The following is a 56896-nucleotide window of genomic DNA, read 5'->3' as shown; positions in this document are numbered from 1 at the left end:
GGCCGGTGCCCAGCACGTACGCGTTCGTATGCGTGGCGGGCGGCAGCGTGTCCGTCTCCAGCGCCATCACCCGCACGCCCTGCTGGTACTCGAGCCGCTGCGCGATGAAGGCCGGGCAGTGGTTGGGCGTGGCGAGCCGCGCGCGCGCCTCGCTCTCGCTCTGGAACTGGGAGAGCACCTGCAGCGCGTGCAGGTTGGGCGGGTGTAGGAGCGCGGTGCCCAGCCGCCAGCGCAAGAGCGCATCCCCGGGCACCACCCAGCTGCCCTCCGCGAGCTCGCCGCCCCAGGCCTCCGCCTGCGCGCCCGCGGGCAGCTCCACGAGGAAGAAGCGCGCATCGAAGCGCACCGGCATGAAGGCCGGGGTGATCCACCTTCCTGCGGGCCGCAGGTCCTCGGCGCGCAAGCTGAGCCCCTCCTTCGCGAGCAGCGCGCCGAAGCCCACGTCCCCGTCCAGCAGCTGCCGGCGCAGCGCGTCCCGGCGCTCGGGGGGCAGCGCCTCGGCGCCTTGCGCGAGCAGCACGCCCGCCTCCTCGAAGAGCTCGCGCGCCGCCGCCACCCGCACCAGCGCGTCCTCGCCGCTCGCGCCGGCGATGGGCACCTGCGCGTCCGCGGTGTCCACCTTGCCGCCGGGGAAGGCGTAGAAGCCGCCCGCAAAGGCGAGCGCGCGCTCGCGCTTCACCCAGAACACCTCCACGCCGAAGGGGGTGCGCCGGTAGAGCACCACCACCGCGGCGAGCCGCGGCTCTGCGGGCGGAGGCGGCGGGGGCATGCCGGGGAAGCGCTCGCTCACGGCTGCACCGCCTGGCCCAGCACCTGACTCATGAGGCTGCGCGCCGTGTCCTGCTGGTCGGGCCGGACGTAGAGCCGGCTGAGGCGCACCGCGCCGCTGTAGCGCTGGTAGAGGGGCGTGTAGCGCGCGACCTCGGTGAGCCGGCCGGTGGAGTTGTCGAGGATGAAGAGGCTGGGGCCCGCGCCCTCGCTGAAGTACTTGCTGAGCACGCCGCGGCTCTCGATGGAGAAGTGGTCCAGGCCCGCGCTCACCAGGGCGCCCTTGAGCACGTCCAGGTCGTAGCCTGCGTCGCGCTCGGTGAAGTGCGCGAGCAGCTTGTAGCCCTGGCGCCGGGTGATGCGCTGGGCCCAGCGGTTCTTGCTCTTGCGCAGGGTGTGCGCGAGTGCCACGTCGTCGCAGAACAGGAAGGCCTCCATGTCGCTCGGGATCTCGAACTCCCCGGGCGCCTCCTCGTAGTAGCGGCGCAGCATGTAGTCGAAGTTCACCGAGGTGTGGTGAAGGTACACCGAGACGAACATGTGGTAGCGGCTGAGCAGGAAGTCGTCGAAGGCGAAGGCCGCGCTGCGCCCCAGCGCGAGGTAGGCCTTGCCCCCCTTCTCCGCCGGGTTGAGGTTGCTCACCAGCCAGTCCAGGTCGAAGCGGCCGTAGTTGACCCCGGTGTAGAAGGAGTCGCGCTGCAGGTAGTCCATGCGGTCCGCGTCCAGCTCCCCGCTCACCAGGCCGCGCAAGAGCGGCGTCCAGTCCACGCCGCGGTGCGTGAAGCCGGGGTCCCTGGGGGGCCGGGCCCCGGTGATGAGGCTCACGATGGCGCTGGGGGTCACCCCCAGGGGCGCGAAGCGCTGCTCGATGATGGGCGTGAGCGAGCTGTCGAGGATGACCTTGGCGGTGAAGTCCTCGTGCGTCGCCTGCTCGCCCTCCGCCACGGAATCCAGCCAGGAGGGCAGCCGCAGCGTCGCGCGCCGGGGGGCGATCTTCTCCGAGGCGTGGCTGAGCGGCATGTGGCCAATGTCATGACACAGCACCGCGAGCCGCACCGCGGTGCAGAAGCGGGCGCGCACGTCCTCGGGGAGCCCCGAGCGGGCTGCCACGGCGCCGAAGAGGCGGCTGCCCACGTGCATGGCCCCCAGGGAGTGGGCGTGGCGGGTGTGGGTGGCCCCCGGGAAGGCGAGGTCGCCGAAGCCCAGCTGCCGCACGTGGCGCAGGCGCTGGTACTGCAGGCTGTCGATGACGGCCTTCTCCTCGTCGCTCACCGCGATGGTGCCGTGGATGGGGTCGCGAATCCGCATGGTTTGCTCGTCATATCCCCGCGCCGCCCGGAAGGCAGCGACGGCGTCCAGCCAAGCGTCCGTGATGCGAAGACTGGGCACCTCCCGGCAGCCGTGCTAACCCTCTGGCCCACCTGCGAATGCACATCGTCATCCTTCACAACCGCGACCACGACCTCCTCGAGGACGACCCCGGACGGGAGGCGCGCGAGGATGTGATGCGCGTCGCGAGCGCCCTCGGCCACGCGCTGGACCAGGCAGGAGCCCGGGTCGAGCCGCTCGCCGTGGAGGGCGCCCGACTGGACTTCGTCCAGACGCTCGAGCGCCTGCACCCCGACCTGGTGGTCAATCTCTGCGAGTCACTCGCCGCCGACAGCCGCGGCGAGATGGCCGTGCCCTGCCTCCTGGACCTGGTGGGCGTGCCCTACACGGGCTCCAGCGCGCTGTCGCTGGGGCTCGCGCTGCACAAGAACAAGGCGAAGGAGCTGCTGCGCGTGCGCGGCGTCTCCACCCCCGCCTTCCACGTGTGCCACAAGCTCGAGGATGCGCTCGCGGTGGACCTGCCCTGGCCGCTCATCGTGAAGCCGGCGCGCGAGGACGCGAGCGTGGGCATCGACTTCGACTCGGTGGTGCACGACCGCGCGGGGCTCGCGCGGGCCGTGGAGCACGTGCTGCGCACCTTCCAGCAGCCCGCGCTGGTGGAGCAGTTCATCGCGGGGCGCGAGATCTACGTCCCGCTGCTGGGCAACGCGCCGCGCGCGGCGCTGCCCTTGAGCGAGATCCGCTTCGGCAAGGCCTTCGAGTCGCGGCCGCACATCGTGAGCTACCGCGCGAAGTGGGAGTCCGAGAGCCCGGAGTGCCAGGACAGCCCGTCCGTGCTGTGCGAGCTGGACGAGGCGCTCGAGGAGCGCTGCGTGCAGACGGCGCTCGCGGCGTTCGAGGCGCTGGAGTGCCGCGACTACGGGCGCGTGGACATGCGCGTGGCCGCGGACGGCACCCCCTACGTCATCGACATCAACCCCAACTGTGACCTCCACCCGCAGGCCGGCTACGCCAAGGCGGCCGCGGCGGCAGGTCTCGACTATCCCGCGCTCGCCACCCAGCTGGTGGAGATCGCCCTGGAAAGGACCCATGGAAATCCGTCCCATCGTCGCAAAGGACCGGGAACCCCTCGCCTCGCTCATCCGTCGGGTCGAAACCTTCTCGCCGCAGGAGGTGGAGGTCGCCATCGAGCTCGTGGACCTCGCGCTTCAGCCGAATAACCCCGACTACCAGATCCTCGTCGCCGACAAGGGCGACGCGAACATCGTCGGCTACGTCTGCTACGGCCCCACGCCGATGACCGAGGGCACGTACGACCTGTACTGGATTGCCTCCGACCCCACCGTGCGCGGCCAGGGTGTGGGCGCGGCGCTGGTGAGCGGCATGGAGGGCGACCTGCGCCGCCGCAACGCGCGCCTCATCCGCGTGGAGACCAGCGCCACCGAGGCCTACGGCCCCACCCGCGGCTTCTACGCCGCGATGAAGTACGGCGAGGAGGCGCGCTTCCGCGACTTCTACAAGCTGGGCGACGACCTCATCATCCTGGGCAAGCGGCTGTAATCCCCCGCTTGCCGGGAACAAACCCGCCGCCCGCGCGTCAGAGGCCTGCCATGCGCCGACCCCTCGTCCTCGCCCTCCCGCTCGCGGCGGCCGCCCTGCTGGGCGCCGCGCCGGCGGCTCCCTCCAAGCCCAGTGCAGCTCCCGCTGCCGTCAACGCTTCCAAGGGCGCGCTCTCGGATGCGCTCAAGGCGCGCCGGCCCGCGGGCGGCGAGTACTTCGGGCTGTACCTGATGGACAAGAAGGTCGGCTACATCTTCACCGACCTGAAGGCCCTGCCGGACGGCCGCGCGCTCAGCGTGAACGAGTTCGTCTTCAAGGCGAACGTGGGCACCAAGGTGAGCGAGCGGGTGATGCGCGAGGAGCGCACCTACGAGTCGCGCCCCGGTGGACGCCTGCTCGGCTTCAAGGTGATGCAGTCCGGTGACGGCGGCGAGCAGGTGCTGGAGGGCAGCGCCACGCCCACCGGCCTGCGCGTGCTGCGCAAGCGCCCGGGGCTTCCGAACGAGGTGCGAAACCTCCCGCCCACGAAGGAGACCCTCGAGGACGCGGACCAGGCGCGCGTGGCGCTCCTGCGCGGCCAGCCGGTGAAGGGCCGCATCGTGGACGGGCAGGACCTGGAGCAGTACGGGGTGAGCACCACGCTGGAGCCCGCGGTGGAGCGCACGCTCGCCGGGGTCAAGGTCCGGCTCTCGCGCGCCGTCACCGTCTCCGAGAAGGAGAACGTGCCGGTGGAGGTCTTCGTCTCCGGCGAGGGCGAGGTGGTGGAGGTCAACTTCGGCAGCACCATGCGCGCGGTGGCCGAGCCCGAGTCGGTGGCGAAGCGGCTGGACCAGGTGGAGGTGTTCGGCCTCACCCGCATCGTGCTGCCGCGCGCCCTGCCCGAGACGGCGCGCGCCATCCCTGGCACCGTCACCCTGGTGATGACGGGGCTGCCGCAGAAGTTCCAGCAGAACAGCTACCGCCAGCAGTACACGCAGGAGCCCGGCGGCCGCGTGGTGGTGCGCACGCGCGCCGCCCTGCCCGGCCCCGCGGCGAAGGCCCAGCTCCCGGTGAAGGACCCGGAGGGCGGCGAGAACCTCAAGAGCACGCTGGTGGTGGAGAGCAGCGACCCGCAGATCCGCGCGCTCGCCAAGAGCATCGTGGGTCCGGAGAAGGACGCGCAGGCGGCCGCGCGCCGCATCATCACCTGGGTGGCGACGAACCTCGAGAAGGACTACGGGGCGAGCGCGGACCGGGCCACGGACGTGCTGCGCCAGAAGAAGGGGGACTGCACCGAGCACAGCCTGCTCGCGGTGGCGCTGCTGCGTGCCGCCGGCATCCCCTCGCGGCGCGTGGACGGCGTGGTGTACCTGATGAACGAGGACCGCGTGCCCGCGCTCTACTGGCACGAGTGGGTGGAGGCCTACGTGGGCGAGTGGACCCAGATGGACCCCACCTTCAACCAGCTCGTCGCGGACGCGACCCACTTCGGCGTGGGCCAGGAGGGCAACGCCGAGATCACCCCGCTCATCGGGCAACTGAAGGTCGTCGAAGTCCGTTAGCGCTGACCGGAAGGGCCGCGGCCGTTAAGGTCCGCGCCATGACCTCCTCTCCCTTCCTCCTCGCCAGCACCTGGGCTCCCCGTCCCGAGAGCCAGGGTCAGTACGAGGCCCTCATCGGCGCGGACTGGTTCCAGGGGCGCGGCGCCTACGGCGGCGTGGTGGGCGCAGGCATCCTGCGCGCCATGCTGCACCACCTGGCGGACGCGCAGCGCCTGCCGCGCTCCTTCACGGTGCACTTCTGCGCGCCGGTGAGCGCCGGGCCCGCCACGCTGCAGGTGCGCGTGGAGCGCGCGGGGCGCCAGGTGAGCCACCTGTCCGCGCGGCTCGAGCAGGCAGGGGGCGTGGCGGCGCTGGCGAGCGGCACCTTCGCGGTGTCGCGCGAGTCGTCCTTGCGCTGGGACACGCACCAGGCCCCGGCCGTGTCGCCTCCGCGCGAGCTGCCCGAGGTGCCCAGCGAGCTGCTGCCCACCTTCGCCCAGCACTTCGACTACCGCTGGGCCGTGGGCGCCCCGCCCTTCTCCGGCGCCCAGGAGGCGCTGCTGGGCGGGTGGATCCGCCCGCGCGTGCCCACGCCGCTGGACGCCCCGCTCGCCGTCGCGCTGCTGGACGCGTTTCCTCCGGCCGCGAGCGTGCGCGCCGAGGGCTTCTGCAACCTCGCCACGATGGACTACACGGCGCACTTCTACGCGGCCCTGCCGCAGGCCCACGCCGCGGACGACGCCTTCTTCCTGCGCGTGGGCAGCTCGCGCCACGCGGCCAGCGGCTACGCGGACGACACCGCGCACCTGTGGAGCGAGGACGGCAAGCTGCTCGCGCAGCTGCGGCAGGTGGCGGCGCTGTTCGCCTGAGCCGCTTCAGGTGGGTCGTGAAGCGGAGCGCCGGGGTCGCGCGGCAACGCGGCACCGCGCACCAGCTACTCGCGCCCGCGACTCCATGCGCGCGCCGTGCTGCTCCAGAGGCGTCGCCTCTCGTACGGAATGCTGGCTTGCTGGTGGGAGCGTAGGGACTGGAAGGTTGACGGAGCGCTTCGGCCGTTCGCGGTGGGGCGCTGCCGCCGCGCGGCGCTCAGGGGAGGCACGGAGCGAGCACTTCACTCTGCGTGTGTGCCCCCTCGGGAGCGGCGGCGCGCGTCGCGCAAAAACGTAAAATAGGATTTTACCTTTTTGCATCGCGCGCCGGTCCGCGCCCGGGAGGGGCGTCTCCTTTCGAGACAGCCGTCCCGCACGTCGTGGACGGCTTCACCCACCCGGAGAAGCCCCGTCCCCTACCCAGCCTCTCCTTCTCGAGGCCGTGTCCCTCGCGCCACTCTTGCGTGTCCGTCGAAGCACCGGCTCAGCTTCGCCAACGCCGACCGCGCCCTGAGCTGCTCCACCCTCTCCCGTGGCGCCACTGAGCCGAAGAGGTTCAGCGCGCAGCCGGAGGTGCAATGGGCGGGGCGAGCGCGAGCAGCGCCTCCACCAGCGGGTGCGGCGCGGCGCCGCGCCGCCACGCCGCGTGCACCGGGTAGCGTGGGGCGGCGCCCTCGAGCGGGCGCGCCACCACGCCGGGCAGCTGCGGCCCCTTCGGCAGCAGCGAGGCGAGCAGCGAGTAGCCCAGCCCCGCGGCCACGAAGCCGAGGATGGTGTCCGAGGAGTCCGCAGCGTGAACCCGGCGCGGCGTCACCCCATGCGCAGCGAGCGCCGCGAGCTGCACGCCGCGCAGGTGTGCATCCGCGCTGTAGGCGATGAAGGGCTCGTCGTTCAGCTGCGCGAGCAGCTGCGCCGGGCTCAGCTGCGCGCGCCGCGCGAGCCGGTGGTGCGCGGGCAGCACGAGGAAGGCGCGGGTGTGGGCCACCACCCGGGCCTCGAGCCCCCCGGGCAGCTCCGGCAGGTGGTCCACCAGCACGTCCGCTTCGCCTCCCAGCACCTGCGCCACCGCGGGCACCTTGGCCTCGAAGAGCGCGACCTCGATGTCCGCCCGCCGCTGCTGCAGGCGCCGCAGCCACGCAGGCAGCAGGTGGCGCAGCACGTGCCCCGAGGCGTGGATGCGCAGCGTGCCGCCCACCTGCCCTCCGCGCAGCTGCGCGGCGAGCCCCGGCAGGGCCTCGAGGAAGGGGGCCACGTGCGCGTAGAGCGTGCGGCCCTGCGCGGTGAGCACCACGCGGTCCTTGCCCACGCGCTCGAAGAGCCGCACCCCCAGCTCCTCCTCCAGCCTGCGCACCTGCTGGTGCACCCCGGGCTGGGTGATGGGGTACGGGAAGGCGCGGGCGGCGCGGGCGTAGCCCTCGCAGCGTGCGACCCAGTAGAAGCCCTCGAAGCGCTGCAGGCTGGTCATACACGGCAGGTTATCGAATCGCGGCCTCCTTGTTCCATGACGTTATCGGCGGGCGCGGGCAGGCTTTCGTGCATCACCCGCCGCACCGGAGGTCCCGCCATGTCCCGCACGCACGCTCCCCTTCCCCAGGCCCACAGCAGCGGCTGGGTCCTGCAGACCTGGGCCTCCTTCGCGCTCGCGGTGGGCGTGACGGCGGTGGGCATCTACCACCTGCCGGTGGACGCCTGGACGCGCGCCTTCCTCGCGATGGGACTTCTCTTCAGCGTGGGCTCCTCCTTCAGCCTCGCCAAGACGGTGCGCGACCAGCACGAGCAGGAGCGGCTCACCGCGCGCATCGACGACGCGCGGGTGACGAAGCTGCTCGCGGACGTGGACCCCCTGCAGCCCAAGCTGTAGGGCCGCAAGGCAGGGGGGCAGGCAGCAGCCGCTGTCCACCTCCGACGGAGGCCGCAACCGAGCGATGACAGAGGCTTGCGCCTCGTCCATGTTCGGGGGCGATGGCACCCACGACCGACGACAAGAACTTCCGTCTCCCGCTCACCATCCGCCCCCGCCGCTACGCGGCCACGCTCACCCTGGACCTGCAGGCGCAGAGCTTCCAGGGCGAGCAGACCATCGCGCTCTCGCTCGAGAAGCCCGCGCAGGAGGTGGTGCTGCACGCCATCGCGCTCGAGCTGGGGCGCGTGGCCCTGCGCGCGGGCGGCCGCACGCTCACCCCGGCCTCCGTCACCGCGCTCCCGGTGAGCGAGACGGTGGTGCTGCGCTTCGCGGAGGCGGTGCCCGCGGGCGACTGCGAGCTGGACGTGGCCTGGACGGGCCACTTCACCAAGGGCCTGCGCGGCCTGTACCTCGCGGGCAAGGTGGCGGCCACCCAGTTCGAGGCGGCCGACGCGCGCCGCGTCTTCCCCTGCTTCGACGAGCCGGCCTTCAAGGCGCGCTGGGCGCTCAGCGTGCGGGTGCCCCCGGGCGTCACCGCGCTCTCCAACGGCGCCGTCGTCTCGGACGTGAACGAGGGTGCCCTGCGCCGCGTCACCTTCCAGGAGACCGAGGTGCTCAGCAGCTACCTCGTCGCGCTGGTGGTGGGCGAGCTGCAGGGCTGCGAGGAGGGGCGCGTGGGGAGCATCCCCGTGCGCACCTGGGCGCTGCCGGAGAAGAAGCACCTCACGGCCTTCGGCCAGGACGTGGCGCTCAACGTGCTGCCGCGCCTGCAGGACTACTTCGGGCTGCCCTACGCCTACGGCAAGGTGGACCAGGTAGGCATCCCGGACTTCGAGGCGGGCGCGATGGAGAACGCCGGCCTCATCACCTACCGCGAGGTGGCGCTGCTGCTGGACCCGGCGACCGCGCCCCTGAGCGTGCAGAAGCGCGTGGCCGAGGTGGTGACGCACGAGCTCGCGCACCAGTGGTTCGGCAACTGGGTGACGATGGTGTGGTGGGACGACCTCTGGCTCAACGAGGCCTTCGCCACCTGGATGGCCTACAAGATCGTCGCCGACTGGAAGCCGCAGTGGCGCGTGTGGCTGGACTTCGACGCGGGCAAGGCGGTGGCGCTGCACCTGGACGCGCTCAAGAGCACCCACCCCATCCGCGGCGAGGTGCGCAACGCGGGCGAGGCGGGCGAGAGCTTCGACGCCATCACCTACGAGAAGGGCGGCGCGGTGCTGCGGATGATCGAGGGCTACCTCGGCGAGGGGCCCTTCCGCGAGGGCATCCGCCAGTACATGCGCACCCACGCGCGCAGCAACGCGGTGGCGGACGACCTGTGGGGCGCGCTCGCGCAGGCCTCGAAGGAGCCGGTGGTGGAGCTGGCCAACGCGTGGATCCGCCAGAGCGGCTACCCGCTGGTGACCGCCTCGCTCGAGGGCGGCCGCCGCCTCGCGCTGCGCCAGGAGCGCTTCTACTCCGAGCCCGGCGTAGAGAGCGCCGAGCAGTGGCCGGTGCCGGTGGTGCTGCGCTACGCGGATGCGGGCGGCGTGCGCGAGCACCGGGTGCTCTTGCGCGAGAAGCTCTTGTCGATCGAGCTGCCGGGCAAGGGCGAGGTGCAGTGGCTGTGCGCGAACGCGGGCTCCACGGGCTTCTACCGCACGGCGTACGACGCGCGCCTGCTCGCCGCGCTCGCCTCGCAGCGCACCGCGCTCTCCCCTGCCGAGCGCATCGGGCTGCTCGCGGACCAGTGGGCGCTGGTGCGCTCGGGCAAGGCGGAGATCGGCGCGTTCCTCACGCTCGCCGCCTCCTTCCGCGACGAGGAGGACTACGCGGTGCTCGACGAGCTGGTGGGCCGGCTCGCGTACGTGGAGAGCCGCCTCACCGAGGGCCCGGACGCGGTGCAGTTCCGCAGCTGGGTGGAGGCGCTGCTCTCGCCGCAGCTCGCGCGCGTGGGCTGGGATGCGAAGGCGGGCGAGGGCGACGACCAGCGGCTGCGGCGCGCGGCGCTGGTGCGCGCGGTGGGCGGCATCGCACGCAGCAACGGCGCGCTCACCGAGCTGCGCCCGCGCGTGGACCGGATGCTCGCCGGGGACAAGGGCGCGCTGGATGCGAACCTGCTCGACTCCGCGGTGGGCATCGCCGCGCGCGACGGCGACTCGGCGCTCTTCGAGACGCTGCTCGCGCGCTTCCCCACCGAGCCGGACCCGGCGACCAAGCGCCGCTACCTCATGGCGCTCACCGCCTTCGAGCACCCGCTGCTCGCGGCCCAGGCCCAGGGCCTGCTCTTCAGCGAGACCGTGCCCATGCAGGACGTGTCCGGCTTCATCAGCGGGCTGATGGGCAACCGCACCGGCCGGGACGGCTTCTGGGACGCGATGCGCCAGCGCTGGCCGGAGGTGCGCGCGCGCACCGGCAACGCCCCCATGCTGCTGCGCCGGGTGGTGGAGGCGATGGGGCTCCTGCGCGACCGCAAACAGCTCGAGGAGGCGCGCGCCCACCTCAAGGCGAACCCCGTGCCCGAGGCCGCGCAGGCCACGGAGCAGACCCTGGAGCGCCTCAGCCAGGACGTGGCGCTGCGCGAGCGCGCCATGCCCCAGGTGGCTGCCTGGCTGAAGGCGCAGGGCTAGGGAGCGCGGCCTACTTCGAGAGCCTCAGCACGCGCCCCGTGCTGGGGCTGATGGCCTCGCCCCAGTACAGGTGCGTCGCGGTCTGGGCGAGGCCTCCGCCGGGCGGAAGGTTTCCGGCGAGCAGCTCCGCGTCGCCGCCCGCCTTGGGGATCCGCGAGAGGAAGCTGCGCATCTGCGGCTGCTCCGCAAACGCGAGCCAGTAGAGGTAGGTCCCGTCCACGACGAGGTCCATGCCGCAGCGCGCGTCGGTGAGGAGCGTCACGGGCTCACCGCCGGTCTTCGGGACGCGCGCGAGCGTGGTCTGGCACTCCCGGGTGGCGTACCGGTACAGGAGGTAGACGAAGTCCGCGTCCACCGCGAGCCTCAGCACGGAGGGCTCGCGGGGAAGCGTGGCGAGGACCTGCCCCTGGCCGGGGCCGGCGCTGTGCAGGACCTGGCGCCTCAGCCCGTCCACGGCGTAGACGCCGCTCGCATCGGCCGCGAGCGGAGAGGCGCCCACGTCCAGCACCCGCTCGGAGACGCCCGTCGCAGGGCTCACCCGCCACACTCCGTCGTTGTTGGCGGCGTAGACGAAGCCTCCGGAGACCGCGAGCGTGTCCTTGTAGAAGGCCCCGGGCAGGTGTACCCGCGTGGCATTCGGGGGGATGGGCATTGCCCAGAGCGGGCTCGACTCGGTGGTCTCGATCGTCCACGCGAGCCAGCCCGCGTCGAGCGCGAGCTTCCAGGGCTGCTCGTTCTCGGCCGGCGTGAGGTCCTCCACCACGCCGCCCGCCGCCGGAACGCGGCGCACACGGCGCGGCGTGCCTCCCACCCAGTACACGTGCTCGCCGTCGGCGGCGACGGACCACACCTGGCCCTGGTCTGCGACCATCACCTCGGCAGGGCAGGGATTCCCCCAGCACTCCGCAGCGTACGGAGTCGAGATCTCGGGCTTCCCTGAATCCGACCCGCAGGCACAGACCAACAGCGCAAACGCGAAAGCCTTGAACTTCATGTAACCCTTCTAGCACGCCCCGCCCCTGGCCAGCGCCGGCGCAAAGCGCTTTGGTGGCCCTTGCGATGACCGACCCCACCAACCTGCTGCTGTTCATGGGCGCGACCCTGGCGCTCAACGTCACGCCCGGCCCGGACATGCTCTACGTCATCGCGCGCAGCGCCTCGGAGGGGCGGCGCGCGGGGGTGGCGAGCGCGCTGGGCATCGCGGGCGGCACCGTGTTCCACACGCTTGCGGTGGTGCTGGGGCTCTCGAGCCTCCTGCTCGCCGTGCCCTTCGCGTACGACGCCGTGCGCCTGGGCGGCGCGGCGTACCTCGTGTACCTCGGCCTGCGCGCGATCCTGCGCCCCGCGGGCGCGAGCGCGGGGACGCAGCGCGTGGCGCCCGCGAGCCTGTGGGCCATCTTCCGCCAGGGCGTGGTGACCAACGTGCTCAACCCGAAGGTGGCGCTCTTCTTCCTCGCCTTCCTGCCGCAGTTCGTGGACCCCGCGCGCGGGCGCGTGCCCCTGCAGCTGCTCCTGCTCGGCGTGCTCTTCAACGCCTCGGGCACGCTGGTGAACCTGGCCGTCGCGCTCGCCGCGAGCGGCGCGGGGCGCTGGGGCCGGGCGCGGGTGGGCGGCAGCGCGCTCCTGCAACGGCTCACGGGCGTCGTCTTCGTGGGGCTGGGCGTGCGGCTCGCGCTGCAGCAGCGGCGCTGAAGGCCCCCCCCCCTCTGGGCCTCCGCAGCGCTCCCGGGATAGTCTGCGAGCTCGCCAACTCCCGAGGAAACAACGTGGACGCCTGGGTCTCCTGTCCGTCGTGTCAGCTGAAGCACCGCCTGCGCCCCGAGGGCACCTGCCCGCGCTGCGCCACCCCCGTACAGGCTGCGGCGGTGCAGGCGCCTGCCGCGGAAGCGGCTGCCGTGGCGCCTGCGCCCCCGGAGCCGACCTGGGCGGGGCTGCCTCCGGAGGACGCGCACGCGCTGGGCGCCGAGGTGCCCTCGCTCAAGGCGGCGGGCGCCGCGCTGCTGCTCGTGGCGGTCACCAACCTGCTGGCCACGCTGCTCCTCCCGCGTGAGGCGAGTGCCGGGATGCCGGTGGGCAGCACGCTCGCTCCGAGCGTCATCGACCTGTTCATCGGCGGCTCGCTGCTCGCAGGCAATGCGAAGCACCTGGACTGGGCGCGGCTGCGCGTGGTGCTGGGGGCGCTGATCTGGTCGGTGCTGCTGGGCGTGCAGGGCAACTGGGTGGGCGTGGTGATGCAGCTGGTGGTGAGCGCCGCGCTCGCGCTGCTGCTGTGGGGAGGCGGGCGGGTGCGCCGCGTGGTCGCGCTCTCGGCAATCACGCTCTTCGCGGCGCTCACCGCGGCGGGCACCCTCGCGCTGCGCGCAGGAGCGAACCTGCTGGCCGGCCCGATGATGAGCCTCCAGGGCGAGCTGGAGCCGCTGCCGTCAGGGGAGCTCGGCGGGCGCCGCTTCCCGTACGGGCTCACGCCGCCGGGAGGTGGCTGGCTGCAGCGCACCCAGGAGGCCGCCGCGAAGGACAACCCGCTCGCGGACCGCTGGCTGGTGCTCCCGAGCGCGGATGCGCACCTGATGATCCTCGCCGAGCCGCTGGAGGCGGATGCGCAGGTGGACCTGGCGCGCGTGCGCAGCGCGGTGCTGGAGAACATGCACCGCGCAGCGCCCGACTTCGCCGAGCTCCCGGCAGGAGGCTCTCCGCTCGCCGACGAGCCCGGCTATGTCCACGCCGCGGGCACGATGCAGGGACAGCGGGTGGAGATGGAGATCGTGGTGCGCGCCGAGAAGGGCGCGCTCTACCAGCTCTTCGCCTTCGCGCCCGCAGCGGGCTACGCGCGGGTGCAGGGCGAGCTCGCGCAGGCGGTGCGCTCCTTCCACGCGCGGTAGGGCGATGTCGCAGGCTGGGCACGCGGCGCGGCGACGCCGCGCGCCTTGACCGGCGCTGCGGGCCTGCTCTGCTTGCCCGCGCTCATGCGCCCCTCCTCTTCCGTCTCTCCCGCCGCCCGTCCCGTGGACAGTGGCGAGCGCATCGCCCTGCTGGACGTGCTGCGCGGCTTCGCGCTCGGCGGTGTCTGGCTCTCCAACGCCGCGCTCTACTTCAGCGGCGTGGTGCTGCTGCCCAAGGCGCGCATGGATGCGTGGCTGCGCTCGCCCCTGGATGCGGCCGCCTTCCACCTCTTCAACTTCTTCGTGGCGGGCAAGGCGATGACGCTGTTCGCCTTCCTCTTCGGCCTGGGCTTCTCCGTGCAGCTCCTGCGCGCAGAGGCCCGCGGCGCCTCGGTGGTGCCGTTGTACACGCGCAGGCTCTGCGTGCTGCTGCTCTTCGGGCTCACCCACCTGTTCGCGCTCTGGTACGGCGACATCCTCGCCATCTACGCGGTGACGGGCTTCGCGCTGCTGCTGTTCCGCGCGCGCCCCTCGCGCCAGCTGCTGCCTCTCGCGCTCGCGCTCATCCTGCTGCCGCCCCTGCTCGTCCCTCTCGGCGAGCGCTTCCTGCCGGTGCTCCTGCACGGGCGCGAGGCCGCGGAGGCGGCGGCGAAGCTGGCGGCGGAGCACTCGGCCGCGATCAAGGCGCCCACGCTCGAGGCCTTCGCGGCCGGCGGCTACGCGCGCGTGGTGCGGGCCAACGCGGACATCTACGTGCACGACTTCCTCAAGCCGATGCTCTTCGGCTACCTCTTCACCGTGCTGGGCAAGTTCCTGCTCGGGCTCGTGGCGGGCCGCATGCGCCTCTTCCAGGACGTCCCCGCGCACCGCGCGCTGCTGCGGCGGCTGCTGCTGGGCTGGGGGCTGGTGCTGGGCGTCCTGGGCAACGGCGCGGCGGTGGTGTCCCGGGTGCTCACGGTGCGCGGCGTGCTCGACGAGCACTCGCCCGTCTTCACCCTCCTGCCCTCGGTGCGCGAGCTGGGCTTCCTCGGGCTCGCGGCCCTCTACGCCTCGCTCATCGCGCTCGCCTTCCAGCGCCCGGGGCCGCGGCGGCTGCTCTCGCTGCTCGCGCCTGCAGGGCGCATGGCGCTCACGAACTACCTCACGCAGACGCTGGTGAGCCTGTGGCTCTTCTACGGCTACGGGCTCTCGCTCATCGGGCGGCTGTCACCCGCGCACTGCATCCCGCTCATCGCAGGGCTCTTCTGCGTGCAGGTGGCCCTCAGCCACCTGTGGCTCGCGCACTTCCGCTTCGGGCCCGCGGAGTGGCTGTGGCGCTCGCTCACCTACGGCCAGCGCCAGCCCATGCGCCGCGAGCTCACGGCTAGGCCGCCGGCACCAGCGTGAGCTCGGTGATCTCCGGCGCGGGCCCCAGCCGCAGGGGCGGGCCCCAGTAGCCGGTGCCGCGGCTCGTGTACACGCGCGTGCCGAACAGCGTCGCGAGCCCGCGCACCACCGGCTGCTGCAGCCGCACGAAGAACATGAAGGGGAACATCTGCCCGCCGTGGGTGTGCCCGGACAGCTGCAGGTCCACGCCCAGGCCCTGCGCCTGCTCCGCCGTGCGCGGCTGGTGCGCGAGCAGCACGCGCGGCACGCCCGCGGGCGCCCCGGCGAGCGCGAGGTCCGGCCGGCTCTCGTGCGCCGGGTCGATGTGGCCCGCGTTGTAGTCCGTCACCCCGGCCACCGTGAGCCGCGCCCCGCCCCGCTCCACGACCCGGTGCGCGTTCTGCAGCACCGTGAGCCCCAGGCGCCGCACCTCGTCGCTCCAGGCCGCGCCGCCGCTGTAGTACTCGTGGTTGCCGGTGACGAAGTAGACGCCCAGCGGGGCGCGCAGCCCCGCGAGCGGTGCCACCTCGTCGCGCAGCGCCTCCACGCTCCCGTCCACCAGGTCTCCCGTCACCGCGACGAGGTCCGGCTGCAGCGCGTTCACCTGCTCCACCACGCGGCGCAGGAAGTGCCGGTCCAGCGTGGGGCCGATGTGGATGTCGGAGATCTGCACGATGCGCGCGCCGGCGAGCCCCGCGCCCAGGTTCGGCATGGGCACCCGCAGCCGCTCCACCCGGGCACGTCCGTGCGCGGTGGCAAAGCCCACCACCAGCGCCGCCGGCACGCCGAGCGCCACCGCGAGCGCCTGCGCGCGTGCCCCCGCGGCGACGCCCGCGAGCGAGAGCAGCGCCCCGCCGAACTGCGCGAGCAGCGCTCCCGTCAGCAGCAGCCCGAAGGCGCCCAGCCACCCGATGCCCACGAGGTAGATGGCCCGCGCCGCCCGCGAGCCGCGCCGGCGCGTGGCGACTGCGCCTCCGGGGATGGAGAGCCCGAGCAGCGCGAGCAGTGCCCAGCCCAGCCCCGCCCAGGGCTGCGGCACGTGCGGCGCCGAGAGCAGCCGCGCGCCGATGTAGTAGTGCAGCGCCGCGAGCACGCCGAGCGGGAGCAGCAGCCCCAGCAGCAGCCGCCCGCGTCCCGCTCCGCCCTGCCGCTTCGCTCCGTGCCGTCTCGCCACGCGTCTCGCTCCGCTCTTCCGTGCGCAGCCACCGGTGGCTGCGGGCGCGAGACGATAACCGGCGGCCCGGTGCGCCGCAGCGCCGCCGGGCCGCCCGGGTCAGCTCAGGTCAGACCCTGCGCGGCGTTCCGCGGTGCAGCAGCCGCAAGATGAGCAGCAGCACCACCGCGCCCACGAAGGCCACGAAGATGGTGCCCGCCAGGCCGCCGAACGGCGCGCCCGAGCCGAGCGCCCGGAAGATGAAGCCGCCCAGGAAGGCGCCCACGATACCCACCACGATGTCGCCGATGAGCCCGTAGCCACCGCCCACCACCGCCGAGGCGAGCCAGCCCGCCACGAGGCCAATCACTGCCCAGACCAGAATGGTTTCCAAAGTCATGGTTCCCCCTTGTGAAGCGTTCATTCCACCTGGGTGCAATCTGGCCATGAGGCGCCCCCTGCGAAGCCTTGCTCGCCTGCTCTCCGGACGGGGGGACGAGGCCTCGATCCGGCTCCCGGTCAGAACGCGCGCACGTAGGCGAGCCCCGCGCCGCCCCGCACCGGCAGCGGTCGCAGCGCGGCGGCGCCCTCGCCGCGCAGGTGCAGGCGCGGGACGAGGTAGCCCACGGCCGCCCCCGCCACGCCTCCCACCAGCACGTCGCTGTAGAAGTGGCTCCCCGCCGCCACGACCTCGAAGCCGACAGAGGCCCCCAGCCCCGCGGTGACGAGCCAGGGCCAGAGGCGCGGGCCATAGCGCTGCTCCAGCGTGAAGGCCGCGGCGGTGAGCGCGGCCACCGTGGTGGCCGTGTGGCCGGAGTAGAAGGCGCGGTAGCCCGCGGCGCTGTGGATGAGCGCCTCGTCTCCCGCATAGGTGCGCGGCAGCGGACGCTGCGCCACGTACTTCGTCACCGCGACGAGCGCGCCGTTGAGCCAGAGCGTCTCGGCATACACAGTGAGGTCCTCGCCGAGCGTGCGCCCCACCCCCAGGTCCACCAGGTCCGCGAAGGCCGGCCCCGCCACCGCGAGCCCCACCGTGAGGTCGGCGGCGACGGTCGCCGTGCGGCTGTGGTTGCCGATGACGCCGCGGTCGATGGCGTTCACCTCGGCCGGGTCGCAGGGACAGCGCTGGTCGAGCGTGCCGTTGAGGAAGAGGTAGGGGACGGCCACCGTGAGCACGCCCGCGGCGATGAGGGCGCCGTCGCGCGCGGGAGAGATCCGGTAGAGCGAGCGCGGGTCGGGGGCGGCGAGCGCGCGAGCCGCGGGGTCGAGGGTGGGCGAAGGGGCCTGCCATGCGACCGTCGCAGGGTGCGGAGGCGTCGCGGCGAGCACCGGCGAGCGAACGAGGAGCGAGAGCAGCAGCGCGACCATGTCCCCGAGTCTCACGAGCGATGTCCGGCGTCGAGCCGCGTGTGGTGCAGGGTCGAGCGGTGGATGCCGCCGTCTGCGAGGTGCTCAACGCGAGAACAATGGGACGAGGCGGCGAAAGGCGCCGCCCAGATTGGTCGCGGTTCCACTCGACCCGACGTCGATCGCGGGTGATGGGAGCGGGAGCAGCACTTCGGTGTTGTACCCGAGGGGCACCATCTCCCGGTCTACCTGTAGGGTGCGGCCTCCGCGCAGGTCGACCACGATCGGGGGTGAGACCGACTCGAACCCTTCTCTGTGGCACTCGATCGAGACCTTTCCGACCGGCATCCCGACGAGTCGGTACCTTCCCTGCGCGTCGGAGAGCACCTGGTACAGCACGGGAGCTCCAGGTTGGTACGCGAATACCTCGACATTCGCCAGCGGCGTTCCTGTGTCCAGGTCCATGACGGTACCTGTCACGGAGTTCGACTGCGCGAAGGCCTCCAGGCTCCAGAGCACGACGAACAGAATCAGGAGAACGCTGCGGGTCATCGGGCCTCCGGTGGTGAGCTGGCTCGAAAGCTACGCGCGCGCTCGCCCGAGACGCTTCACGGAAGGCGCATGGCCCGCGCATCTCATGAGCACGGGCCATGCCCATGGGCGGAAACGTGGCGAAGCGAGGACTCGCGTCAGCCCTGTGCGGCGGCAGGCAGCGCTGCCGGAGCGGACGGCGGCAGCGCTGGACGCTGCGGCGGCACGGGAGCGAGGCGGCGGTAGGGGCTGCCCAGCGGCGGGCGCAGGTCCGCTTCTCCCTTGTTCGGCCAGAAGGAGAGCGCGCGCTCGGCGAGCGCGGTGATGGAGAGCGACGGGTTCACGCCGAGGTTCGCCGTCACCGCGGAGCCGTCCACCACGTGCAGCCCGGCGTGGCCGTACACGCGGTGGTAGGGGTCGATGACGCCCGTCTCGCGCGAGTCCCCGATGGGGCAGCCGCCGATGATGTGCGCCGTCGTCGGCACGTTGAAGAGCGCCTCGAACCACGAGCCGTACGCGCGCCCGCCCATCTTCTTCGCCGCGATGCGCGCCGCCTCGTTCGCCACCGGGATCCACGTGGGGTTGGGCTCGCCGTGGCCCTGCTCCGTCGTCAGCTTCGCGCCGAAGAGCCCCCGCTTCAGCCGCAGGCGCAGCGAGTTGTCGTGGCTCTGCATCACCAGCAGGATGATGCTCTTCTCGCTCCAGCGGCGCACCGACAGCGAGCGCAGGAAGGAGAGCGGGTGGCGCAGGATGGTGCCCACGAAGCGCAGCCAGCGCGGCACGCGCCCGCCCCCGTCCACCATCAGCGTGGAGAGCATCCCCATCAGGTTGCTGCCGCGCGGGTAGCGCACCGGCTCGATGTGCGTGTTCGCGTCCGGGTGGATGGAGGAGGTGATGGCCACCCCGTCGCTGTAGTCCGTGTCGTGGCCTCCCGCGCTCGCCCCCACGATGGCCTCGGAGTTCGTGCGGGTGAGCTCGCCCAGGCGCGGCGAGAGCGCGGGGAGGCGCCCTGCCGCGCGCAGCTGCAAGAGCAGCTTCAGCGTGCCCAGCGCCCCCGCGCTGAACACCACCTGCTCGGCGCGGAAGGTGCGCTCCTGCGCGTCGCGCCAGGCGCCGGGGCGGCGGGTGACCACCTCGTAGCCGCCCTCGGGCAGCGGCCGCACGTCCACCACCTCGCGCTCGGGGTGCACCTGGGCGCCGCGCTTCTCCGCGAGGTAGAGGTAGTTCTGGTCCAGCGTGTTCTTCGCCCCCACGCGGCAGCCCACCATGCAGCCGCCGCAGCGCGTGCAGCCCACGCGGTCGGGCCCCTCGCCACCGAAGTACGGGTCCTTCACGCGCTCGCCCGGCTTGCCGAAGAAGACGCCCACGGGCGTCGCGTGGTAGCTCCCCTCCACCCCCAGCTCCTTCGCCACGTGCTGCATCACCCGGTCCGCGGGCGTGGTGAAGGGCGTCTCGGTCACGCCCAGCATGCGCTTGGCCTGCGCGTAGTGCGGGGCCAGCTCCTCGCGCCAGTCGGTGATGTGGGCCCACTGCCGGTCGCGGTAGTAGGGCTCGAGCGGCTCGTAGAGCGTGTTCGCGTAGACGAGGCTGCCGCCGCCGACGCCCGCGCCGCTGAGCACGAGGATGTCCTTGAGCAGCGTCATCCGCTGGAAGCCGCGCATCCCCAGCGCCGGCATCCACAGGAAGTTCTTCGCGTCCCAGTTCGTCTTCGGGAAGCTGTCGCGGGTGTAGCGGCGCCCCGCCTCGAGCACGCCCACGCGGTAGCCCTTCTCCGTCAGCCGCAGCGCGCTCACGCTGCCGCCGAAGCCGCTGCCGATGATGAGCACGTCGTAGTCGAACGCCATCGCGGGTCTCCCGGAAGAGGGCTGCCCGCGCAGGATAGCGCGCGCGCGCGTGCCGCAGCCCGCCCTCTCTCATAGCCCGGCGGACCCCGGAGTGCAGGGGGGCGCGGCGCTACTCGAGCACCGGGTCTCCGCCGCGCAGCGCGTCCGCGAGGAGGTCGTCGTGGCCCATGCTCAGCGGGCTGGGCAGCGCGTCGGGCGGGAAGAGCCGCACCTCGCGGATCTCCAGCGCGTTCTTCGCCCCCGTGAAGTCGGGCGCCACCTCGGCCAGCACGCAGACGTTGACCGCGTGGAAGCGCCAGTCGCGGTCCGGCCGGGAGTACACGCCCGTCACCCTTCCGACGCGCAGCACCCGCGCCCCGGCCTCCTCGGCGAGCTCGCGGGGGAGCGCGTCCGCCAGCGTCTCGCCCCACTCCAGCGTCCCGCCCGGCAGCGCCCAGCCGCCGGTGTCCCCGCGCCGCACGAGCAGCACCTGCCCGTCCGGTGTGCGAGCGACTGCGCAGATGCCCACCACCGGGCGGCGCAGCAGGTGGCGCATCACCTCGTGCATGAGGCCGGAGACGTGCTGGGGCAGCGCAGTGAGGAAGGCGGGGCGGGGCATGGGGGTGCGGCTTAACCCCCCCGGCGCGCAGGGGCAATGCCAGGCGTTGAGAGGCGAGCATCCGGACAGGGGGCTGCCGAGGCAGGAGGGTTGACGCGTGGGCCCCCGTCAGGTCAGGTGCCGCGATGTTCCCCGGCTCCCCTCCCCCGCCCCACCCGCCCCCCTCCGAGCCCGAGCGCCGCGCGCTCGCCCTCGAGCTCTCGGACCTGGGCACCTGGGCGTGGGAGATCGCCACGGACGCGGTCACGCTCGACGCGCGCTGCGCCCAGCACTTCGGTTACGCGGACGGCCGCTTCCCCGGCCGCTGCCGCGAGGACTTCCTCGAGCGGGTGCTCGCGGAGGACCGCGCGCGCGTGCAGGCGCAGGTCGAGGCGAGCGTGCGCGAGGGCACCCCCTACCGCCACGAGTACCGCGTGCGCTGGCCGGACGGCAGCGTGCACTGGGTGCAGTCGCTCGGCCGCGCCCACCGCGATCCGGACACCGGGCGCCCCGCGCGCATGGTGGGCACGCTGACCAACGTGGACGCGCGGCGCACGCAGCAGGAGCGCTTCGAGCACGTGGTGAGCAGCGCGGGGCTGGGGCTCTGGTACTGCGATTTGCCCCTGCGCACCGTCACCTGCAACGCCGTGTTCCGCGCGCAGCACGGGCTGCCGCCCGAGGGCGACGTCACCCCCGAGCAGCTCGTCGCACGCCTGCACCCGGAGGACCGCGAGCGCGTGCGCGAGGCGGGCCGGCGCACCCTGGAGGACGGCGAGCCCTACGAGCTGCGGGTGCGGGTGCAGCCGGGGGAGGGCCAGCCCCTGCGCTGGCTGCGCACCTCGGGCCGCCTCACGCGCGACGCGCAGGGCCAGCCCCAGCGCTTCGACGGCATCTCGCTGGACGTCACGGCCGAGCAGCAGCTCGAGGAGTCGCTGCGCCAGACGCTGCTGGAGAAGCACGAGTCGCTGCAGACGCTGGAGCTCATCAACAGCACCGGGCAGGCCATCGGCGCCGAGCTGCAGCTGGAGCAGCTGGTACAGCGGGTGACGGATGCGGGCACGCAGCTGAGCCGCGCCGCGTTCGGGGCCTTCTTCTACAACGTGCTCAACGCGCAGGGAGAGAGCTACATGCTCTACACGCTCTCCGGCGTGCCGCGCGAGGCGTTCAGCAAGTTCCCGATGCCGCGCAACACCGCCGTCTTCGCCCCCACCTTCCAGGGCGAGGGCACCATCCGCAGCGACGACATCACGAAGGACCCGCGCTACGGCAAGAACCACCCGCGCCGCGGGATGCCCGAGGGGCACCTGCCGGTGCGCAGCTACCTCGCGGTGCCGGTCACCTCGCGCTCGGGCGAGGTCATCGGCGGGCTCTTCTTCGGCCACCCGCAGGTGGGCGTGTTCACCGCGCGCGAGGAGCGGCTGGTGGAGGGGCTCGCCGGGCAGGTCGCCGTGGCCATGGACAATGCGCGGCTCTTCCAGCGCGCGCAGGAGGCCATCAGCTCGCGCGACACCTTCCTGTCCATCGCCTCGCACGAGCTGCGCACGCCCATCACCTCCATGAAGATGCTCGCGCAGCACATGCGCAAGCGCATCCAGGCGCAGGACCCCGCCGCCTTCGCCCCCGAGCGCGTGGGCCGCCTGGTGGAGCAGACCGAGCGCTCCATCGACCGGCTCAGCCGCCTGGTGGAGGACATGCTGGACATCTCTCGCATCGCCACCGGGCGGCTGCAGATGCAGCGGGAGGCGGTGGACCTGAGCGAGCTCACGCGCGACGTGGTGGATCGCTTCGAGCAGCAGCTCACCGAGGCCGGGCACACGCTGGAGCTGAAGCTCACCCCGGGACTGGTGGGCCAGTGGGACCGCGACCGGCTCGAGCAGGTGCTCGCGAACCTGCTCACCAACGCGCTCAAGTACGCGCCCCGGGCGCCGCTCACCGTGAGCACCCAGGCCCTGGGCGACCGCGCGCTGCTCGAGGTGCAGGACCGCGGGCCCGGCATCCCGCCCGAGCACCAGCACCGCGTCTTCGAGCGCTTCGAGCGCCTGGCGGCCGCGACCGGGGTGAGCGGCCTGGGGCTGGGGCTGCACATCGCCAAGCACATCGTGGAGGCGCACGAGGGCCGCATCCAGGTGCACAGCGCCGTGGGCGAGGGCGCGCGCTTCGTGGTGGAGCTGCCCGTGCTCTCGCCGGGCGGCGCGTCCGGTCCCGCCCAGGCGTAGCCCGCCCGCTCGTGCTCCGGGCGCCGCGGCGGCGGCCCACGCGGGGCAAAGGAACGGTTGAGTGCGGGCGCTCGCGCAGGCAGTGTGCGCCCTTTCTCGCGAAGGAGCCGCCCCCATGAAGATTGCCCAGGACACCGTCGTCACCCTCGACTACCGCCTGCACCTCGGAGACGGCGCCGTCGTCGACGCGAGCGAGCCGGGCGATCCGCTCGTCTACCTGCACGGCTACGAGGAGATCGTCCCCGGCCTGGAGCGCGCGCTCGAGGGCCACGCCGCAGGCGACAAGCTGCAGGTGGTGGTGAAGCCGGAGGACGGCTACGGCGAGTACGACCCGGAGAGCGTGGAGGAGGTGCCGCGCTCGGAGCTGCCGGCGGACCTCGAGCTCGAGGTGGGCGGCATCATCACCGGCACCGACCCGGACGGCGACGAGGTGGACTTCCTCGTCAAGGAGCTGAAGGGCGACAAGGTGGTGCTCGACTTCAACGACCCGATGGCCGGCAAGACCCTGCACTTCGACGTGACGGTGCGCGAGGTGCGCGCCGCCACGGCGGAGGAGAAGGAGCACGGGCACTCCCACGCGCCCGGCCACGAGCACTGAAGCGCGTCAGCGCACGGAGGCGAGCCGCGCGGCCAGCTCCGCCGGCTCCAGCACCGGCGGCTCGCAGGCGAAGTGGCGGCACAGGTATGCGGCCGCGCGGCCGTGCACCGGATCCCTCCCCTCCAGCCCCTCGCGCAGCAGCGCGGACACGGGGGCCGAGGGGTCCTTGAGCCCCAGCGCCACGGTGGGCGCGTAGGTGCGGTTGGCCGTGGCGAGCAGCGGCGCCACGGCCTCGCGGGAGCCTGCGAGCGTGAGCTCCGCGGCCCCGTCCAGGAAGCTGTCGGCCGCGAGCAGCAGGTGGCCGTAGCCCATGGGGTTCTGCTGCAGCTGCGAGCGCATGCGCGAGAGGTAGCGCTCCGCGCGCTCGAGGTGCACGCGGCGCCCGGTGAGGGCCGCGAGCGCCACCTGGGCCTCGGCGAGCGTGGAGGCGCCGGAGGGCGAGGCGTTGTCGAAGATGGAGTAGGTCTCCACCACCAGGTCCTTCATCCCGCGGGGCGCCGAGAGGTAGGCCTGCTGGCGCTCGTCCCAGAACAGCGCCTCCGCGCGGGTGGCGAGCGCCTCCGCGGCCTCGAGGTAGCGGGGGTTGAAGGTCGCCTGGTAGAGCGCGGTGAGCCCTGACGCCATGCCGCCGTAGTCCTCGAGGAAACCCTCGATGCGCGCACGCCCCTCCTGGTGCGTGTGGTGCAGACGCTCGCCGTCCCACATCTGCGCGAGCACGAAGTGGGCGGCGCCGCAGGCGAGCTCCGCCCAGTCGGGCCGCGCGAACACGCGCGCGGCGAGCGCGAGGCCGCGGATCATCAGGCCGTTCCAGCCCGCGAGGATCTTCTCGTCGCGCCCCGGCTTCACCCGCCGCTCGCGCGCGGCGAAGAGCAGCGCGCGCGCCTCGGAGAGCTCGCGCTCCACGTGGGCCACGTCCACGCCGCGCTCCTGGGCGAGCTGCTCGGCCGGCACCACCACCTCGAGTACGCTGGTGCCGTTCTCGAAGTTGCCCTGCGGCGTCACGCCCAGGTGGCGCATCAGCAGCTCGGCGCGCTCGTGGGGCAGCACGATGGCGATCTCGCTCGGGCGCCACACGAAGAAGCGCCCCTCCTCGCCCTCGCTGTCCGCGTCCTGCGTCGCGTAGAAGCCGCCCTCGGGGCTGGTCATCTCGCGGCGCACGTACGCGACCGTCTCCTCGGCCACCTTGCGCCACAGCGCACGCGGCTGCACCTGCTCGGCCTCTGCATAGAGGTGCAGCAGCTGCGCGTTGTCGTAGAGCATCTTCTCGAAGTGCGGCACGAGCCAGCGCTCGTCGGTGGAGTAGCGGTGGAAGCCGCCGCCGAGCTGATCGTAGAGCCCGCCCTGCGCCATCTTCTCCAGCGTGCGCAGCACCGCGTCCTTGAGCGCGGGGTCGCGCGAGCGGCGCCACGCGCGCAGCAGCACCGCCACGTTCATCGGGTTGGGGAACTTGGGCGCGCGGCCGAAGCCGCCGTGCACCGGGTCCACGCGCTCGAGCAGCTTGGCGCCTGCGGCCGTGACGTCGGAGGGCTGCAGTGCGCTGGGCGCGGCATCGAGGCCGTAGGTGGCGAGCTCGCCCAGCCCCTCGCGGAAGGAGGCCGCCTGCTGCTCCACCTCCTGGGGCTTGAGGTTCCACGCCTGGTGCAGCGCCTCGAGCAGCTTCTTGAAGCCGGGGCGGCCGTAGCGGTCGTCGGGAGGGAAGTAGGTGCCGCCGAAGAAGGGGCGCAGGTCCGGGGTGAGGAACACGGTGAGGGGCCAGCCGCCGCCCTGCCCCATCAGCTGCACGGTGCCCTGGTAGAGCTGGTCCAGGTCCGGGCGCTCCTCGCGGTCCACCTTCACGTTCACGAAGTACGCGTTCATCAGGCGTGCCGTGTCCGCGTCCTCGAAGGACTCGTGCGCCATGACGTGGCACCAGTGGCAGGCGGAGTAGCCCACAGACAGCAGGATGGGCCGGTTCTCGCGCCGGGCGAGCGCGAGCGCCTCGTCGCCCCAGGGGTACCAGTCCACGGGGTTGTCGGCGTGCTGGCGCAGGTAGGGGCTGGGCTCGTGGGCGAGGCGGTTCATGGGCGCACCAGGCTAACCCTCCCGCGAGCCCTCCCTGGGAGCGAACGCGGCGGGCGATTCCCTCTAGGCAACACCCGGGAGGCTGAGCATTGTCCCGCCTCGCGTGCACCCCGCCGCCTCCCTGCCGTCCCGGCGCCCCACGGAGGGCGTCTTCCTGGCCCTGTTGGGCCTGGCGGCGCTGGTGCGCGTGGCGCTGAGCGCGGGCACGGACCTCTACTTCGACGAGGCCTACTACTGGCAGTGGGCGCAGGCGCTGGACTGGAGCTACTTCGACCACCCGCCCCTCGTGGCCTGGCTCATCGCGGCGCTCGGCGTGCGCACCGGGGCGCTCCTGTGCGGCGCGGCGACCGTGGGCGTGGTGGGCCTGCTCGCGCGGGACGTGTACGGCTCGGGCGCGGCGGGCCTGCGCGCCGCGGCGCTCTACAGCGTGGTGCCCGCGGCGGTGCTCGCGGGCGTGTGGGTGACGCCGGACACGCCGCTGCTGCTCTTCTGGGCCCTCACCCTGTGGGCGCTGCACCACGAGCGCTGGGTGCTGGCGGGGCTCGCGGCGGGGCTCGCGATGCTCGCGAAGTACCCGGCGCTGCTCCTGGGCGCGGCCTACCTGTGCGTGGCCGCGCGCGAGCGGCGCCTGCCGCGCGGCATCTGGGCGACGCTGGGCCTGGGCGCGCTGCTCTTCCTGCCCGTGGTGCTGTGGAACGCCCAGCACGGCTGGGTGGGCTTCGGCTTCCAGCTGAAGCACGGGCTGGGCGGGCGCGGCGGGCTCGCCACCTTCGGCGAGTTCCTCCTGGGCCAGGTGGGGATGGCGGGGCCCGGCCTCTTCCTCTTCACGCTCGCGTGGGGGCTGCGCGGCCCGAAGGAGCAGCGGCTGCTGCGCGCGGCGGCGCTGGTGCCGCTCGCGGCCTTCGGGCTCGCGGCGCTGCGCACGCGCGGCGAGGCGAACTGGCCCTGCATGGCGTACGTGGCCGCGTGCGTGGGGCTCGCGGGGGCCTCGCGGCGCTGGCAGCTCGCCGCCGGCCTGGGCGCGCTGCTCATCACCCTCGGCGGGGCGAGCCACGTCCTCTTCCCCGTGGTGCGTCCGGAGCGCGACGTGCTGCTCTCGCGCGCGCACGGCTGGCGCACGCTGGAGCGGCTCGCGGACCCGGAGCTGCTCTTTCCCGGCGCCCCGGATGCGCTGCCCTCGATGGTGTGGACGCCGAGCTACCAGCTGGCGAGCCAGGTCGCCTACTACGCCCACGTGCCTACCAGCGTGGCCGAGGGGCGGGTGAGCCAGTACGACCTCTGGCCCGAGCCTCCGCTGAGCGCGGGGCAGGACGCGCTCTGGGTAAGCGAGTACGAGGAGCCCCCGGCCTCCCTCACCGCGCGCTTCGGCCGCGTGGAGGGTCCCGTGGCGCTGCCGGCCGAGTACCTGGGCCGGCGCGTGCACACCTTCCGCGTCTGGCGGCTGGTGGGGCTGCGCGGGCCCTGAGGGCTCGTTCCTGAGGGGCGTACCGGAGGGCGATGCAATCGCCCGTGGGCTCGTTCGTGGGCGAGCAGGTGGCAGCAAGTCCAGGCCACCCGGAGCCTTCCCATGAACGCCTTCGTCCAGGACACCCGCTACGCGCTGCGCAGCCTCGCCCGCGCCCGCAGCTTCGCCCTCGCCGCCATCCTCACCCTGGCCCTGGGGGTGGGCGCCAACAGCACCATCTTCTCCATCATCGACTCGCTGTGGTTCAAGGCCTTCCCCTTCCCGCGGGAGGCGCGCGTGGTGGAGCTGTTCGGGGTGAACGCGGCGCGCGGGCTCGAGGAGGACGAGGCCACCCCGTACGAGTACGCCGCCTGGCGCGACAGCGGCGCCTTCGAGAGCCTCGCGGCGTACGGCTTCGGGGACTCCACCGTGCGGCTCGGAGCCGAGCCCGAGCGCGCGCGCGTCACCTTCACCACCCCGCAGCTCTTCGGGCTGATGCGAGCGCGCCCGGAGCTCGGGCGCTTCTTCACCGCCGAGGAGGACGTGGCGGGACACGACGGCGTGGCGGTGCTCAGCCACGACGTCTGGGTGCGGCGCTTCGGCGCGGACCCCGGGGTGCTGGGGCGCAGCGTGACGGTGGAGGGCGTGGCGCGCACGGTGGTGGGCGTGCTCCCGCGCGATGCGCAGTACCCGCCGGGCACCCAGGTGTGGGTCCCCCTCGCGCTCACCGCGGAGCAGCTCGCCGCGCCCGCCGGGAGCGTGCTCGCGCTGGGGAGCCTGAAGCCGGGGCTGACGGACGCGCAGGCCCTGCAGCTCGCGAAGGCGGCGAGCAAGCGCGTGGAGGAGGCCCGGCCAGAGACGAACGCCGGCTGGAGCGTCACCTTCGAGCACCCGCGCGAGCAGTTCCTCGGCGACGCGCGCATCTTCCTCGTCCTCCTCTCCGCGGCCGTGGGGCTGGTGCTCCTCATCGCGTGCGCCAACGTGGCGAACCTGCTGCTCGCGCGCGGAAGCCTGCGGCAGCGCGAGCTCGCCGTGCGCGCCGCGCTGGGGGCGGGCCGGGGGCGGCTCGTGCGGCAGATGCTCACCGAGAGCCTCCTGCTCGCGGCCGCCGGCAGCGCGCTGGGGCTCCTGCTCGCCCGCTGGGGCGTGGACCTGGTGGTGCACAGCGTGCCCGCAGAGCGCGCGGCCGCCATCCCCGGCTGGCTCGCGGCCGCGGTGGACGGGCGCGCGGTGGCCTTCACGGCGGGGCTCACGCTGCTCACCACGCTCGTGTTCGGCCTGCTGCCGGCGCTGCGCGCGAGCCGCGTGGACCCGCAGAAGGCCCTGCGCGCGGTGGGCGGTACGGACCCTTCCGGGGGACGCCTGCGCGGCGCCCTGGTGGTGGCCGAGGTGGCGCTCTCCGTGGTGCTGCTCACCTGCGCCGCGCTCCTGATGCAGAGCCTCGTGCAGATGCGCTCGGCGCCCGTGGGCTTCGAGCCGCGCGGCCTGCTCACGCTGCAGGTGGGGCTGGGCGGTCCGCGCTATGCGCGGCCCGAGGCCCGGGAGCAGTTCCTCGAGCAGCTGCTGCCCCGGCTCGAGCAACTGCCCAACGTGGAGCGGGCCGGCGCGCTCTCGCGGCTGCCGCTCGGCGGCTCCTATCAAACGCGCGGCTACAACGTGGGTGGCCGGCCCCTGCTGCCCCCGACCGAGCAGCCCGCCGCGGAGTTCCGCCTCGCGAGCCCGGGAGGCCTGGAGGCGCTAGGCGTCCGGCTCGTCTCCGGGCGCGCCTTCACCGCGAGCGACCGCGCGGGCGCGCCGCCGGTGGTGCTCGTCAACGAGGCCTTCGCTCGCAGCGTCTTTCCCGGCGAGGACCCCCTGGGCAAGCAGCTCTTGCTCGGGCCGCAGAACGTGCCCCACCTCGTCGTGGGCGTGGTGACGGACCTTCGCGGCCGGCAGCTGCGCACCCTGCCGCGCCCCGAGCTGCTGCGCCCGCTCGCGCAAGGCTTGGCAGAGGAGGACACGGTGTCGCTGGTGCTGCGCGCACGGGCAGGAGACCCGCTGGCGCTCGCGCCGCAGGTGCGCGCGCTGCTCGCGGAGCTGGACCCCGAGGTACCCGCCTCCCAGGTGCGCACCTACGCGCGGGTCATCGACGACGCCATCGCCGGCGAGCGGGTGGCGGGGCGGATGCTGGCCGCGTTCGCGCTCGTGGCGCTGGTGCTCGCGGCGGTGGGCGTCTACGGCGTCGTGTCCTACTCGGTGAGCGAGCGCACCTACGAGATGGGCGTGCGCATGGCGCTGGGCGCGCGCGCAGGGGATGTGCGCCGGCAGGTGCTGGGGGGGAGCCTGCGGCTCGCGGGGACGGGCGTGGCGCTCGGCACGGTGGCGGCGCTGGGGCTCGCCCACCTCATCTCCAGCGTGCTGTTCGGCGTGAGCCCGAGGGACCCGGCGACGTACCTGGCCATCGCGGGCGCGCTGCTCACCGTGGCGCTCGTCGCCGCGTACGCACCTGCGCGCCGGGCCACCCGCGTGGACCCGGCCGTGGCCCTGCGTTCGGCCTGAGGGAGGCGGGCATTGCAGCCAGCCGCCCCCTCGAGCTTCGGTCGAGCGCGCGCCACGCGTGCGCGCCTCAGCGCACGGGCACCAGGCGGCGCAGCTCGCCCGTCTTCCCCTTGGGGATGCCCATGCGGTTGCCCATCACGTACAGCTCGCCGCTCGCATCGCGGGCGAAGCCCTCCACGAAGATGTCCAGCGGGCGCGAGGTGAGGTTCACCACCCGGGCGCGCGTGGACGGGGTGGGTGTCTGCTCTCCCGTGCCCAGCTGGTCCACGGTCTGGTCGAGCATGTAGATGCGGCCCTCCGCCTTGCTCTCGTCCGCCGAGTAGTCGCCGAACACGTAGCGGCCGGCGAGCTCCGGGATGGCGCTGCCGCGGTACACGTAGCCGCCGATGCTCGCACTGCCCTGGTTCGTGGTGCGGTGCTGGTGGCCGTACTCCGCCACCGGGTCCACCACGGCCGCGGGGTAGCCCGGCGACAGCTCCACCGGGGTGCCGTCCGTCTCGCCCTCGGGCGTGGCGAGGAAGGCCTGCGGGTCGAAGAGCGCCGTGCCCTCCTTCAGCCGCCAGCCGTAGTTTCCGCCGGCGCGGATGACGTCCACCTCCTCGATGGCGCCCTGTCCCACGTCGTTGCCGATGAGCAGGCCGCTGGGCGCGTCGAACGCGTAGCGCCAGAAGTTGCGCAGCCCGAGCGCGTAGATCTCCGGCCGGATACCCAGCGCGCTCGCGCTCACGAAGGGGTTGTCGCTGGGCACGCCGTACTGGCGGTTCGCCGAGGAGGTGCCACGCGTGTCGATTCGCAGCAGCTTGCCGTAGACGAGCGTGGGGTCCTGCCCGTTGCCCAGGGGCGAGTGGCCGATGGTCGCCTTGCCGTCGCCGTTGAGCTGGCAGGTCTGGTCGTCCTCTCCGCCGCCGTCCCCGAGCGACACGTAGAGCAGCCCGTCCCCGCCGAACTGCAGCATGCCGCCGTTGTGGTTGTAGTTGCCCCAGTCCACCCGCATCAGCACGCGGCTGGTGGCGTCCGGGCGGCTCGCCGCGTCGGTGGGGCTCGCCACGTGCCACTCGCGCAGCACGTTCTGGTGGTCCGGTGCGAGGCTCGAGGGCGCCTTCTCACAGGTCGCGCCCACCTTCGGGAAGGTGAAGTCGGCGTCGCCGCTCACCGGCTCGGAGGTGTACGTGTAGAAGAGCCCGTTGGTCTCGAACTGGGGGTCGAACGCGAGCCCGAGGAACCCCCGCTCGTCGTACCCACCGATGGCCGCGATGCCCACCTTCACCAGCAGGTCGCGCACGTCCAGGTACACCTCCTTCGCTCCGCTGGACAGGTCCACGCGCCACAGCACGCCCACCTGGTCCACCACGAAGAGGCTCCCGGGCACCCCGGGGGCCGCCGCACCGAGCAGGGGGGCAGTCATCCCGGTGGCCACCGTCTCGGTGCGCACCCGCAGCGTGCCGCGCAGCACCCCTGGGAGCGCATCCAGCACCTTCTTGGCCTGCGCCTCGTCTCCCGCCCCCTCCTCCGCCGCCTGCACCTGTGCATCCTGCTGTTGCGCCGCCCGCGCCTCCACCGCCACCGCTCCCACGAGGCCGAGCACGGCCCCCGTGAGCAGTCCCTTGCGCACCATCTTCCAGTTCCTTCCGGGCCCGTAGCCCTCGCGCCCCCCTCCACAGGTGGTCACGTAGGACAAAGGTGGCGGCGGGTGGCCGACACCCCACTTGCGCCAGGGTGCGAGCACTGTGCCCCGAACTACACGGTGATGGTCGGTGGGAGGACGGACGCTCCCTCCGTTGCGGCCCAGCGCCCGAGCAGGCTCAGCCCCTCCCCTCCCTCGCCCGCGCGCGCACCGCCTCCGCGAACACCTCGGCCGCGGGCGTGCGCGGCGCGCCCTTGCGCCACACCAGCGCTGCCAGCTCCGTGCGCGGCGCAGGGGAGAGCCGCTTCACCACCAGGCGCTCGGCATCGGTGAGGTGCGGCTCGGGGAGCAGGGTGACGGCGAGCCCCGCGCGCACGATGGCGAGCACGGTGCCCACGGCGTTGGACTCGAGCGTGACCCGCGGCGCAATGCGGGTCGCCGCGAAGTACGCGTCCACCCGGCCGCGCACGCGCAGGCCGCGCGAGAGCAGCGCAAAGGACTCGCGCGCGAGCTGCTTCGCGCTGACCGACTCCGCCCCCGCGAGCGCGTGGCCCCGGGCCACGACGAGCGCGAGGCGGCTGTCGAAGATGGGCTCCGCGTCCAGGTCCGGCGAGCGCGGCGGGGCGTACGCGAGGCCCACGTCCAGCTTGCCATCCGCGAGCCGCCGCTCCACGCGCCGCACCACGCCCTCCTCGGCGCTCAGCGCGAGGCCGGGGTGGCGGCGCAGCACGGTGGCGAGCGCGGGCACCACGATGCCGCGCATGCTCGGCGGGTAGCCCACGCGCAGCGCGCCGGTGGCGAGCCCGCGCAGCGCGCCCACCGCCACCCTCCCCGCGTCCACGTCCTCGAGCGCGCGCGAGGCGTAGGTGCGAAACAGCTCGCCCGCCTGCGTGAGGCGCACGCCCGTGCGCGCGCGCTCGAAGAGCGGCGTGCCCAGCTCCTCCTCCAGCTGCTTTATCTGCTGCGAGAGCGTGGGCTGCGAGACGTGCACGCTGCGCGCAGCGCGCCCGAAGTGCCGCGTGTCGGCAACGGCCGTGAAGTAGCGAAGGTGGCGGAGCTCCATGCCACCATCATAGGCACTGTCTATCGATGCGATGGAATCAAACGAATGGACGAATCACGGCCCCCGGTTAGATCTTCTCCAGCGAAAGAGAGGACACGCGATGAAGGCAGCAGACCTGTTCGTGAAGGCGATGGAGGCGGAGGGCACGCGGCCCGTCTTCGGCCTGCCGGGCGAGGAGAACCTGGACCTGCTCGAGTCCATGCGGGCGGCCAACATGCGGCTCGTCGTCACGCGCCACGAGCAGGCGGCGGGCTTCATGGCGGCGACCTGGGGCCGGCTCACCGGCCAGGCGGGCGTGTGCCTCGCGACGCTGGGCCCCGGCGCGACGAACCTCGTCACCGCCGCGGCCTACGCGCAGCTGGGCGCGATGCCGATGGTGATGGTGACGGGGCAGAAGCCCATCAAGGCGAGCAAGCAGGGCCACTTCCAGATCGTCGACGTGGTCGGGATGATGAAGCCGCTCACCAAGCTCACGCGCACCCTGGTGTCCGCGGAGCAGGTGCCCTCGGCGGTGCGCGAGGCCTTCCGCCGCGCCGAGGAGGAGCGCCCGGGCGCGACCCACCTGGAGCTGCCCGAGGACGTGGCGCGCGAGTCTGCCGAGGCCGCGCCCCTGCCCCCGAGCGCCCACCGCCGCCCCGTCGCCGACGAGGCCTCCATCGCGCTCGCGGTGGACACCATCGCCTCGGCGCGCCGCCCGCTGCTGATGGTGGGCGCGGGCGCGAACCGCAAGCTCACCTCCGAGATGCTGCGCGCCTTCGTGGAGCGCGTGGGCATGCCCTTCTTCAGCACGCAGATGGGCAAGGGCGTGGTGGACGAGGGCCACCCGCTGTGGATGGGCACCGCCGCGCTCACCGACGGGGACTACGTGCACCGGGCCATCGAGGCCTCGGACTGCATCGTCAACGTGGGCCACGACGTCATCGAGAAGCCCCCCTTCGTGATGCGCGAGGGCCGCCGCAAGGTGGTGCACCTCAACTTCTCTCCGGCCGCGGTGGACCCGGTGTACTTCCCGCAGGTGGAGGTGACGGGCGACATCGCGAACGCGGTGTGGCGCATCGCCGAGGGGCTGGGCCCGCGCGCGCACTGGGACTTCGCCCCCTTCGAGAAGGCGCGCGCGGCGCTGGATGCACAGCTCGCGCTGGGCGCCCGTGACGACCGCTTCCCCATCTACCCCGCCCGGCTCGTCGCGGAGGTCCGGCGCGCCCTGCCCGACGACGGCATCGTCTGCCTCGACAACGGCATGTACAAGCTGTGGTTCGCCCGCTACTTCCGCTGCCGCCGGCCCAACACGCTGCTGCTCGACAATGCGCTCGCCACCATGGGCGCGGGGCTCCCGTCCGCCATCGCCGCGAAGCTCGTGCACCCGCGGCGCAAGGTGCTCGCCGTCTGCGGCGACGGCGGCTTCATGATGAACTCGCAGGAGCTGGAGACGGCGGTGCGCCTGAAGCTGGACCTCACCGTCATCGTCGTGCGCGACGACGGCTACGGGATGATCCGCTGGAAGCAGGGCCAGATGGGGCTGCCGGACTTCGGGATGGAGCTCGGCAACCCGGACTTCGTCCGTTACGCCGAGGCGTACGGCGCGCGCGGCCACCGCCCCTCGAGCGCCGCGGAGCTCGGGCCCCTGCTCGCGCGCTGCCTCGAGCAGGGCGGCGTGAACGTCATCGACCTGCCCATCGACTACTCGGACAACGCGCGCGCGCTCGGCGCCGCGCTCGACACCCAGGAACAGTGAGGATGCCCATGCTCGCAGAACGCTACCCGTACTACCTGGCCAACCGGCCCGTGCAGCCCAACGCCGACCTCCCCGTCACGGACAAGTACTCGGGCGAGGTGGTCACCCGCGTCGCCGTGGCGGACGCCGCAGCCGTGGAGGCCGGCATCGCCGCGGCCGTGCGCGCGGCTGTCCCCATGCGCAAGCTCGCTCCGTACGCGCGGCAGGAGATCCTCGAGCACTGCGTGCGGCGCTTTCGCGAGCGCGCGGAGGAGCTCGCGCTCGCGCTCTGCATCGAGGCGGGAAAGCCCCTGCGCGATGCGCGCGGCGAGGTGACGCGCCTCATCGAGACCTTCAAGGCCGCGGCCGAGGAGGCGGTGCGCATCGAGGGCGAGGTGCTGAACCTGGAGGTCTCCCAGCGCAGTGCGGGCTACCGCGGCTTCACGCAGCGGGTGCCGGTGGGCCCCTGCTCGTTCATCACCCCGTTCAACTTCCCGCTCAACCTGGTGGCGCACAAGGTGGCGCCGGCCATCGCGGCGGGCTGCCCCTTCGTGCTCAAGCCCTCGGACCGCACGCCGGTGACGGCGCTGCTGATGGCCGAGGTGCTCGCGGAGACCGCGCTGCCCGAGGGCGCCTTCTCCGTGCTGCCCACGCGGCTCGAGGACGTGGGCCCCTTCATCGAGGACGAGCGGCTGAAGCTCCTGTCCTTCACCGGCTCGGAGAAGGTGGGCTGGGAGCTCAAGGCGCGCGCGGGGCGCAAGAAGGTGGTGCTGGAGCTGGGCGGAAACGCGGCCTGCATCGTGGACCGCGACCAGGAGGGGCGCCTGGACTTCGTCGCGGACCGCATCGCGCTCGGCGCCTTCTTCCAGGCGGGGCAGAGCTGCATCTCGGTGCAGCGGGTGCTCGTGCACGCGTCGCTCTACGAGCCGCTGAAGGAGAAGCTCGTCGCGCGCGCGAAGGCGCTGCGGGCGGGCAATCCCCGGGATGCGGCCACCACGCTGGGGCCGCTCATCGACGAGCCGGCGGCGCGGCGGCTGGAGGGTTGGATTGCGCAGGCCGTCGCGCGCGGGGCGCGGGTGCTCGCGGGTGGCGGGCGCAAGGGCGCGCTGCTCGAGGCGACGGTGCTCGAGGGCGTGCCAGCCGACGAGCCGCTGAGCGCGCAGGAGGCCTTCGGGCCGGTGCTGCTGCTGCAGCCCTTCGACGACTTCGACGCGGCGCTCGCCGAGCTGAACGCCGGGCGCTATGGCCTGCAGGCAGGCCTGTTCACGCAGGACCTCACCAAGGCGCTGCGCGCGTGGGACGAGCTCGAGGTGGGCGGAGTCGTCGTGGGCGACGTGCCGAGCTTCCGCGTGGACACCATGCCCTACGGCGGCGTGAAGGGCTCGGGGCTGGGGCGCGAGGGCATCCGCTACGCGATCGAGGACATGACCGAGACGCGGCTGCTGGTGCTGCGGCAGGCGTGACCTGGAGGATGGCCTCGCGCTGCCGGGGCCATCCTCCCTTCCGAAGAAGCTACTGCGCGGCCCTGAGCTCGAGCGTGTAGCTCGCGCCCGCCTTGCCGCTGATGCCGATCACGTAGTCGCGGTTCGCGACCGGCAGCCCCGCGTTGATGAACTTCCCGTAGCCGGTGAGCGTGGAGTAGCCGTCGTCCACGAGGGCGTTGATGGTGAGCCGCGCCTGCGTGGTCTCCTGCGTCTGCTTCACGCCGTCGACGAAGGCCTGGACGTCGAGACGGGTGCCGGTGCCGATGTGGAAGCGGAAGTAGTCGGTGCTCGGCGTGCCCGCTTCGAACTTGCCGGAGATGCGCAGGCCATTGGCGTCGAGCGTGTAGCTGGTCGCCTCGGAGGTGGCCTCGGTGTTGTTACCCGTCTCGTTCGCCTCGGCGAAGGTGGCCGCGTTGGTGCCGAGAATCGAGGCGTTGTCCGAGCCCTGCTCTGCCGGGTCCTGCGGGTCGTCGCTGCCGCCGCAAGCGGTCAGCGCGGCGACGAGAGAGGCAAGCAGGACAGTCGTGCGGCAACGGGAGAGTGCGTTCACGGAAGGCCTCGGGAGCAACGGGGAGCGCCGGCCGACGAGGTCATCTGCTGCCCCTCCCCGTCCGGACGTCCCGACTCGACGGGGGCCCGCTGGGCATATTCACGGGTGGTAAACACAACCACACGACACGTAAAGTCGCCCGATGGCGCCAACATGCCTTGACAGGTATATAACCCGATGGTTATATACGGGCCATGGAGTCATCGTTCACCATCGTCGCCGAGCCCACGAGGCGCGCCATTCTCGGGCTGCTGCTCTCCTCGGAGCGCTCCGTGGGGGAGCTCGAGCAGGAGCTGCAGCTCTCGCAGCCCGCCGTCTCCAAGCACCTGCGGGTGCTGCGCGAGGCGGGCTTCGTGGAGGCGCGCGTCGAGGCGCAGCGGCGCCTCTATCGCCTGCGGCCCGAGCCCCTCATGGAGATCGATGCCTGGCTCATCCCCTTCCGGCGCTACTGGTCGAAGCACGTGGACGCGCTGGAGCGTCACCTCGACAAGATGGAGAAGAAGCGATGATCAGACGTGAGCGATACGCGCCGGGGGCTGCCTCCGGTGCCGAGATCCGCAAGGACGGAGACGCGTGGACGCTGGTGCTCGTGCGCGACCTGCGCCACCCGCCCGAGCGCGTGTGGGAGGCGATCACCCAGCCCGAGCACCTGCGCGAGTGGGCGCCCTATGACTCGGACCGCAGCCTCGTGACGACCGGCAGCGTGAACCTCACCACCGTCGGGACTCCGACGCCGCAGGTCATGGAGAGCCGCGTGAAGCGGGCAGACGCCCCCCGCGTGCTCGAGGTCACCTGGGGCAGCCAGGACATGCGCTGGGAGCTCGAGCCGACGGCGGAGGCGGGCACGCGGCTCACGCTCTGGCACAACATCGACCGCGGCTTCATCGCCATGGGCGCCGCGGGCTGGCACATCTGCCTCGACGTGCTCGAGCACGCGCTCGCCGGAGAGCCCCTCGGCCGCCTCGTCGGCATGGACGCCTTCAAGTTCGACGGCTGGCAGCGCCTGCACAAGGAGTACGCAGCACAGTTCGGTCTCTCCACGCAGCCCTCTCCCCCTTTCCCGAGGACCTGATCATGCCCCCCAGCAAAGCCGTTCGCGCCGCCTACTGGACCGTCACCGCGCTCTTCTGCCTGCAGATTGGATTCACCGCATACGCGCAGCTCGCGCTGCCGCAGGTGGCGGAGGCCTTCACCCACCTCGGCTTCCCCGGCTACTTCCGCGAGGAGCTCTCGTGGGCGAAGTTCATCGGCATTGCGGTGCTGCTCGCGCCCGTGCCTGCGCGCCTGAAGGAGTGGGCCTACGCGGGCTTCGCCATCTGCCTCGTCTCCGCGCTCATTGCGCACTTCGCGGTGGGTGACGGGCCGCAGTCGTGGGGCTGGGCCGTGGGCACCGGCGTGCTCTGGGCAGTCTCGTACGCCTGCTGGCGCCGCCTCGAGGCCGCGCCCGCCTCCTCCCCCGCCCTCGCGGTGGGCGCATGAAGAAGACCGTCTCGAGCGAAGCCCCGTCGGCCTCGGAGCTCATCTCGCAGCGCATCGCCGAGCTCGGCGACTGGCGCGGGGAGACGCTGGCCCGCATGCGCAAGCTCATCCGGGACGCCGTTCCGGACGTGGTCGAGGAGTGGAAGTGGATGGGCACGCCGGTGTGGTCGCACGGCGGCATCCTCTGCACCGGCGAGTCCTACAAGAGCGTGGTGAAGCTCACCTTCCTCAAGGGCGCCTCTCTCTCCGACCCCTCGAAGCTCTTCAACTCGAGCCTCGAGGGCAACGCGCGCCGCGCCATCGACATCCGCGAGGGCGAGAAGGTGGACGCAGCAGCGTTCAAGTCGCTCGTGCGCGAAGCGGCAGCGCTCAATGGCGCGAAGAAGGCGAAGCCTGCGCGCAAGGCGAGGGCCTGAGCGTCGCCCCCGCCCCGCGCTCACGACAAGCGGTTCATGCCGTTGAGCGCGGCGACGCGGTAGGCCTCGGCCATGGTGGGGTAGTTGAACGTGGTGTTCACGAAGTACTCGATCGTGTTCGCCCCGCCCTTCTGGCTCATGATGGCCTGGCCGATGTGGACGATCTCCGAGGCCTGGTCTCCGAAGCAGTGGATGCCCAGCAGCTCGAGCGTCTCGCGGTGGAAGAGCAGCTTGAGCATGCCCACGGTGTTACCGGTGATCTGCGCGCGGGCAAGGCTGCGGAACGGCGTGTGGCCCACCTCGTAGGGGACGCCGGCCGCCGTGAGCTCGCGCTCGGTGCGCCCGAGCGAGGAGATCTCCGGGGAGGTGTAGATGCCCACCGGGATGTTCTGCACGAGCTGGAAGTCCGTCTTCGGGTCGGTGAGATGCGTCGCCGCGAAGCGCCCCTGGTCGTAGCTCGCGCTCGCGAGGCTGGGCGCACCCACCACGTCTCCCACGGCATAGACGTGCGGCTGCTCGGGCAGCCGGTAGTGCGCGTCCACCTTGAGCTGCCCGCGGCCATTGGGCTTCACGCCGAGCGCCTCCAGGTTCAGCAGGTCCGTGTTCCCGCTGCGCCCCTGCGCCCACAGGAGCACGTCGCTCTTGATGCGCTTGCCGCTCTTGAGGTGCAGAACGACGCCGTGGGGCGTGGTCTCCACCTTCGTGTACTCCTCGTTGTGGCGGATGACGACGCCCAGCTCGCGCAGGTGGTAGCTGAGCGCGTCGATGATCTCGTCGTCGAGGAAGTCGAGCAGCTTGTCGCGGCTGTGCACCAGGTTCACCTTCACGCCGAGGCTGCGGAAGATGGACGCGTACTCGCAGCCCACCACGCCCGCGCCGTAGATGGTGATGATGCCCGGCGTGTCGTTCAGCCCGAGGATGGTGTCGCTGTCGCGGATGCGCGGGTGGGTGAAGTCCACGTCCGCGGGCCGGTAGGGACGCGAGCCCACTGCGAGGACGAAGGCCTTCGCCCGCAGCAACGTGGCGGCCCGGTCCTCGCCCGTCACCTCCAGCGTGTGTGCATCCACGAAGCGCCCCGTGCCGTGCAGCACGGGCACGTGGTTGCGCAGGTAGAAGTCGCGACGCATCGTCACCTGCTTGCGCACCACGCGGTTGGCCGCCTGGAGCAGCTGCGGGAAGGTGAACTGCGCGTTGTCCGAGAGCTCCGCGAAGAGCGGGTTGCGCCGGAACTCGAGCACCTCGCGCACGGACTGCCGCAGCGCCTTGCTCGGGATGGTGGCCCAGTGGGTACAGCCGCCACCCACGTAGAGGTAGCGGTCCACCATCACCACGGAGAGCCCGCTCTTCGCCGCCTTCATCGCGGCGCCCTCCCCTCCGGGGCCGCTGCCGATGACGACGACGTCGTGCTCCCGGTCCGCAACGTTCTGCGCAGCCACGCGAACTCCTCTCTCGATGACGCCTAGACGGGCCTCTAACACGCTCGCGGGCTGGCGGCGCCGCGCTTAGCGCCGCACGTCGACTACCGTGAGGGAGCCTTGCAGTCGTGTGGCACGCCCACTTGCAATGACTCGCGTCCAAGCATTGCTCTCGCGGCATCAGCTTGGACTGATGAGCGCGCGCAGGGAGACCGGCGGCGGGTCGCTCAGAGCGAAACCGCAGTTCCCGTTCTATGCTCCGTTTCAGTCGTGCGTCCGAGCGGCGCCAACACTTTCTCAAGAGAGGAAGCCAACTTGAAGCCTGCCCTCGTCCCCTTGTCGACCGCAGTTGCCCTGCTTTTCTCCTTGTCCGCGCCTGCAGCGGAGCCCGTTCCCGATGGATTTCAGGCTGCCAAATTCGGGATGACTCGCGCCGAGGTGCTGAAGGCGATCCCGGGCGCGGAGGAGGGAGGCAATGGTTCGCTGTCAGTGGAGAAGAAGATTGTAGGCATTGCCGCCGACGTCTCGTTTCTCTTCGAACGGAACGGTCGGTTCCAGACTGCTTCGATCGAGTTTGAAACCCGCGGCGGTGGGTTCGTGGAGTTCCGGCGAGTTCGCGATGCGCTCACGCGCAAATACGGAGAGCCCACGGAGAAGTACGAAGACGTCTTCCACGCCATCTACACATGGGGCACGCACGACAAGAATTACATCTACCTCGAGTGGGCGCGGGCTGACACGGGCAACAAGCTGGCTCTCCTCTACAGAGGAGATTTGCGTCTCATCAATCCTGAGGTGGCCAAGGCGGAAGAGAACGATCTTTAGGCGTCCTCAATATGACCTCAAGGCGGGTCCGGCGGGTGCCGCTGCACGTCAACTCGGGCGCTGTTTGGTCCCCGCTCCTACGTGAGGAGCCTCACCAGCCCAGAACCGATTGAGTTCGTGCCACCACATCGCTGTCTGTGGGCGAAGGAAGGGCAGGAACCGGCTACTGGAAGCTCCGGCGATGTTCTGCATCCCCTCCAGCAAACCGACCGTGGCGGCCTCCTGGACGTAGGAGTCGCCCTCGGTGTGCAACCGCTCTACCACGTCGAAGACAGCGGCGAACTCTCCGGTCGCTCCGCTCTCCAGCAGCGTGACGAGGTGTCGCGCGAACGAGCCCAGTGCGGGGTAGAGCCGCTCGGGACCGTAGGAGTCGTCCGCACGGAGTTCCTCCCAACGAGCCAGGAATGACGGGCAGGCCGCCGCGAGGAGTTCCAGGACCTCGTCCGGGGCGATGGTCTTGGCGTGTCCTTCAGTCATGTGTCGGCTCCGATTCGAACGCGGCAAGGGTCTTGGCCTCGAACACCGCTTCAGGATTCCAACCGGAGCGAGCGTCCCAGCACATCACGGCATCGACGAACACTGCGGGTGGCAGGTAGTCGTGCGCCTCCACGTAGTGGATGACCAGATCGGGTGCGGCAAGTGCGCCACCCCCTGGAGCAGGCAGCCATACCTCGGACGATCCGAGCCAAACCTCGCGGGAGTCGATGACCACCGACTGGCGCGCCATCGGGTCGCCGCAGAGCTCGCACGCGTGGACTCCGCGCATCCTGTTCACCGAGCACTCGACGACACACCGCCGCAGTCGCTCGGCGAAGCCGGATGGAGGCTCGCCCACGGGAAACGAGTGCGCCGCCGAGAGCCAGCCCACATTGAGCACACGAGGAAGGCTGCGCGGCAGCGCGTACGAGTAGGGCGACAGGTCTACGAAGTGCATGACGGGCCCTCGGTTGTACACCTTCCAGGTGCAAAGACTCGTGGCCCGGCGAGAGGATCCATGAGGTAAACGCTCTTCCCTCACCCCAACCCTCTCCCAGAGGGAGAGGGAGGACACGTGCGCGACCCTTCCTTCTTCGATGAGCTGCAGCGCCTGCTCTCGCTCGAGCGCGAGGCGGAGCGCGAGCGCACCCACGCCCTGACGAGCGCGCTCACCCTGCGCGAGCGCGCCGAGCAGGGCCTCTCCTTCCTCGACCTCGAGAGCATCGAGGAGGAGGTGGGCCTGGGCGGCCGCTTCCTCGTCACCCTGCAGCGCGCGGACCGTGCGCCCCTGCCCGCCCCGCTGCAGAACGGCGACCAGGTGGCCGTCTACCCGCGCAAGGCCGAGGTGAAGGAGCCCGCGCGCGCGCTCGTCTCGCGGGCCACCCGCCTGCGCGTGCAGCTCGCCTTCGACCGCGCCCCGCCCCCCTTCGTGCACGAGGGGCTCCTGCGCCTCGACCGCACGCCCAACGACGTCACCTACGAGCGCGTGCGCGCGGCCCTCACCCGCGTGAAGGCGCTGGACAAGGGCCAGGAGCGGCGGCGGCGCGAGGTGCTGCTGGGCAACGAGCCGCCGCGCTTCGAGCGGCCGCAGGCACTCGAGACCGAGCGCCCGCTCAACCCCGAGCAGCGCGAGGCGGCCGCGCGCGCGCTCGCCGCGGAGGACTTCTTCCTCGTGCACGGGCCGCCGGGCACGGGAAAGAGCCACGTGCTTGCGGAAGTCGCAGCGCAGGCCGTCGCGCGCGGGCAGCGGGTGCTCGCGACCGCGGCGAGCAACGCGGCGGTGGACCACCTGATGGAGCTGTGCCTCGACGCAGGGCTTCGCGCCGTGCGCGTGGGCCACCCCGCGCGCGTGTCCCCGCGGCTGCAGGCGCACACCCTGGACGTGGTGGTGGAGGAGCACCCGGACCGCGTGCTCAGCCGCGAGCTCTTCGACGAGGCCTACGAGCTGCTCGGCTACGCGCGGCGCCAGCGCACCCAGGGCCGCAGCCGCGAGCGCTTCAGCAAGGCGCGCGCCTCCACCAGCGAGGCCAAGGGGATGCTCGACGAGGCGCGCGCGCTCGAGCGCAAGGCGGTGCGCGGCGTGCTCGAGCGCGCGGACGTGGTGTGCGTGACGCTCGCGAGCCTCGAGTCCTCGGTGCTCGCGCCGGAGGCGTTCGACCTCGCGCTCATCGACGAGGCCACCCAGGCCACCGAGCCGCTCACGCTGCTGGGCTTCCTGCGCGCGCCGCGCCTCGTGCTCGCGGGAGACCCGCAGCAGCTGCCGCCCACGGTGCTCAGCCAGGAGGCGGCGAAGGCGGGGCTCGCGGTGAGCCTCTTCGAGCGCCTGCTGAAGGACCACGGCGAGGGCGTGAAGCAGCTGCTGCGCGAGCAGTACCGGATGAACGCGCGCATCATGGCCTTCCCCTCCGCGCAGATGTACGGGGGCGAGCTGCGCGCCCATCCCTCGGTGGCCTCGCGCACGCTCGCAGACGTGCTCACACCCGGCAGCGCGCTGGACCTGCCCGAGCGGCTCTTCCTAGACACCGCGGGCAAGGGCTTCGACGAGGAGGTGGAGGAGAGCACCCAGTCGCTCTTCAACTCCGGTGAGGGGGCGCTCGTGCTCGCGCGCGTGAAGGAGCTCCTGCAGGCGGGCCTCTCCCCGCGCGAGCTCGCCGTCATCACCCCCTACCGCGCGCAGGCCCAGCGGCTGCGCGAGCAGGTCGCGCAGCTCGGAGAGGGCGCGCAAGAGGTAGAGGTGGACACGGTGGACGCCTTCCAGGGCCGCGAGAAGGACGCGGTGCTGGTGAGCCTGGTGCGCAGCAACCCGGACCAGTCGCTCGGCTTCCTCACGGACCTGCGCCGCGTCAACGTCGCCCTCACCCGCCCCCGCCGCCACCTCTTCCTGGTGGGAGACTCCGCCACCCTGAGCGCCCACCCCTTCTTCTCCGCGCTCATCGAGGGCATCCAGGAGGAGGGCGGCTACCGCTCGGCCTGGGAGTGGCCGGAGCCCTGAACCCTCCCGGTGCCTGTCCACTCTCGGCGGAAAGTCATGATTTCGCTGTGGGCAGGTATCCGGGTTAGGCTGGACCCCAACGCGTGTGGGTGCGGAGAGCGTCCGCGCCACCCGCGGGGAGACACGTCATGTCCGATGGCCGTCCGGTGATCACGAAGGAAGACGACGTGTGGGTGATCCGCGTCGAGAAGAGCAACGGCAAGGTGCAGGAGTACCGCTGCGCCTCCGAGGGCCAGGCGCGCCAGCTCGCGTTGGTGCTGGGTCGCACCGATCTCGGCGCTCCCGCCACGCCCCCCGCAGCCCGCTCCTAGTCCCGTGCTGACGCGCCGCGTGGATGCCGAGGGGCTGCGGCTTCACGTGCGCGAGCGCCCGGGCACGGGGCCGGCCGTGCTGCTGCTGCACGGCTGGCTCGACCACGGGCACGGCTTCGATCCCCTGATCGAGGCGCTCCCCCCCCGCTGGCACCTGGTGCTGCTGGACTTCCGAGGCATGGGCGAGAGCGCCCACCTGCCCGCCGGCGCGCACTACCACTTCAGCGACTACCTGCACGACGTGGAGGCCGCGCTCTCGGGCGTGGGGCTCGCGCAGGTCCACCTCGTGGGCCACTCCCTCGGCGGGCTGGTGGCGGCGATGTACGCCGCAGCCCGGCCCGAGCGCGTGAACCGGCTCGTGCTGCTCGAGAGCCTGGGCCCCTCGCTCGGCCGCCCCGGCAGCACGGTGGGGCGGCTGCGCAGCTTCCTCGAGGACCTCGCGCGCGCGCCGCACCAGAAGCCCTACCCCTCCGTGGAGGCGGCCGCCGAGCGCCTGCGCCAGAGCAACCCCACGCTGTCGCCGGAGGCCGCGCTGCTGCTCGCGCGCCACGGCACCGCGCCGCTGCCCGGGGGCGGCGTGGGCTTCCGCTTCGATCCGCGCCACCGCCGCCACTTCGGCCAGGGGCTCAACGCCGAGGACGCAGAGGGCGGCGACGCGCAGTGGCTCGCGGTGCTGCGCGCGGTGCAGGCCCCGGCGCTCGTCATCCGCGCGACCCACGGCCTGGTGCCGGACCCCGCGCAGGATGCGGTGGCCCGCGCGCGCCTCGCCGCGCTGCGCGTGGAGGCCCCGCGGGTGATCCCAGGTGGGCACCACGTCCACCTGGACGCACCTGCCGAGGTGGCCCGCGCGCTCGAGGCCTTCCTGATCCCTTCAGGCCCTCCAGAGCCCTGACCGCAAAAAGGTGTGGAACGCGCTTTCCCCCTCCAGGGCAAGGCGCTTCCACGTGCAGGGATTTCCCCAGCGAAGCCCAGCCAACCCCTTGAAGTTCGGACCGGAAAACGGCGCCGGGGCGCTGGTACGGCGTTTGATTAGGGAGGGCGGGGTCGAGCGGTGTGCGCGCCGGTGACGCGTGCGCCCTCGGGACGAACCGGTACGGGCAGGCAGGCGGGCGGGAGAGCGGACGATGAGGATGGGGCTGGGCAGGGGGTGTCTCTTCGGACTGGTGATGCTGGTGGGCGCGCTGAGCGCCTGCCACGAGCCCGACGACATCCGCTCGGTGGAGCCGACGGCGGCGGTGGACGAGTCGGAGCTGGACTTCGGCGAGGTCCCCGTGGGCGAGTGGCGCGAGCTGGACATCCACGTGCGCAACGTGGGCTTCGTCGCCTTCCGCGCGGAGGAGGTGCTGCAGCTCTCGGGCAACCCCTCCTTCGTCGCCGAGCTGATGGACGGCGCGAGCAAGGTGGAGCCCGGCAAGTCCAAGGTGGTGAAGGTGCGCTTCCACCCGCTCAAGGAGGGGGAGCTCGCCGAGAAGGTGCAGGTCACCACCAGCGCCGTGAGCGGCCGGCAGCTGCCGGTGCGCCTCAAGGGCCTGGGCACCCCCACCCGCATCAAGTTCGACCCCGAGGTGGTGGACTACGAGACGCTCGAGGTGGACAGCGACCGCACCCTCACCGTCACCGTGACCAACCCGGTGGACCTGCCCGTCACCCTCAAGGTGGCCGGCGACCAGGCGGACCCCTTCGACGCGGACACCGTCACCGTGCCGCCCAATGGCAGCGTGCAGGTGCAGACCCGCTTCTTCCCGCGCGACACCGGCAGCATGGCGGCGCGGCTCGAGGCGCGCAGCTGTGACGACTGCACCCCCACCTCCGCGCGCCTGCAGGGCAAGAGCGTGGCGAGCGCCTTCGAGTTCGTGCCCGCGCCCGTGCCCTTCGAGCAGATTCCGGTGCACGAGGTGACCCAGTCGCACACCCGCGCGCGCAACATCACCTGGCGCCCGGTGAGCCTCACCAAGCTCGCCACCAGCGACCGCGCCTTCACCCCGCTCACCGCGGTGGGTGGCCAGGCCGTGCCCCCGGGCGGCGAGGTGGAGGTGCAGATGGAGTTCGCCGCCCGCTACTCGGGTCCCTCCACCGGCACCCTCACCGTGAACTACGCCTCGGACAAGCCGCGCCAGGCGGAGGTGCTGCTGGACGCCACGGGCGGCCGGCCCACGCTCGCGGTGGCGCCGGTGAGCCTGGACTTCGGCGAGCTGCCCGCGGGCGGCAAGGTGGGCAAGCTGCTGCGCATCACCAACGCCGGCAGCAACGGCAACCTCGTGTTCAAGGGCGTGCGCGCCACGGGCGGCATCGCGCACTTCAGCGTGGACCCGCCGGCGCGCGGGAAGACGAGCTACCCGTGGGCGGGCGGCACCTGGCCGGACCTCCAGACCGGCGGCATCGAGATCGCCCCGGGCACGGACGCGCTGGACCTGCGCGTGTACTTCGAGCCCACGGCCGCGGGCTCCTTCGAGGCCACGCTCATCCTCGTCTCGGACGACCCCTTCAACCCCGAGCGCACCATCACGCTCACCGGCCGCGCGACCGCCACGGGTCCCTGCACCTACTCGCTGCTGCCGCAGCCGCGCATCGACTTCGGCAACCTGCCGCCCGGCCGCGGCGCGGTGCTGGGCTTCTACTTCCACAACACCGGCCCCGAGACCTGCGCCATCAAGGACATCCACATCTCCAACGACGCGGGCGGCGTCTTCACCATGCCGGGCGGGCGGCTCGCGGGCATCGTGGCCCCGTACGACACGGGCTTCAGCGCGATGATCGCCTTCAAGTCCCAGGTGGCCGGCACCTTCGAGGGTGAGCTGGAGCTCACGGTGAACAACCCCACCCAGCCGCGTGTCGTATTGCCGCTGCGCGCGGTGGCGCAGGCGAGCTGCATCATCGCGACCCCGGCCTTCGTCGACTTCGGGCCCGTGCGCTACGACTGCCAGCCGCAGCCGCGCCGCACCCTCATCACCAACGCCTGCCCCTACCCCGTCACGGTGGACGACGGCACCATCGGCGCGGGCACCAGCGACCAGTTCAGCCTGCTCACCCCTCCGGCCGGCCTGCGCACCCTGCAGCCGGGTGAGGGCTACGAGCTCGAGTTCGCCTACGCGCGCAACAAGCTGGGCCAGCACTTCAGCCCCTTCTACCTGCCGGTGGAGGCGGAGCCGGTGCCGCGCATGGTGCCCCTGCTCGCCGAGACGAACCACGAGGGCATCCAGATGGACCGCTTCACCCAGGGCACCGACAGCCAGCTCGACGTGCTCTTCGTGGTGAGCAACACGACGACCATGGACAGCGCCCAGGCGAAGCTGAAGGCCGCGGTGCCCGGGTGGCTCGAGCGCGCGCGGGCAGCGAACGTGGACGTGCGCGTGGGCGTCACCACCACCGGCCTCGTGCAGCGCGGCACCACCTGCCCGGGCGGCGCGAACGGCGGCGAGGCGGGCCGGCTCTTCCCCGTGGACAACAGCCGCGCGCGCATCCTCTCCAGCACCAACGCGAACGCGGCCACGGTGCTGCAGCAGAACCTGGACGTGGGCCTCTGCCACAACCTGGTGCAGGGCCTCGAGACGATGCGCCAGGCGCTCAGCAGCCCGCTCATCGACAGCGCGGACGACGTGCGCACCCCGCAGCCCAACGACGGCAACGCGAACTTCCTGCGCGCCGCGGCCCGCGCCGCCGTGGTGGTGCTCGCGGACGAGGACGACCACTCGGGCTTCAGCACCGAGAGCTACGTGCAGTTCATCCAGAGCCTCAAGGGCACGGGCTCGAGCCACCGCAGCGCGGTGTACGCGCTCATTCCCACGGACGGCCGCTGCACCACGGCGGGCGGCAGCGCGCCGCGCTTCAGCGACGTGGCCAAGCGCACCAACGGCGCGGTGGAGAGCATCTGCGTGGGCGACTACGGCAGCTTCCTGGACGGCATCGTGAAGCGCGCGGGCGGCCCGCAGGCGGACTTCCCGCTCACCCAGGTGCCGCAGAGCACCGACGAGATGACAGTGCGCGTGGCCGGGCAGCTCGTGGACCGCACCAAGTGGACCTACGACGCCGCGAAGAACTCGGTGGTGTTCGCTGCGAGCGCGATTCCCACCAGCGGCCAGGTGGTGGACATCCGGTACCGCAGCGTCTGCCCGGCGCCGCCGCCCAATCCGTAGCGCGCCGTCTCTCTCCCTCTAATGGACGTCGCGACCGTCACCCACCTTTGATGGTCGAGGGATACGAAGTCATCGTCTAAGCCGCTGGGATCCTGGGTGGGCCTGCACACCCGCGTTGTCGGCGCGGCAGGCCCTTCGCGCTTCGCCAGGCGGCGTCCACCTGGTGGGCTTTGACGAGCCTGCCGATTGCCGACCCTGTTTCGCGTCACCCGCATCCGTCGCGCCGAGCACTTCGACGTCTGGGCCGGCGAGATGCCGTCCGCTGCCGAGTGCGGCGCGCGCCGTACGCACCTACGGGCCATGGGCTGGCGGAGCGTGGAGATCTCCCGCGAGCTGAGCGCCATGCGCGCCCTGCACCGCAAGAACACCACCAAGACCATTAGCCTCGCGATGTCCCTGAGCTACGTCTTCGATTTCATCGAGGCCGGTGACGTGCTCTGGGTCGGGGACTGGCTCACAGTGTGCCAGTCGGAGGCACGGGCTTGAGTGGCACCAAGCGCGCTGCCCTCTACTTGCGGGTGAGCACGGACCGGCAGGCGACGGGCAACCAGTCTGTGGATCTCCATCAACTCGCCGCCGCCCGAGGCTTCACACCTGTGGTCTATGAGGAGACCGAGAGCGCTGCCAAGGCCCGCCCCGTCTTCGAACGCATGCTGGCGGACGTCCGAGCGGGTCGCATCCAAGCCGTGCTTGTGTGGGCGCTCGACCGCCTGCACCGCTCCATGCCGGGCGCCATCAACACCGTGCTCGAGCTAGACCACCTGGGCGTGCCGGTGATGTCCGTGCGCGAGCCCAGGCTGGACACCACAGGGCCTGTGCGCTCGCTGCTGGTGGCCATCTTCGGCTGGGTGGCGGAACAGGAGCGCACCCGCCTCATCGAACGCACGCGAGCAGGGCTGGCCCGAGCCCGCGCTCAGGGCAAGCGGCTGGGGCGTCCTCGCGCCTCGCAGTTCTCGCTCGCGAGCGCGGCGGCTCTCGTCACTTCACAGGGCTGGTCGATACGGAAGGCAGCCGCCGAATGGAAGGTCGGGGCATCCACCCTCGGTGAGTACCTACGTGCTGGGTGCACGGAAAACCCCACCCTTGGCGGCACCTCGCGGACGACGTGACCTCAAGGGGTTGGCTGACGTGGGTCCGCTGCGCGGAAACCGACCGATTTCCGTGCGGCCAGCGAGCGCGTGTGTGCCCGGGCATCGCGCGTGTGAAGGCGACAGGTCGCACGCGGAGCGGCAAGGCGGTAGGTAGGCACAAGCGCGAGGTGGACCTCGACAAAGTCCACCGGCTCCGTGAGCAAGGCCGGAGCTGGCGCGAGATCGCCGTGGCGCTCAAGGTGCCGGAGCGCACCCCCCGACGCTCAGCGGGGCACGACCCTGAGCCGGATTCGGCAGGGTGAGCCTCTCGGAGCAGCTGATTGGGCGAAAGGAGTAGGTTTGCCGCCTCGCATCGTCCCAATGCGATTCGGCGCCGTTACGATAGGAGGGACATCATACTATCGTTAACGTGTGCATCGGCGCGGGCCAAGGTATCGCCGTGGCATTCGACCGCGCGTGGGGGCCCGCAGCGCCACCACTCACGAGGCGTCGGCAGTAGCCTAATGGTGCGATTCATTTCGTCCAGGTACGAGTCGACGGGTGATTGCCCACCTCAGCAGACGGTCAAGGCCATTGCCAATTTTCGCGTTTCGACGCTGCGAGCCCTGCCGCATTAGATGCCACCGCGGTCAGACGGATCCTACGTGCGTCAAACTACTTGCCCGCTTCTAGCTAGAACTGGGACACGCCTGCAAACGACCCCTCGGATACGTCAACTGCAGCGCTCCGCTGGGGGCGAACAATCCTACTTTACGCTCTCACTGGCGCCGCAACACAATCACGAGCAGCCTGACGGCTCGAGACGGAAAGTATTCGTGCACGGAAACGTCGTAGATGCCCGGATCTAACGCAACGCGAATGGCGCCACGCTCAGAGATGTGCCTCCCATCCACTCCAGCATCCGCCAAATTCCAGATTGGTTCCTGGACCGAGAACCGATGCATTTCTAGAGCTGGGCCCAATTGCTCAGGTCGGAGATCGTGAATCGCCGCCTCCACGGCAGTGCTTGATTCGGCCGCCACCCACCTAACAAAGCCCGTCAGAACATCCGAAGCGAGCGCCGTCGTGCGCAGCGGCTCGTCCCCCAGCACCAACACATCTGTGCCATCCTTCGAAATAACACCGACATACCCCGAGACACGACAGGCGACGGCGTAATCATCAGAAGCTGCAACACCACGCTGCCTCGCACCGGTCCACGAAGAGGAGAGCGAGCTTGGGAGTAAGACCAGAGGGCCGCCAGCCGAAGAAACCCACTGGCGCTGCCCACTATTTCCGATTGAGCTCTGCATCAACTTCGCCTCCCTGAGTCCGGCTGCATTCAAGACAGTGTGGGTACAGTCTCTGAGGCGTGCCGGGTTCCACCGTTGCACTTGGTGGTTGATGATCGGGAATGAAGTTTCCGCTTTTAGTACCAGGATCCTTCGTTCCGCACGTATGACAACCTTTGTCTGCGCCTTCGGCATTTACCGCATCTCGTTCCTCTTGAGTAAAGTCACGCTCAGGTCCTCGAGCTTCAACTCCCTCGCCAGCATGTGGTCCCGGTTCCAGGGTGCTCGGACGATCTGCCTCCTTGGCCCGAGCCTCTAGAGCCGCGTTTCGCGCTTCAATGGCCGCTTTGGGATCATATCGACGTGTCGATGCCGGCCCGTCGTCCATATACTTGCCCGCCGCCCTTGGGCTGACCGCCGCGGCGGCGATGGCAGTCCAAGCAGTTGCTACAGCTGCTTCAAGCACTACGGCAGCGGAGATGCAGACCTGGGGTGCGACGAGGCACACTGCGAAAGCGTTGTTACCGTCTGGATCCGTGAATCCGACTGGGTTGTTTAGCGCATACGCGTAGACCGGTGCGCTATGCCCCTTGCGCGCTTGATCGAGCACCCACCCGGGGTTGTTGTACATCGGCTCCGGCCCCAAGTACCGCCCGATGCTCGGGTCGTAGTAGCGGTTCCAGTTCTCGAAGAGGTCGGTCTCGGCGTCGTGGTACTGGCCGGGGAAGCGTAGGGGGGTCCACATGGGCTGGGCCCCAGCCTCGTAGCGGCGGTACTCGTACTCCTCGAGCACGAGGCCTGCGTACGGAGCCGCCGCGCCAGAGCCGAGGGCGTCCGGTCCGGTGTAACGCAAGTGCACCATGCCGTTGCTCGGCATGGCAGTCCAAGCACTCTCCTTCTTGCCTTGGTGTGGAACTCCAGTCACCGCGTCTCCGCTCCCGAGCCGGTTCCCCCAAATGTCCGAGAAGTAGGCGCCCACTCCCCAGCCAGAGGGCGCATCGACCAGGGCAAAGCGCGCACGGATGTCCACCGCTGTGCGAGGCGTCACGGGCTGCTGGATGTACGCGAGGACACGCTTCGCTCGTGGCGCAGGCAGCGAGGCCGAGTCCGACACAACGGTGACGCGATTCACGTGCCCGAAGGGCTCGTAGTCCGCTGAGCCGGCCACCTGCCGCTTCGCGTTCAGAACGAGGACTGGCTTCTTCAGGTAGTCCGTGACGATGAAGTACACGCCGCACGCTGCCGCATCCTCGCCATCGCGAGCGCACTGGGTGCTGGTGTCTGGCGACCGGGTGAAGTCTGCGTTGAGGAACGAGCGCAGGAAGGCCACGGGACGGCCGTCGAGCCAGAGGTATTCGTCAAGCGCCTGGCCGGACGCATCGTTCTGCCTCGGTCTCCCCTTGTCCTCGAGCAGCTTGTCGCCATCGTAGAAGTACTCGTCCTCGATGGGCGGCTCTCCTTGAGCGGCGGTTTCGATGTAGCGCTTGAGACGCCGGCGGCCATTGGCATCGTAGAAGTACTCGTAGCTCGATCCACCTCTGACACTGACCGAACGGTAGACGGCACCGACTGCGGCGTGGGCACCGTCGGCACTCGCGTCGAAGGTGAGCGAGGAACTGGAGCCACCGGAGCTGTCAACGGCGCCCAGCTTCTGCGCCACTCGGCCGTCGCCGTCGTAGGTGAAGTCGTAGCCCAGTCGGGATGGGCCGCAGACCTTGTTGCACTGCGAGCTCGTGACGCCCCAATGCAGCAGCCGGTCTCCGGAATACGTCCCCTGGAAGCCCCAGCAGTCGCGGGTCTCTTCGGTGCGGTTGCCATTACCCGCGTACTGGTAGGCGCGGCGACCGAGCGTTCCTCCCTTCGTGCCGAATTCCCCCGGAGGCCGCGTGACGTTGGTCAAGCGCAGCTGCTGGTCATATCCCTTGGTGGGGCCATCGAAGCGCACGGTGCGCGGCGCACCGGCCGTATCCAGCAGGCAGGTCTCGGTCTGGGCCAGCTGGTCCGCACTCCACGCGTAGGTCTGCTTGAAGATGTCGCCGCTGCCACTCGGGCTCAGGGGGGTATAGGCCCCTCGCGAGACCCAGAGGCCACGCAACCTCCCCGTCCTGTCCGTGGTGCTAGGGCGGGTGCGAGCGCAGCTCGCCGCCGCCGTGTTGTAGGCGTCCCCGGGCAGGTATTCCACCGTGGCGGCCTTAACTCCATCCGGCGCGGCGAAGGTATTCATCTCGTAGCCGCGGAGACCGCCGTACGGCTCCCACTGGATGTTCTGGATGAGGGTGACTGTCGGTTGAGTGGGGTCCCAAGTCCCATCCACCGACAGGCTCTTCAGCCGCTCGGGATGGCCTTGAGGCAGCTCGTAGTACGCGTACGAGACCTTCCGGCCGTGCGGATACACCTCGGACTTCAAGCGTCCGAAAGCGTCGTACGTGAACTCACTATTGGGGGTGTTCCGAGTCCGGATCTTGGAACACGCCTCTCCCGTCACGCGCTGCCTGCGCGCCCAGACGACGCGCCCCCAGGCGTCGTAGCTGAACCACGTGTCGCCGAAGGAGTCGTTGCGGCGCACCATGCGCCCCTTCGTATTTGCCCCGATACAATTGGCGGGCGCACCCGTCGGGTAGTCGTCGTACTCGAACCAGTAGAGGTTCTCCCATGAACTGCCATTCACCCCATACCGCCGGCGCGCCTGCAGAAGGCGCTGCATCCCGTCGTAGCCGTACTCGAGGTACTCCCCTGACGCCATCCCTGGCGTACGCTTGCGAATCAGGGTGCCCGCTGCGTCGTACTCGAAGCGGGACGTCCCGGGCGCTCCGGCCGCTCCTGTCCACGGGGCCGTGACCTCGATGACGTTGCCGAAGTCATCATGCACGTAGGCGACGCCACCGCTCGTGCATGGGCCAGAGGCCGAGTTGCACTGGGGCACCACTCGTGACACGTGCCCTTGCCTGTCGTACGTAATCGTGGTGCGGGTAGATGGACCGCCCGACGCGCTGTACTCCTCGAGAGCCGAGAGACGGTTTGCCGCGTCATAGCCAAGGCCCGCGCATTTATCGGACGCCTTGGCATCGATGCCGAGCAATCCTCCACACAGGTCGGGCGGAGCGTTGTAGGCCGCGCCGATTCCTACCTGCGCCCCCTCGACGTTGAAGAGCGCCACCGAGGCGTATGCGCCGGTCCCCTCACCCGTGCGCTCGTACGTGGGTCGACCCAATGGGTCGGCGGCGTACTGCTTCACGGTGCGTACCGCTCCCGTTCCGTCGAGCACCCTTTCGCTGGCTAGCTGCTCTGCTTGGTACGTGTACTCAGTCTTCTCGAAGAACTCGGCGCCGTCCGGCTTCGGCATCGTGGCCTTCCACTGAAGCTTATCCGAGCGCTCGCCCTGGCAGGGCACCCCGCCGCCCTTACGGTAGCAGAACACCTCGTAGTGCCCGGCGGGATACTGAATGTAGCGGAGCTGCGCTCCATCGTAGACGTAGCGAGTCTTCGTAGTCGGTTGGTTGACTGCCGTGATGGCCGTCGACTTCTCGTAGGTGCCCTCAGTTCCGGAAAGAGAGGTGAACGTGGCTGTAGACCTGGCGCCGTTAGGGTCGAGGCTCGCGAGCACGCGGCCTCGGGCGTCGTAGTCCGTGTACTGCGTCACCAGTCCAGTGGCCGCTCGGCAATCCCTACCGTTGGCGCGTGCGAATACGGTCTTGGTCGACAGCCGGTTCGCTTTAAACTCATTTTCAGCGTCACCGCTGTAGTAGTCGAACTGGGTGACCGGCACATATCCCCTGAACACGGAGCCGCCGTCTGCCGCGTCCAACGCGCTGCGCTCTTCGACCAATTGCGATGACTCGGGAACCTCGCACTCGGTGGCATCGGGTCCACTCACGAAACAGGGGCCGTGCACCTCCACCGTCCGACCCAAGGGGTCCGCCTGCGCCGGCGTCTCGCCCGAGCATTTGCGGTAGGTGTAGTAAAGCGTGGCCACGGACCGCGGGTTGAGCTCACCGGGAACTCCGTTGACGAGCGTCCTCGTGTATCCAGTGCGGATGACGGCCTCGAGGCGATTCGTTTTGAGGTCGTAACGGCGGAAGGTCTCCGCCTTCGCTCCTGCGTCGACACTGTCATCGATCACTTTGACAGCGAATTGCTCGTACGCACGGGGCGTGCGCCCCTCGGAGCCATAGTCGTATTCGAAGCTCGTCGTGCGCACGCCAGCCACGTTGACGACCGTCGTTTCCTGCGGAACCTCGAAACCGGCGTCGAGCGGGAACCTCGTCGGAACGCTGTTCGTGTACCACGTCCAGTTCGAGCGCCTGTCGCGGTACGCAGTAGGAAGAGGGCGCTCGCTGACACCGTCCGGCCCTCCATTCCACTGCCAAATGGCCTCCGTCTCCGTCGTCCCAAGGGCCGCGCAAGCCCCCGTGCACACTGTTTTCTCGGAGGAGACGAGCGGCCCCGCCCCGCTCGCGTTGACCTGGAACGTCTTCTTGACCGTGGCTCCCGTTGCGAGCGTGCTGTCGCCACGGGTTGCGTTGAGCTCGGTAAACATCTGGTTCTGGTGGGGAAAGCAGACCGACAGCGCAGTCGGAGGCCCCAGGACGCCCGCCCCACACGTCACCGAGAGCCGCTGTCCGTCGTAGGTGGTGTTGTCCTCCCATGCCACCTGGACGCTGCGCTGCTCGGAGGCCAGCACCGCGACAGTTCCTCCGTCGGGGCGCAGCGTGGCGGTGCTGACAGTGACGTCGTCCGCTGCAATGGACCACTGGGGCGCCTGGGGGGTGCCCACGGAGTAGGATACGCGCCGGCCCGTCTCGGGGAAGTACGCACCGGCGATTCGTCCCGCCTTCTCACCGGTACCCGACGGCTGCCAGTACTGGTAGCTGACCAAGGTGGAGCCCGAGCTCCCCCCATCCGCCGCGGCGGATTTTAATTCCACGGAGCGGAGCACACACTCGCCGTAGCCCTCTGCTGACGAGGAGGGCAGCTCCTCGTAGTTGAACTGCAAGTAGGTCTGGTTTGGCGTGTCCGCCCTTTGAACGCGGGGTGCGCCAAATTTGCAGTCGCCCGTCGCGCTGGAGGGAGGGTCGTACGAGAGCACCAGTCGATTGCGTGGCAGGCCCCCGGTGGCTGGGTACTGGCCATCCTCGATACGAGTGAGGAAGTACGTGTAGACGTCCACGGGCACCGAACCCGCGCCGGTGCGATCGAGGGTCTGGTAGTCGTAGCGCTTAGCGAAGTGGTAGCGCGCCTCGGGCCGATACAGAATGAATCCACCGCCGCCACCGAGGTAGTAGAGGCGCTCCTCTGCCTTCGCCCCCTCAATGGTCACTCCTTGGAACTTCGTGCCTGCCCAGCAAGGGGCGGGTGAGCAGACCGTGAACTCCGACAACTTCCCGTCCACGTCGCGGAGCGCCCAGCGAGGGTCAATCGGGGCCGGGTCCTCCTTGCTGTGCGGCAAGTAGCCAGGCTTCAGGGCCACGAAGCTGAAGAGGTTGTGCCACCAGTGCAGAGAGGCCCCGTCATTGCCGAAGGGAGTCCCTTCGAGGCGGTAGAGCGGCTGCCCTGGAGTATCGGGGCGCACCTTCCATGCCTTCTCCGAAGATGCGTAGCTGCGCGTGAACTGGAACGCGCCGAAGCTCGTCTGCACAGTGAAATCGGTCGAGCGATACGTAGGCTCTAGGGAGCCGATCGACACGGGTGACTCAGTGTGGCCGAACTGTCGCGAGCCTCCGGCGGGGGGATTCGGTTCCAGCCCGGCCAGTGAAGCAGACCAGGTATCCGAGCCACCTGAACTGGCCGTTGGATCTGACGGGTCGTCAGGGGGTACGTCGGGAAGCTTGGCGATGGCCACACCGAGCCCGCAGAGCAGGATTACTGCTGGGAGCAGCAGGCCGACTCGCCCGACAGCACCGCGGCGCAGAAACCAGTTAACGGCAGACCCGAAGTAACGATTGGCATCCATAGGAGGTCCAAAGAGGCGAAGGAACGAATCGCGGACTCGCCCGAGGTGAGGATGAAGAGCACCACGGGGGCGAAGCCGACGAGAAAGTCGCGAGCAGGTTCTGCTGCGGCGCGCTATGGGGGAACGCAGACGCCCTGGTCTGCCCCGGGCAGCGACTGGAGGCACTGCCAATCGCCGGGGCACGGGGAATCGACCGTGCAGTGCGCGGAGCAGAGGTACCCCGCGTCACGCACGGGGCGGGCGTGGATGCAAACCCCCGAGGTACACTCGGCACGGCCGTAGGTCGTGCAGTCCTCGCCGAACGCCTTCGACGCGGTGCCGTGGAACGCGAGCGGCTCGTGGGCCCGAATGCTCGGGCGCGGCGGCGCAGGTACGGCGCTCGGCGCATCACCGGGCGGTGTCTCGCAAGCTGTGAGCGCGAGCAGGAGCACCGACATCGGCGCCATCGATGACAGCAGCCGCAGCAACGAAGTTGAGCGCGTGCTCACAGTCCGCACCCCGAGCACATCAGGCCATCATCGGGGATGCCGTTCCTGTCATCATCACAATTATTACAGGTCTCGAGTAGGGATTGGCAGGTCCCGGGAACTACGTTGCAGGAGTCATCGCACGTCTGCTGTGACTTCTCGTTGCACTCCGTGGTGCACGATGCCGTCCCGCTGCATCCTCTGCAGACATCCCAAACCTTCGTGGGCAGACAAGCGTGCATACCAGGACGGCTACAGCCGAGGAGATTCGTGCAGTTCTTCGTCAAACTAAGGGCCTGCATCACCCCCGGATTGTTATCGACGACTCCGTCACAGTCGTCGTCGATTCCGTTGCAGTCCTCGATGCCCTTCGCGCCGGGAACGCAGGCAGTGGAATTGGGGACGTTATGCGTGCCCAGCCTGCAGTCTGGCTTGCCCGTCGCCGGGTCAAGATTACAGACGGCGCTACATGCGGGAACGAACCGCTTGCATGCCCCAGTCCCACATTCCTTGGCCGGCACGTTGTCGACAGTGCCATCGCAATCGTTGTCCTGGTCATCACAAATTTCAGTTGTCTTGTTTGGCCAGGGACTACAGGTCCACTGCGCGCCGTTCTGACAGGTAGCACCCGTGCGCTGACACGCTCCGAAGCCGCAAGTTACTGTGACACTCGGATTGATCGCCGCGTTGGCGTCGTTGCAATCAGTGTTGTTTGCGACGTAGCCCGAGGGCTGCCCGCAGAAGCTTCCAGGTATCGCGGGGTTGCCGAACCCGTCTCCGTCCGCATCCTTGTAGAAGGTGCTTGGGGTCCAGAGAGACGCATTCGCATCGTTGCAGTCGTCGTTGTTCCACGCGTAGCCGGTCGGCGGGTAACAATCGCTACTGCTCGTCGTCCGTAACCGCCCGATTGCCGGCGTCCTGAGGATGGGCGTGCACGCGCGTTCTTGGGCGCATGCGACGACCTGGACCTGAGGAGTGGATGCAACTGGTGGCCGAGTTTGCCTCGAGTGGCCTGGAG

Annotated in this window: 46 protein-coding genes (1 of these 46 cut by a window edge); 26 read left to right on the top strand and 20 right to left on the bottom strand. The window is 71.0% G+C overall.

Annotated features, from left to right (window positions below; all coding sequences use genetic code 11):
• A protein-coding gene (locus FGE12_RS19330; RefSeq protein WP_370459072.1) for an MBL fold metallo-hydrolase crosses the window boundary here: on the bottom strand, positions 1 to 790 show its 5' portion. Its footprint begins 740 nt before the window's first position; the window shows 790 of its 1530 coding nt (coding positions 1–790); it begins with the start codon at positions 788 to 790; the stop codon falls past the left edge of the window.
• Positions 787 to 2076: an HD domain-containing protein gene (locus FGE12_RS19325; protein ID WP_153867996.1), complete on the bottom strand. Its 1290-nt coding sequence runs from the start codon at positions 2074 to 2076 to the stop codon at positions 787 to 789. The genes FGE12_RS19330 and FGE12_RS19325 overlap by 4 nt, the downstream gene beginning before the upstream one ends.
• 119 nt (positions 2077 to 2195) lie before the next feature.
• Here FGE12_RS19325 and FGE12_RS31000 point away from each other — a divergent pair, with 119 nt between their 5' ends.
• Genes FGE12_RS31000 through FGE12_RS19305 form a run of 4 tightly spaced genes read left to right on the top strand, consistent with a single transcriptional unit; the run spans position 2196 to position 6046 of the window.
• Complete coding sequence (locus FGE12_RS31000; protein WP_153867995.1) at positions 2196 to 3317, top strand: ATP-grasp domain-containing protein; 1122 nt, start codon at positions 2196 to 2198, stop codon at positions 3315 to 3317.
• Positions 3271 to 3657, top strand: a complete 387-nt coding sequence (locus FGE12_RS19315; RefSeq protein ID WP_194798074.1) for a GNAT family N-acetyltransferase — start codon at positions 3271 to 3273, stop codon at positions 3655 to 3657. The genes FGE12_RS31000 and FGE12_RS19315 overlap by 47 nt, the downstream gene beginning before the upstream one ends.
• A gap of 50 nt (positions 3658 to 3707) precedes the next feature.
• Positions 3708 to 5198: a transglutaminase-like domain-containing protein gene (locus tag FGE12_RS19310; protein WP_153867994.1), complete on the top strand. Its 1491-nt coding sequence runs from the start codon at positions 3708 to 3710 to the stop codon at positions 5196 to 5198.
• Between the two features lie 38 nt (positions 5199 to 5236).
• Positions 5237 to 6046, top strand: a complete 810-nt coding sequence (locus FGE12_RS19305; protein WP_153867993.1) for an acyl-CoA thioesterase II — start codon at positions 5237 to 5239, stop codon at positions 6044 to 6046.
• Between the two features lie 556 nt (positions 6047 to 6602).
• Here FGE12_RS19305 and FGE12_RS19300 read toward each other — a convergent pair.
• Positions 6603 to 7511: a LysR family transcriptional regulator gene (locus FGE12_RS19300; RefSeq protein ID WP_153867992.1), complete on the bottom strand. Its 909-nt coding sequence runs from the start codon at positions 7509 to 7511 to the stop codon at positions 6603 to 6605.
• 99 nt (positions 7512 to 7610) lie between these two features.
• Between FGE12_RS19300 and FGE12_RS19295 the strand changes: the two genes are divergently transcribed.
• Positions 7611 to 7907 (top strand): YiaA/YiaB family inner membrane protein, encoded by a 297-nt coding sequence (locus FGE12_RS19295; protein ID WP_153867991.1) that lies wholly within the window; start codon positions 7611 to 7613, stop codon positions 7905 to 7907.
• A gap of 101 nt (positions 7908 to 8008) precedes the next feature.
• Positions 8009 to 10564 (top strand): M1 family metallopeptidase, encoded by a 2556-nt coding sequence (locus FGE12_RS19290; RefSeq protein WP_153867990.1) that lies wholly within the window; start codon positions 8009 to 8011, stop codon positions 10562 to 10564.
• Positions 10565 to 10574: 10 nt separating this feature from the next.
• On the opposite strand, the gene FGE12_RS19285 is transcribed toward FGE12_RS19290, so the two are convergent.
• The gene (locus FGE12_RS19285) at positions 10575 to 11435 is read right to left on the bottom strand and encodes a hypothetical protein (protein WP_153867989.1); all 861 of its coding nucleotides are present in this window, start codon (positions 11433 to 11435) and stop codon (positions 10575 to 10577) included.
• Positions 11436 to 11623: 188 nt separating this feature from the next.
• Here FGE12_RS19285 and FGE12_RS19280 point away from each other — a divergent pair, with 188 nt between their 5' ends.
• The 3 genes from FGE12_RS19280 (at position 11624) to FGE12_RS19270 (ending at position 14829) form a co-directional block, all read left to right on the top strand.
• Positions 11624 to 12256 carry a LysE family translocator gene (locus FGE12_RS19280; RefSeq protein ID WP_153867988.1) on the top strand — a complete coding sequence of 211 codons (633 nt, stop codon included), beginning with the start codon at positions 11624 to 11626 and terminating at the stop codon, positions 12254 to 12256.
• A gap of 74 nt (positions 12257 to 12330) precedes the next feature.
• Positions 12331 to 13443: a hypothetical protein gene (locus tag FGE12_RS19275; RefSeq protein ID WP_194798073.1), complete on the top strand. Its 1113-nt coding sequence runs from the start codon at positions 12331 to 12333 to the stop codon at positions 13441 to 13443.
• 84 nt (positions 13444 to 13527) lie between these two features.
• The gene (locus FGE12_RS19270; protein ID WP_153867986.1) at positions 13528 to 14829 is read left to right on the top strand and encodes a DUF418 domain-containing protein; all 1302 of its coding nucleotides are present in this window, start codon (positions 13528 to 13530) and stop codon (positions 14827 to 14829) included.
• On the opposite strand, the gene FGE12_RS19265 is transcribed toward FGE12_RS19270, so the two are convergent.
• The 6 genes from FGE12_RS19265 to FGE12_RS19240 all read right to left on the bottom strand — a co-directional run bounded on the left by FGE12_RS19265 (position 14807) and on the right by FGE12_RS19240 (position 20281).
• Entirely contained in the window at positions 14807 to 15982 is a 1176-nt protein-coding gene (locus FGE12_RS19265; RefSeq protein WP_370459071.1) for a metallophosphoesterase, read from the bottom strand. The two genes, FGE12_RS19270 and FGE12_RS19265, sit on opposite strands and share 23 nt — an antisense overlap.
• Before the next feature lie 109 nt (positions 15983 to 16091).
• The gene (locus tag FGE12_RS19260) at positions 16092 to 16361 is read right to left on the bottom strand and encodes a GlsB/YeaQ/YmgE family stress response membrane protein (RefSeq protein ID WP_153867985.1); all 270 of its coding nucleotides are present in this window, start codon (positions 16359 to 16361) and stop codon (positions 16092 to 16094) included.
• Positions 16362 to 16480: 119 nt separating this feature from the next.
• Positions 16481 to 17344 carry a phosphatase PAP2 family protein gene (locus FGE12_RS19255; protein ID WP_153867984.1) on the bottom strand — a complete coding sequence of 288 codons (864 nt, stop codon included), beginning with the start codon at positions 17342 to 17344 and terminating at the stop codon, positions 16481 to 16483.
• A 69-nt stretch (positions 17345 to 17413) separates the two neighbouring features.
• Positions 17414 to 17860, bottom strand: a complete 447-nt coding sequence (locus FGE12_RS19250; RefSeq protein ID WP_153867983.1) for a carboxypeptidase-like regulatory domain-containing protein — start codon at positions 17858 to 17860, stop codon at positions 17414 to 17416.
• Between the two features lie 137 nt (positions 17861 to 17997).
• Positions 17998 to 19683: a GMC oxidoreductase gene (locus tag FGE12_RS19245; protein ID WP_153867982.1), complete on the bottom strand. Its 1686-nt coding sequence runs from the start codon at positions 19681 to 19683 to the stop codon at positions 17998 to 18000.
• A gap of 109 nt (positions 19684 to 19792) precedes the next feature.
• Positions 19793 to 20281 carry an NUDIX hydrolase gene (locus tag FGE12_RS19240; RefSeq protein ID WP_228530931.1) on the bottom strand — a complete coding sequence of 163 codons (489 nt, stop codon included), beginning with the start codon at positions 20279 to 20281 and terminating at the stop codon, positions 19793 to 19795.
• 125 nt (positions 20282 to 20406) lie between these two features.
• Between FGE12_RS19240 and FGE12_RS19235 the strand changes: the two genes are divergently transcribed.
• Positions 20407 to 22476, top strand: coding sequence for a PAS domain-containing protein (locus tag FGE12_RS19235; protein WP_153867981.1), 2070 nt, complete (start codon positions 20407 to 20409; stop codon positions 22474 to 22476).
• 115 nt (positions 22477 to 22591) lie between these two features.
• Positions 22592 to 23074 (top strand): peptidylprolyl isomerase, encoded by a 483-nt coding sequence (locus FGE12_RS19230; protein WP_153867980.1) that lies wholly within the window; start codon positions 22592 to 22594, stop codon positions 23072 to 23074.
• Between the two features lie 6 nt (positions 23075 to 23080).
• On the opposite strand, the gene FGE12_RS19225 is transcribed toward FGE12_RS19230, so the two are convergent.
• The gene (locus FGE12_RS19225) at positions 23081 to 25135 is read right to left on the bottom strand and encodes a thioredoxin domain-containing protein (protein WP_153867979.1); all 2055 of its coding nucleotides are present in this window, start codon (positions 25133 to 25135) and stop codon (positions 23081 to 23083) included.
• Positions 25136 to 25238: 103 nt separating this feature from the next.
• Between FGE12_RS19225 and FGE12_RS19220 the strand changes: the two genes are divergently transcribed.
• Both FGE12_RS19220 and FGE12_RS19215 read left to right on the top strand, forming a co-directional pair.
• Positions 25239 to 26600, top strand: coding sequence for an ArnT family glycosyltransferase (locus FGE12_RS19220; protein ID WP_370459070.1), 1362 nt, complete (start codon positions 25239 to 25241; stop codon positions 26598 to 26600).
• A 102-nt stretch (positions 26601 to 26702) separates the two neighbouring features.
• On the top strand, positions 26703 to 29117 hold the full coding sequence (locus FGE12_RS19215; RefSeq protein WP_153867978.1) for an ABC transporter permease: 2415 nt from the start codon (positions 26703 to 26705) through the stop codon (positions 29115 to 29117).
• Between the two features lie 67 nt (positions 29118 to 29184).
• Here the strand turns inward: FGE12_RS19215 and FGE12_RS19210 are convergent, their stop codons facing one another.
• Entirely contained in the window at positions 29185 to 30732 is a 1548-nt protein-coding gene (locus FGE12_RS19210) for a sorbosone dehydrogenase family protein (protein ID WP_153867977.1), read from the bottom strand.
• A 187-nt stretch (positions 30733 to 30919) separates the two neighbouring features.
• Positions 30920 to 31804: a transcriptional regulator CynR gene (cynR, locus tag FGE12_RS19205; RefSeq protein WP_153867976.1), complete on the bottom strand. Its 885-nt coding sequence runs from the start codon at positions 31802 to 31804 to the stop codon at positions 30920 to 30922.
• A 100-nt stretch (positions 31805 to 31904) separates the two neighbouring features.
• Here cynR and FGE12_RS19200 point away from each other — a divergent pair, with 100 nt between their 5' ends.
• Both FGE12_RS19200 and FGE12_RS19195 read left to right on the top strand, forming a co-directional pair.
• Entirely contained in the window at positions 31905 to 33539 is a 1635-nt protein-coding gene (locus FGE12_RS19200) for an acetolactate synthase large subunit (RefSeq protein ID WP_153867975.1), read from the top strand.
• 8 nt (positions 33540 to 33547) lie between these two features.
• Positions 33548 to 34981 (top strand): aldehyde dehydrogenase family protein, encoded by a 1434-nt coding sequence (locus FGE12_RS19195; protein WP_153867974.1) that lies wholly within the window; start codon positions 33548 to 33550, stop codon positions 34979 to 34981.
• A 49-nt stretch (positions 34982 to 35030) separates the two neighbouring features.
• Here FGE12_RS19195 and FGE12_RS19190 read toward each other — a convergent pair whose 3' ends face one another.
• The gene (locus FGE12_RS19190) at positions 35031 to 35552 is read right to left on the bottom strand and encodes a hypothetical protein (RefSeq protein ID WP_153867973.1); all 522 of its coding nucleotides are present in this window, start codon (positions 35550 to 35552) and stop codon (positions 35031 to 35033) included.
• Positions 35553 to 35746: 194 nt separating this feature from the next.
• On the opposite strand from FGE12_RS19190, the gene FGE12_RS19185 reads away from it, so the two are divergent.
• Genes FGE12_RS19185 through FGE12_RS19170 form a run of 4 tightly spaced genes read left to right on the top strand, consistent with a single transcriptional unit; the run spans position 35747 to position 37447 of the window.
• Positions 35747 to 36061 (top strand): helix-turn-helix transcriptional regulator, encoded by a 315-nt coding sequence (locus FGE12_RS19185; RefSeq protein ID WP_153867972.1) that lies wholly within the window; start codon positions 35747 to 35749, stop codon positions 36059 to 36061.
• Positions 36058 to 36624: an SRPBCC family protein gene (locus FGE12_RS19180; protein WP_153867971.1), complete on the top strand. Its 567-nt coding sequence runs from the start codon at positions 36058 to 36060 to the stop codon at positions 36622 to 36624. Before FGE12_RS19185 ends, FGE12_RS19180 begins: the two co-directional genes overlap by 4 nt.
• A gap of 2 nt (positions 36625 to 36626) precedes the next feature.
• Positions 36627 to 37031 carry a DoxX family protein gene (locus tag FGE12_RS19175; protein WP_153867970.1) on the top strand — a complete coding sequence of 135 codons (405 nt, stop codon included), beginning with the start codon at positions 36627 to 36629 and terminating at the stop codon, positions 37029 to 37031.
• A complete protein-coding gene (locus tag FGE12_RS19170; protein WP_153867969.1) occupies positions 37028 to 37447 on the top strand; it encodes a DUF1801 domain-containing protein in 420 nt (139 codons plus the stop codon). The genes FGE12_RS19175 and FGE12_RS19170 overlap by 4 nt, the downstream gene beginning before the upstream one ends.
• A 20-nt stretch (positions 37448 to 37467) precedes the next feature.
• On the opposite strand, the gene sthA is transcribed toward FGE12_RS19170, so the two are convergent.
• The gene (gene sthA, locus FGE12_RS19165) at positions 37468 to 38883 is read right to left on the bottom strand and encodes a Si-specific NAD(P)(+) transhydrogenase (protein ID WP_194798072.1); all 1416 of its coding nucleotides are present in this window, start codon (positions 38881 to 38883) and stop codon (positions 37468 to 37470) included.
• Between the two features lie 294 nt (positions 38884 to 39177).
• Here sthA and FGE12_RS19160 point away from each other — a divergent pair, with 294 nt between their 5' ends.
• A complete protein-coding gene (locus FGE12_RS19160; protein WP_153867968.1) occupies positions 39178 to 39687 on the top strand; it encodes a hypothetical protein in 510 nt (169 codons plus the stop codon).
• Positions 39688 to 39735: 48 nt separating this feature from the next.
• Here the strand turns inward: FGE12_RS19160 and FGE12_RS19155 are convergent, their stop codons facing one another.
• Both FGE12_RS19155 and FGE12_RS19150 read right to left on the bottom strand, forming a co-directional pair.
• Entirely contained in the window at positions 39736 to 40164 is a 429-nt protein-coding gene (locus tag FGE12_RS19155; RefSeq protein ID WP_153867967.1) for a hypothetical protein, read from the bottom strand.
• A complete protein-coding gene (locus FGE12_RS19150; RefSeq protein WP_153867966.1) occupies positions 40157 to 40621 on the bottom strand; it encodes a hypothetical protein in 465 nt (154 codons plus the stop codon). Before FGE12_RS19150 ends, FGE12_RS19155 begins: the two co-directional genes overlap by 8 nt.
• A gap of 117 nt (positions 40622 to 40738) precedes the next feature.
• On the opposite strand from FGE12_RS19150, the gene FGE12_RS19145 reads away from it, so the two are divergent.
• The 6 genes from FGE12_RS19145 to FGE12_RS19120 all read left to right on the top strand — a co-directional run bounded on the left by FGE12_RS19145 (position 40739) and on the right by FGE12_RS19120 (position 48208).
• Positions 40739 to 42655: an AAA domain-containing protein gene (locus FGE12_RS19145; RefSeq protein ID WP_194798071.1), complete on the top strand. Its 1917-nt coding sequence runs from the start codon at positions 40739 to 40741 to the stop codon at positions 42653 to 42655.
• A gap of 128 nt (positions 42656 to 42783) precedes the next feature.
• Entirely contained in the window at positions 42784 to 42966 is a 183-nt protein-coding gene (locus FGE12_RS19140) for a hypothetical protein (RefSeq protein ID WP_153867965.1), read from the top strand.
• 4 nt (positions 42967 to 42970) lie between these two features.
• A complete protein-coding gene (locus FGE12_RS19135; protein ID WP_194798070.1) occupies positions 42971 to 43858 on the top strand; it encodes an alpha/beta hydrolase in 888 nt (295 codons plus the stop codon).
• Between the two features lie 232 nt (positions 43859 to 44090).
• Positions 44091 to 47099 (top strand): choice-of-anchor D domain-containing protein, encoded by a 3009-nt coding sequence (locus FGE12_RS19130; protein ID WP_153867964.1) that lies wholly within the window; start codon positions 44091 to 44093, stop codon positions 47097 to 47099.
• Between the two features lie 300 nt (positions 47100 to 47399).
• Positions 47400 to 47585 (top strand): hypothetical protein, encoded by a 186-nt coding sequence (locus FGE12_RS19125; protein ID WP_153867963.1) that lies wholly within the window; start codon positions 47400 to 47402, stop codon positions 47583 to 47585.
• On the top strand, positions 47582 to 48208 hold the full coding sequence (locus FGE12_RS19120; protein WP_194798069.1) for a recombinase family protein: 627 nt from the start codon (positions 47582 to 47584) through the stop codon (positions 48206 to 48208). Before FGE12_RS19125 ends, FGE12_RS19120 begins: the two co-directional genes overlap by 4 nt.
• A 740-nt stretch (positions 48209 to 48948) precedes the next feature.
• Here the strand turns inward: FGE12_RS19120 and FGE12_RS30995 are convergent.
• From FGE12_RS30995 to FGE12_RS30990, 3 genes are all read right to left on the bottom strand, one after another.
• Positions 48949 to 49482 (bottom strand): Imm21 family immunity protein, encoded by a 534-nt coding sequence (locus tag FGE12_RS30995; protein ID WP_153867961.1) that lies wholly within the window; start codon positions 49480 to 49482, stop codon positions 48949 to 48951.
• The gene (locus FGE12_RS19110; protein WP_194798068.1) at positions 49460 to 55144 is read right to left on the bottom strand and encodes an RHS repeat-associated core domain-containing protein; all 5685 of its coding nucleotides are present in this window, start codon (positions 55142 to 55144) and stop codon (positions 49460 to 49462) included. The genes FGE12_RS30995 and FGE12_RS19110 overlap by 23 nt, the downstream gene beginning before the upstream one ends.
• Before the next feature lie 751 nt (positions 55145 to 55895).
• The gene (locus FGE12_RS30990) at positions 55896 to 56558 is read right to left on the bottom strand and encodes a MopE-related protein (RefSeq protein ID WP_370459080.1); all 663 of its coding nucleotides are present in this window, start codon (positions 56556 to 56558) and stop codon (positions 55896 to 55898) included.
• Positions 56559 to 56896 lie beyond the last annotated feature (338 nt).

The sequence above is a fragment of the Aggregicoccus sp. 17bor-14 genome, assembly GCF_009659535.1.
Classification (GTDB): domain Bacteria; phylum Myxococcota; class Myxococcia; order Myxococcales; family Myxococcaceae; genus Aggregicoccus.
Note: the sequence above shows the minus strand (reverse complement) of the source record. Positions and strands in the feature narration are given on the sequence as shown.

Excerpts from the sequence above, each read along its gene's own strand:
- FGE12_RS19130 (WP_153867964.1), top strand. The coding sequence starts at position 44,091 with ATGAGGATGGGGCTGGGCAGGGGGTGTCTCTTCGGACTGGTGATGCTG.
- FGE12_RS19125 (WP_153867963.1), top strand. The coding sequence starts at position 47,400 with ATGGGCTGGCGGAGCGTGGAGATCTCCCGCGAGCTGAGCGCCATGCGC.
- FGE12_RS19290 (WP_153867990.1), top strand. The coding sequence starts at position 8,009 with ATGGCACCCACGACCGACGACAAGAACTTCCGTCTCCCGCTCACCATC.
- FGE12_RS19295 (WP_153867991.1), top strand. The coding sequence starts at position 7,611 with ATGTCCCGCACGCACGCTCCCCTTCCCCAGGCCCACAGCAGCGGCTGG.
- FGE12_RS19215 (WP_153867978.1), top strand. The coding sequence starts at position 26,703 with ATGAACGCCTTCGTCCAGGACACCCGCTACGCGCTGCGCAGCCTCGCC.
- FGE12_RS19245 (WP_153867982.1), bottom strand. The coding sequence starts at position 19,683 with ATGGCGTTCGACTACGACGTGCTCATCATCGGCAGCGGCTTCGGCGGC.
- FGE12_RS19200 (WP_153867975.1), top strand. The coding sequence starts at position 31,905 with ATGAAGGCAGCAGACCTGTTCGTGAAGGCGATGGAGGCGGAGGGCACG.
- FGE12_RS19175 (WP_153867970.1), top strand. The coding sequence starts at position 36,627 with ATGCCCCCCAGCAAAGCCGTTCGCGCCGCCTACTGGACCGTCACCGCG.
- FGE12_RS19285 (WP_153867989.1), bottom strand. The coding sequence starts at position 11,435 with ATGGTCGCAGACCAGGGCCAGGTGTGGTCCGTCGCCGCCGACGGCGAG.
- FGE12_RS19225 (WP_153867979.1), bottom strand. The coding sequence starts at position 25,135 with ATGAACCGCCTCGCCCACGAGCCCAGCCCCTACCTGCGCCAGCACGCC.
- FGE12_RS19155 (WP_153867967.1), bottom strand. The coding sequence starts at position 40,164 with ATGACTGAAGGACACGCCAAGACCATCGCCCCGGACGAGGTCCTGGAA.
- FGE12_RS19305 (WP_153867993.1), top strand. The coding sequence starts at position 5,237 with ATGACCTCCTCTCCCTTCCTCCTCGCCAGCACCTGGGCTCCCCGTCCC.
- FGE12_RS19240 (WP_228530931.1), bottom strand. The coding sequence starts at position 20,281 with ATGCCCCGCCCCGCCTTCCTCACTGCGCTGCCCCAGCACGTCTCCGGC.
- FGE12_RS19150 (WP_153867966.1), bottom strand. The coding sequence starts at position 40,621 with ATGCACTTCGTAGACCTGTCGCCCTACTCGTACGCGCTGCCGCGCAGC.
- FGE12_RS19195 (WP_153867974.1), top strand. The coding sequence starts at position 33,548 with ATGCTCGCAGAACGCTACCCGTACTACCTGGCCAACCGGCCCGTGCAG.
- FGE12_RS19250 (WP_153867983.1), bottom strand. The coding sequence starts at position 17,860 with ATGACCCGCAGCGTTCTCCTGATTCTGTTCGTCGTGCTCTGGAGCCTG.
- FGE12_RS19140 (WP_153867965.1), top strand. The coding sequence starts at position 42,784 with ATGTCCGATGGCCGTCCGGTGATCACGAAGGAAGACGACGTGTGGGTG.
- FGE12_RS19280 (WP_153867988.1), top strand. The coding sequence starts at position 11,624 with ATGACCGACCCCACCAACCTGCTGCTGTTCATGGGCGCGACCCTGGCG.
- FGE12_RS19180 (WP_153867971.1), top strand. The coding sequence starts at position 36,058 with ATGATCAGACGTGAGCGATACGCGCCGGGGGCTGCCTCCGGTGCCGAG.
- FGE12_RS19300 (WP_153867992.1), bottom strand. The coding sequence starts at position 7,511 with ATGACCAGCCTGCAGCGCTTCGAGGGCTTCTACTGGGTCGCACGCTGC.
- FGE12_RS19310 (WP_153867994.1), top strand. The coding sequence starts at position 3,708 with ATGCGCCGACCCCTCGTCCTCGCCCTCCCGCTCGCGGCGGCCGCCCTG.
- FGE12_RS19210 (WP_153867977.1), bottom strand. The coding sequence starts at position 30,732 with ATGGTGCGCAAGGGACTGCTCACGGGGGCCGTGCTCGGCCTCGTGGGA.
- FGE12_RS31000 (WP_153867995.1), top strand. The coding sequence starts at position 2,196 with ATGCACATCGTCATCCTTCACAACCGCGACCACGACCTCCTCGAGGAC.
- FGE12_RS19325 (WP_153867996.1), bottom strand. The coding sequence starts at position 2,076 with ATGCGGATTCGCGACCCCATCCACGGCACCATCGCGGTGAGCGACGAG.
- FGE12_RS19235 (WP_153867981.1), top strand. The coding sequence starts at position 20,407 with ATGTTCCCCGGCTCCCCTCCCCCGCCCCACCCGCCCCCCTCCGAGCCC.
- FGE12_RS19230 (WP_153867980.1), top strand. The coding sequence starts at position 22,592 with ATGAAGATTGCCCAGGACACCGTCGTCACCCTCGACTACCGCCTGCAC.
- FGE12_RS19270 (WP_153867986.1), top strand. The coding sequence starts at position 13,528 with ATGCGCCCCTCCTCTTCCGTCTCTCCCGCCGCCCGTCCCGTGGACAGT.
- FGE12_RS19260 (WP_153867985.1), bottom strand. The coding sequence starts at position 16,361 with ATGACTTTGGAAACCATTCTGGTCTGGGCAGTGATTGGCCTCGTGGCG.
- FGE12_RS30995 (WP_153867961.1), bottom strand. The coding sequence starts at position 49,482 with ATGCAGAGCTCAATCGGAAATAGTGGGCAGCGCCAGTGGGTTTCTTCG.
- FGE12_RS19170 (WP_153867969.1), top strand. The coding sequence starts at position 37,028 with ATGAAGAAGACCGTCTCGAGCGAAGCCCCGTCGGCCTCGGAGCTCATC.
- cynR (WP_153867976.1), bottom strand. The coding sequence starts at position 31,804 with ATGGAGCTCCGCCACCTTCGCTACTTCACGGCCGTTGCCGACACGCGG.
- FGE12_RS19185 (WP_153867972.1), top strand. The coding sequence starts at position 35,747 with ATGGAGTCATCGTTCACCATCGTCGCCGAGCCCACGAGGCGCGCCATT.